Below are 57671 nucleotides of genomic sequence, written 5' to 3'. Positions count from 1 at the left end.
TATTATAACTGCCTGCAATAAATTCCTGCCCATACGATAGGAAAGATAAACACAGTGCTATAACGAGAAAAAGACTTTTTTTCATTTATTTGAATTATTTATGCTATTTATGAGTGATCTTCATGTGTTTAAATGAACTCGTTTCACTCGGTTATTTGTTCATCATTTATTCTTTATATAAAGGCAATCATGCTGCCTCGGGCGACACGAGTGTTTAGTTTCATCGCTATAAATGTCCTTTGTTCACTCGGTTTGTCCTTATTTCTTTAATATGCGGAGCAACAACTCAGGTTCATCAGTGGTAATAAAATCAATTTTCTGATCGATTAGATTTGTCATTTCTTCTTCTGTGTTTACGGTCCATGCATTCACTTTCATACCAAGTTGATGCGCATCTTTCAGCCATGTCGCATTCTTTTTAAAGACGGAAAAGTGATAATCCACCCCATTAATCCCAGCAGCTTTTACATCTGAAGGAGATTTATCTCCTGTAAGATATTGGATATTAGCCTTAGGAGCCAATTCGTGGATCTTTTGACAAGCTTCAAAGCTGAAGGAAATGTAATCCGTAATTTTCTCAGCTTTTAAGCTTTTGACCATTTCAACCGTTTTTGTGGTCGCTTCAAGCGTACGCTCGACCCCAAGTTTATTGATTTTCAACTCAAGGATAAGGCGTAAACCCTTTAATTTTTTTCCAGCATTAATATATTCTTCCAACGTGGGAATGGATTCACCGTTAGGATGTTTCTTTTCTAAGAGCTCTTTGTAGGTTGCCGTTGCGATATCAATGCCATAGAAATCATTGTCATGGTTGACCACAAGAATATTGTCTTTGGTCAAATGTACATCAAACTCGGATCCGAAGAGCTTGAGTTCGTGGGCCGCTGTTAAGGAAGCAATGGAATTTTGCGGAAGATGGCTGTTTTTCCATACGCCACGATGTGCAATGGCTTTCGTTTGTGCGAATAATGCGGAGGATGAGATTACCATAGCCAGTGTCAGACAGCTAAAAATATGTTTTTTCATGCTATAATTATGTATGAGTGTTTGTTTTCAACGGCATAATGTGCACGTTTCACTCGGTGATTTATTCCTATTCTATGTATTTATAATACCGATTACGATACTAGCAGTAAAAATCGACCTTGGTGACAGGATCGTTTCTTACAAATTTGTTTAAAAGCTGATTTTACATGGAACAAAAAAAGTGGTACTTTTTATCTCGATGTACAAGATCTAAAGTACCACTTTTATATTTAGGAATTGTTAAGTGTAATTTATTTTTTACCATTCCATTCAGCCATAAACTCATCCAGAAAGTTGAGCATATAGTCATGACGATGTGCTGCTATTTTTTTTGCAGCCTCTGTATTCATCTTATTCTTTAACAATAATAGCTTTTCGTAGAAGTGATTGATTGTAGGAGCTTCCGAATGTTTGTACGCTTCCTTATCCTTATATTCTTGAACAGGAATGTTCGGATTATACATCTCACGGCCTTTATTACCACCAAAGCTAAACGCACGGGCAATGCCTATTGCACCGATAGCATCCAAACGATCTGCATCTTGCACGATTTCCATCTCTTTTGAATGGAATGACACTTCCCCCAAACTTGCTTTGAAAGACATATTGAAGATGATTTTCTTCACATGGTCAATGATTTCAGGCGAAATTTCTAGACTTGCCAAAAACTCTCCGGCAACACGAGGGCCTATTGTTTCATCACCATCATGGAATTTACTGTCAGCGATGTCATGTAACAGTGCAGCCAATTCGCAGACCATAACATCCGCTTCTTCATCTTCTAAAATTAACTTCGTATTGTTCCATACGCGTTGAATATGCGACCAATCGTGGCCTGCTTCTGCAAATTTCAATCGATCTTGCACAAATGCTACTGTGCGCTCAATAATGTTATTCATACAATACTTTTGTTTTTTCGCGAGTACCCTCGTATAATTCGTATTCTAATAATCTACAATCTAATTTACCATTATAAAATTCTATGCGTCGGGACGCACGTAGCCCGATTTTCTTTGCCAGATCTGGATTTCCGGTAAATATATAGCCTCTATAACCTTTGCACTCCTGTTTCATGAAATCCCCCATACGCTTATAGGTAATCTCTAACTTGCTGTGCGTGCCCAGACGTTCACCGTATTCAGGATTGAATAAAATGACACCACCTTCTTTAGGAACGTGTGTTTCGGCAAAATCGCATACTTCAAACGAAATTAATTGCTCCACACCAGCAGTTCTTGCATTCATCTTTGAGACGTTGATTGCCTCCTCCGAAATATCGCTTGCAATAATTTGTGGAGCCGCTTTTTTATTGATCTGATCTTTGAGTAGTCGGCGCTCCTGGAAGAAAACTGTTTCATCATAACCGATGAAATGCATAAATGAATAGTTCATGCGCAGCAACCCTGGTTTTCTGTTTGTTGCTATCAGTGCCGCCTCAATGGCTAAAGTTCCGGATCCACACATCGGATTTACAAAAGGTGAATTACCATCCCATTTGGAAGCAATAATTGTTGAGGCTGCAAGAGCTTCCAGCATTGGCGCTTTTCCAGGGATCTTACGGTAACCATGTTTTGCCAGTGTCTCGCCTGAGGTATCGAGAAAAATTTCAGCACGGTCATCTTTCCAGTACAAGTGGACAACCGCTTTATTATTGTCCGGACCTGAATTAGGGCGCAGACCTTTTTTTTCCTTTATACGGTCCACAATTGCATCCTTAACCTTTACGTTTGCAAATAAAGGCGTGCTGATTGTCTCATTATCAACATTAGAGCTGACAGAGAAATATCCGTCAAATTGAATAAGTTCTTCCCAGGCAATTTTACTCAATTCTTCATAGAGCTCCGTCGGATTATTGGCTGTAAACTCTTTTAACGAATACAAAATCTGAGAGGCTGTGCGTAGGTTCAGATTAAGCTTGATCGTATCGTTTATACTGACCTTTAATTCTACTCCTGTAGGGAATGCCCTGACAATGTCAAAACCTAACTCTTTAACTTCCTGTTGCAAATAAGGTGATAAGCGCTTATTGCACGTTATAATAACTTTATTGGGGGTGTTGAAAACTTCCATCATATTTTGTACAAAGTTAATTAAACTCTTCCTCAAAAATTGCTTAATTTTACGCTTTAATATTTATTTTTTTGATTATGGAAATTAGAGGAAAAGTACACGAGATAGGAGCGACACAACAAGTGACAGAATCATTCAAAAAACGCGATATGATTGTAGCTTATGCCGAAAACCCACAATTTGTTGAGTATATCCGTTTTGAGGCAACACAAGACAGAACGTCAATTTTTGATAACCTTGCAATTGGTGAAGAGGTAGAAGTATCTTTTAATCTTCGTGGTCGTCCTTGGACTAATAAAGATGGCGTAACAACTTATTTCAATTCATTAGTAGCATGGCGTGTTACAAAATTAGGTAATGCTGCTCCAGCTCCATCTTCTCCAGGTTACGCAGATATGCCTGCCCCTGTAGATTTGGCGGGTTCATCAGATGATGACGATCTACCATTTTAATCTGAATAGGATTGTATAGCCTATCGCCACGCGGTAGCAAATAGATTATTTAAACTGTTCGCAATACAGTTATTTACGATAGAAAGGCTTCCTCAAGAAGCCTTTTTTCTTTGGAATCCAGTAGGCGTGCCTGATTTTTCTTGGCGCTGAAATTGCTTGCTATATGGTATCGTACATCAAAAACAACAGATATGAAATTAACCGTATTGTTCTCTTGCTTAGCAATGATTTCGCTAAGTGCATGTAATCAAACCTCAAAAGATAGTCAGCATACAACCGCAGATTCCACTGCACATGAGACTGTGGCGGTGGATACTGCCCATACATCGCAGAATTCGTTGGATTGGGCCGGTACCTATGAAGCTACTATTCCCTGTGCTGATTGTGAAGGTATCAAAACAAATATCACCTTAAAAAATGATAATACCTTTGCCATCGTCAGTGAATATATTAATAAAAATACCAAGGTCGAAGATAGTGGTAAAGTCATGTGGCACGACAACGGATCCGTTGTTCATCTCACAGGGAAGGAAACAAATATGAAACTGAAGGTGGGTGTAAAGAAGCTGATTGGGCTAGATCAGGAAGGCCATGCGATTGAAGGCCCCAATGCGCATCTTTATGTATATAATAAGGTCGAAGGCGAGAAATTGTAAAACGAAGCTCCGATAACGGAATTAGCCACTGATGTATTTACCGTATGGAACTTTTCGTAATAAATAGGTCAGTAGGGCGCTAGCCAACAACGTGAGCACCGTTGCTGCCGGGATTTTCCACAAAGTGGATAAAGGAAGCAAAGGATGAATATAATTGAGCAGCAAAATATGGCAAAGGTAAATGCCAAAGCTGTGGATGTCGATAAATTCCCAGAAGGCGTTGAGTTGTTCCGGGAGTTTAAGGCCTTGCACGAAGACGAATAAAAAGCCTGCACTCAATGCGATGTTGGGGGAAAGATAGTTGTAAAGTGTCGGATCAAATTCACCTCGGGAGCCACTTAGATAATATGTCCCCGATGCTGTAATTAAACAGCAGATCAGAAAAAATGTAAAACTTGACAATTTTACCATTGGGATAGGGTAAATACGTAAGTAATGGCCCAAGACCAAATAGCCTGCATAACCCGAGAAAAAGGTCAGGTCAAAATTAGGTAGGTAACTATTGAACCATTTATTCGTAAAAAATAACGCTGCAAACCATAATCCCAAAAAGATCTCAAGCTCTCTCTTACTGCAGTTGCCCACAATTTTGCGTATGAAAGGAACTGCAAGGTAGAGCCCGAGTATCATATATAGGTACCAAAGGTGCGCATTCGTTCCTGACTTTAAGCGAATTAACACAATGTTGATAACTTGTGGAAAACCGATATAGTCAAAATCGATATAACGGACAAAATAATAGAAAAGATAGACGATGCTCCAAAAAAGAAAAGGCGGGACAATTTTCAATAAACGTTTCCGATAAAATTGTCCCGTACTTTCGTCTTTCTGTAACAGGAGGGCACCTGAAATAACGACAAACAGGGGTACCGCAAAGCGCGAGAAGCTATTGAGCCAATTGGCATAACTCCAGTCGAATGATTCAAATTCATTGCTGTTTAAGTAGCCCGAAGAGGAATGAATCAAGATAACGAGGAATATCGCAACAATACGTAGTATACTGATATAACTTGTTCGCGCCATTTGATTATGCTGTTTTTATTGAGTTTTATTGTCGTAGACTTTCAAATATAGCAAAGTCAGGAGTGCTCCAATGCTCGCCATGCCCACACCAACGAGGGAAGGTGTATTATAAGCTAAACCCCAGGTTATTGGGATTCCACCTAAAAATGCACCTAAGGTATTCCCGAGGTTAAAGGCTGCCTGACCACCTGCTGCGGCCAATGTTGCTGCTTCTTTTGAGGCGCGGATCAACATCAGTTGTGTCGGCGAACCAATAGTGAAGGACACCAGTCCTGTAATAAAGGCTAAAGGATAGGCTGTCCAGCCCAGTGGTGATATAAAGTAAACCATCACAAGGCATATCGCCATAGCGGAGAAACTCGCGATTGCCGCTTTGGTTGGGGAGATTGTATCAGCCAGTTTTCCGCCGATAAGATTTCCGAAGAACATACCAACACCGATCAGGATCATAATCAAGGGGACACGATCAGCAGCGATGCCCGACACATTGGTCACCAAAGGCGCGATGTAGCTGATCCAGGCGAAAAGTCCACCGGTACCTATGGCAATAATAGCCATTAATAACCAGGCAATTTTTTTGTTGAAGAAGTTTAACTGACTAAAGATATTATTTCCTTTGGCGGCCTCAATTTTTGGCATCCATGCATAAATTGCTGCAAAAGTGATTAATCCCAATATACTGATAATACCATACGTTAAACGCCATGAATAATGATGGCCTAAATAGGTGCCGAGTGGTACTCCAGCCAAATTGGCAATAGTCATTCCGGTAAACATAATGGATATAGCCTGTGCTTCTTTTCCTTTCGGAGCCAGTCTTGCTGCCACGACAGACCCAACACCAAAAAATGCTCCATGGGGAAGTCCGGCCATAAAACGGGAGAGACTAATCAAAAACTGTCCCGGTGCAATACTGAAAAGGCCATTGAAGATAAAAAAGAGCAGCATTAAAAAGAGTAATACCTTCTTCGGAGGATATTTTCCTGTAAATAGCACTAATGTGGGGGCACCTACAACGACACCCAGTGCGTAAAGTGCAATCAGGTGAGCAGCGGTAGGGATTTCGATATGAAGATCTTTGGCAATGTCAGGCAGGATGCCCATCATCGTGAATTCGGTCATTCCGATGGCAAGTCCGCCAAATGCCAAAGCGATAATTCCTTTGTTCATTGTATTTTAAGGTTGAGGTTGTACGATAATGGTACGAAGATAGTAAATAGATTGTACTAAAAATTATTGATACCTTTTTTGAGGGACACAAGTAATATTTTTAGTCTTTCTTAAGATGATCTGACGTTGATCTAACCTGCTTTCCAGTACCACCGAATCTGCAGTATGATAAACGACTTTAAAGCGGGGGATATACTGACCGGAAAGATAGCAACCTGAAATCTTCTGTTTGCCATTCTCCTTGGTATAGATACCATCGACAATGATGGAGTCTCCGCGCAAAACATAAATACCTTTTGCATGTTCTGTCCAAGAGCCATTTTTGTAACAGCTATCTGGTATGATTTGTACTTTATTGTTGACGTGCATGGTCGCGTAAACAGAGTCACAGGTAAACTTGAAGTCGGTCAAGGTGTATTGCATCATCTGCTGCTGTCCAGGAATGCTGTCTTGGACCCATTCTCCCTGTAAAAAGGGGGCACCTTCGCTCTGCATATCCGAATTGAATTTGCAGGCTGTAAAAAAGAAAAACATACCTATGGCAAGCGCCAATAGGTATGTTTTTGTTCGTATATTTTTTATTGAAATAAAAGTCACAGCTTATTTTAAACTTCCAACCATATCTTCTGGTTTTACCCAAGCATCGAAATCTTCAGGAGTCACATAACCTAAACGTACTGCTTCTTCTTTAAGCGTAGTGCCATTTTTATGCGCTGTCTGCGCGATTTCTGCCGATTTATAATAACCAATTTTTGTGTTTAGAGCGGTTACCAGCATCAATGAGTTGTCAACCAGTTCTTTGATGCGTTTGTAGTTCGGCTCAATACCAGCTGCACAGTGCTCTTCAAATGAAACACAAGCATCACCCAATAGGCGAGCAGACTGCAAGAAGTTTGCTGCCATCAATGGTTTGAATACGTTTAGTTCATAGTGACCTTGCGTTCCACCAATTGTAATAGCCACATCATTACCCATTACTTGTGCCGCAACCATCGTCAATGCTTCACATTGCGTTGGATTAACTTTACCTGGCATAATTGATGATCCTGGTTCGTTTTCAGGAATCAGGATTTCACCGATACCTGAGCGTGGGCCAGAAGCCAACATACGGATATCGTTTGCAATTTTATTTAATGCTACAGCCAATTGCTTTAATGCACCGTGTGTTTCAACGATTGCGTCATGAGCTGCCAATGCCTCAAATTTGTTTTCAGCGGTTACGAAAGGTAGGCCTGTAAATTCGGCGATATATTTAGCAACGACAACGTCATACCCCTTTGGAGTATTTAATCCTGTCCCTACTGCAGTACCTCCCAATGCAAGTTCTGATAAATGCGAAAGTGTATTTCTTAAAGCTTTCAGACCATGGTTCAATTGTGCGACATAACCTGAAATCTCTTGACCTAAAGTCAACGGAGTAGCATCCATTAAGTGTGTACGGCCAATTTTTACGACATTTTTAAACTCTTCAGCTTTTTTAGCTAATGTGTCACGCAATTTTTCTACACCTGGAATTGTAACCTCTGCAACAGCTTTATACGCCGCGATATGCATTCCTGTAGGGAAAGTATCGTTAGATGATTGCGATTTATTTACATCATCATTTGCTTTTAACACAGGTTCGCCTTCACCGATCTTATGTCCAGCCAATACTTGTGCACGGTTTGCGACAACCTCATTTACATTCATATTGGATTGTGTACCTGAACCCGTTTGCCAGATAACCAATGGGAATTGGTCATCCAATTTGCCCGCTAAGATCTCATCACATACGGTAGCGATTGCATCACGTTTCTCTACAGGTAATACCCCCAACTCGTGGTTAGCATAAGCAGCTGCTTTTTTCAAATAAGCAAAGCCTGCGACGATTTCGTGTGGCATCGAAGCTGCCGGTCCGATTTTAAAGTTGTTGCGTGAACGCTCTGTCTGTGCACCCCAGTATTTGTCTGCAGGGACTTGAACTTCACCCATCGTGTCTTTTTCAATTCTGAATGACATAGTATGTAAGTATAAGTAAAACGTAAAAATTATAAGTATATGTGCGAAGCACCTAATACATCAATTACAAAGTTACAGGATAATACAGTAAAGAGCAAGGATTAAAGAATAAGGATTGAGAATAAAACCCAATAAGCAGATCTAAAAACCAAGACGTTTTGTTAAGGAATCATTCACATGGTGGAAAACTTGTTTCGGTTTTAATGCCCGCCAAGGTAGCTCATTCAATGCGCCACCGAAATTAATGTAATAATCTATATTCTGTTGCTGGAACTCTTCGATCACATGTTCACGGAAACCGACGCCAGCAATCCAGCCATCATCGATATCCTGAAACCATTCCTCATAGTAAGAGTCGTCTGAAGCATGAAAATTCAGTACATTCTCCCCGATTAGAATAAAATACTTGATGCCTTGACTGATCAATACATCGATAATTTCTCGCTTGAGCAACATAATATCATTGTAGATCGCATCATTCCATTCACCAATCAGCTCGATAATACAGTATTGTTTTTCATAGTCCACAAATAGTATTTTTAGATATAAGGTAAGCGAACCGAATTCGTCCCATTGTGGGTGCAAAAGAAAATTATAGATCTGCTTGTCAAAATCGAATTCGCTATAGATTGTACCATAAAATGGGGATTGTTCATCTTCAGCGGCAATGTAATAGTCCCGCCAGTTGTAATAAGGTTCGATTTCGTGCATAAAGTGGAATCTTTTTCAATTCAAACTAAGATAAATTTACGCGCATTTGCAAGTTAAATTATAGACATCATCTTCATCTGTTGAAATTAAATGTTCGGTGCCCTTATCGGCTGTTCTGTTGTTATTTTTTAATTTTTTACAAAGACTTCTAGCCATGGAAGACGCTGTTTCCGCCTGAAAACAAGGAAGGGAACTTTTTATTTTTAATGTAAAAATATGGGTTCAGGTGCTCGTTTAACCGAATAAACTTGCTATTTTTGATGAAGTAATTAATTGTTGAATAGTTTGTCTCATCTTCGATAATTCATGAAGATTTCCCATGCAGAAAAGTATTAAACGAAATATTTTTGTAGCCGCTACATATGCTGCAGTATTGCTTCTTGGCTTGCTGTTGGGGCAAAATTATGCCGAGGAGCAGGGAAGCAACCAAAAAACAACCTTTTCGAGTCTACGCTCGAATGGCAACTCGGACAAATTACAATATCTCATTCAATTAATTGCTGAGAATTACGTTGATAATGTCAGTATAGATACCGTTCAAGACGAAGCCATTGAACATGTCGTATCCCGTTTAGATCCTTTCTCCACCTTTTTAAGGCCGAATCAAGTGCTTGCAAAGCAGGAAACGCTTGAAGGAACATTTGATGGTATCGGTGTGGAGTATTTCCGTCTGAAAGATACGCTACTTGTTGTTGGAATGGTTGCTGCTGGTCCCGCTGAAAAAGCAGGTATGCGTATCGGCGACCGCATTTTAAAGATCGGGAATAAGGATCTTGTCGGAAGAAAGGTAACCGAGTCCGAAATTGAAAGGTTAATCCGTGGAAAGAAAGGAACAGCTGTATTGATTGCTATTCAACGTAATGGAGTGGTAATGGCCAATCCAATAAAAGTCATTCGCGATCAGGTAAATGTTTCCAGCTTAGATGCATCCTATATGATCGCTCCGAAAACAGCTTATGTGAAAATTCGGAGATTTGGGCATAAGACAGCAGACGAATTCAGACAGTCGCTCATAGATTTACGGAAAAGTGGGGCGCAGGATCTTATTTTGGATCTGCGTAACAATGGTGGTGGATTTGTCCATACGGCGATTGATCTGGCGGGGCAATTTTTTAAAGAAAAAAGATTGTTGATGTATACCGAGGGTGCCAATGAGCTGCGCCAGGATTTCTATTCGGAGAAAGCTGGCGATTTTGGTGATGGCCGTGTCATTGTGCTAATCAATGAAAGTACGGCATCAGCAAGCGAAATCTTGAGCGGTGCTCTTCAGGATCTGGATCGGGCAACGATTGTCGGCCGCAGGTCCTATGGTAAAGGCTTAGTACAAGAACAATTTGACTTTTCGGATGGCTCTGCAATCAATCTGACTGTAGCTCGCTACTATACCCCTCTTGGAAGATGCATTCAGCGAAAATACACACGCGCCAATTTTGATGCTGCGAAATACATGACAGGCTTCGATCTATGGACGATGGACACTGAATTCAGCCAAAAAGAAATGTTTACCACCAGCAAAGGGAAACTTGTTTTTGGTGGTGGTGGTATTCTTCCGGATGTTACTATTCCGATTGACACCAACGAAACCAGTGCCAAATACCGCGAGATATTTCATTCCAATGCGATCGAAGAATTTGTTTATGATCGCTTCACGAAACATTTGCCCGCATATTCTATCGAGAATTTTATTAGCGGTTACCACTTACCGACAACAGAATTTGATCTATTTATTTCATATCTCAACAGTCAGAAGCGGATTTCGGTCACCGCCAAAGAAGCAAAAAACTTACATGATTTGATTCAATCCGATATCGAGGCCTTGGTCGGTCGCTATTATTTTGGTCGTGAAGCATATTACAAAATCAAAAACCGAAGGGATAAATTTATTGAAATAGGTCTTAAAACATTGGGTTATCAGATGCCTAAGGTTTAAGCCTAAGATCAGACCACACGGGGTAATGATCCGATAATTTCTGTTTGACAATCTGATAATTCATTACCTGAAATTTCTGGCTAGCAAAAATATAGTCGATCTGAAAGATCGGAAGCAGGGCATGATGGGTTACTCCCCAGCCATTACCTTTCTCCTTAAATGCATTATACAGCCTGTCTCCAATTAGATTGACCGAGTAGCTCATTGGCGTATCGTTGAAATCACCTACGGCAATATAAGGATATTGACATTCATTCATGTGCTTCTTTAACGAATGCGCCTGTTCGCTGCGTAGCTCGAAGGCATTCTTAAGTTTGCGGCTCAATTTACGGGTCCTCGAATTATCCGATTCATTATTATTGGACAGGTTTTGGATAAATTCCTTGTCTTCATTTTGCAGCGCAAAAGAACGTAGATGTATATTGTAGATGCGGATCAGGGTGTCCTGTTTTTTGATATCAACATAACTAATCCGGTTGATTCCGTAATCGTTGTCTCTGATGGTTCCTGAATCATAGATCGGGAAACGCGAAAGAACAGCCATTCCATACGCCTCATAATCGTTTTTAGAGCTCGGTTCAAAGAAAAAATAGTCATATCCCAATTTATCTTTGAATTCCTCAGAGAAAACATGTTTTCCCTTAATCTTGCTAATATATTCCTGAAAGCAGATCACATCAGGAGAGATGCTGTCAATAATGCGGACAACGTCGGCTTTGAAGTTCTTTTTCTCATCGTTTACCTTCTTGAACAGATGAGCATTGAAAGTCATGATGCGAAGCGTACGTACCTCCGATGATACAGGGGCATTCTCTTTGCGAATATTCCAATGCTTAGTTAAAAAAGGCCACCCAATGAGGATCGTTATGAGCGAATAAAGCGCAATTTTCCGTTTGCGGAGTAGCCAATAAAAGATAAATCCAATATTGATAAGGAGGATCGGAAGGTAGCCTAAGCCCATAAATGCAATCGGCCAAAAGGATTTGGGATTAATGAAGGTCGCCGAATAACTCATAAGTAAAGCAACGATCGCAAGCATATTTGCCAGGAACATTGTTTTACTGATAAAGCCCAGTTTTCTCCTTAAAAATGTCCTTCTATCCATCAACCTTGTCACCACTATTGCTTGCCCTAAAGAGCGTTTCTTTTTCATGGTTCGTTAGACTGTCGTAGCCAGAAATAGAAATTTTATCTAAGATAGCATCGATTTCATCCTGATTGGGTAAGTCATAACGATGTTTCCGATTTGTCTGTATATTGTTACCCACAACGACTTTCATTTTTGCAGGCTTCTGTTGTTTTTTCTGAAAAATTGTAGACCAGTCCATCCCCGATTTTAGCGCATAAGTGAAGCCCATTCCAAAAAGGACAACAGCAAAATACGAAATGGCAGCAGGTCGATTCGTCATCGTAAGGGCAAGAAATTCTAGGCCAAAATAGACAATGGCCACTAAGTTTAGCTTGATGTTACCCAAAAGCAAAAGCCGTAGCTCATACTTGGGAACCAAAGTCACAATCGCGGCTAATACCGCTGCCAAGGGGAGAGAACCTCCCATGAGCTGTAAGTTACTTGGCATGGGAATAAGTGACCCAAAGCCCATATAGAGCACGCTGCCGAGCAGCCATGAGGCAATATAGACAAACAGAAATTGCCGGGTGTTTAAGAAGGTAAAGAAGATCTGACCGACCCAATAGAGCCAAAGACTATCAAAAAGTATGGTCCAAAGCTTGACGTAAACGAAATTCGATGTAACCAATGACCATGGTTGTGCAATAAAACTTGAGAAATTACTCGGTAAACTTAATAGACGCACCGTAGGTTCCAAAAAGCTTTGTGGTACAATTTTTAATTCGAAGAGTAGGTCTAAAAAATAAATGAGGACAAATAAACAAACCTGGATACTGATCACCAAAGGTACGGGCGAGCCAGTTTTATAGGTTTGTCTCCAAAAATCTTTTAAACCGATGTTATTCATTGCGCACGATATTAATAAATTCCTTTTCTAATCTTCCACAGTTTAAGCAGTAGATAGCCAAATAGTGCACCACCGACGTGAGCCAGGTGAGCCACAGAATCTCCTGGTCTAGATAAGCTCATGTATATTTCGATGAGGATAAATCCACCGATCATATACTTCGCTTTGACTGGTACAGGAATAAACAAAAATTGAAGCGGTATGTTTGGAAAAAGGTAGGCAAATGCCAATAGTACACCATAAATAGCTCCCGAAGCACCCAACATTGGAATAAGGTAGGTTAATGCTTCGTTGTTCCCAGTATTGGCCATGGAAATAAGTTCGTTCCCGCTCATGCCATGTAGCGGAGCGAAAGAACCCGTCGCATTATAAAGTTGTATGCCATTCACAGCCGTATAAAGGAACCAAGCGCCAATTCCTGAAACCAGGTAGAAATTTAAAAAACGTTTTGACCCAAGCACCTGCTCAATCATAGGACCGAACATGACCAGGGAAAACATATTGAAGAAGATATGGGTAATATTGTTTTTGTCATGCATAAACATATGCGTGATCACTTGCCAGATTTTAAAGTAAGGCGAGTCGGGGTAATAGACCGCAAGATAATCATATGCTACAGGTACAAGTTGAGATCCAATATAAAATATAATATTGATGATCAATAAATTCTTGATAACAGGTGTCAGTTGTGGAAACATATATTTTATCTTCTAATTTTTACCAAATTTTTCCGCTAATTCTTGCAATGTAAATGTTACAATTACAGGATTTCCATAGATGGAGATATTGGGTGAGTGACAAGCAAAAAGTCTGTCCACAAGCTCTGCCATTGCTGTATTGTCCAATGCGGTGCCAGGTTTAATGGCTGCATTACGGGCAAGGCTTTTTGCGAGATTTTCGCGCTTAGCGAGCTTATACTCAGATTGATTGTTTTTGTAATCCTCCAATATTTTCTCAATCATCTTTATTTCGTCGAATCCTGTCCCTAAATCTGCAGGAATTCCGTCAATAATATAGGAATTTTTTCCAAATTCACGAATTTGAAAGCCTAAGCCGTTGATGTCCTCCAAGAGGTCCTTCATTAACTCATTATCCGCAGCATTCAGATCCAAAGTCTGGGGAAACAAACTTTGCTGACTTAGACCTTTATGTTGGTCCAGCTGTGAAAGAAATTGCTCAAAGAGAATACGTTCATGTGCCGCTTGTTGATCGATCAGGATAAATCCGGAGTGGATCTGCGAAACAATATATTTATTATGCAGCTGGAAAAAGAGCTTCGACGATGATTTATCTTCAACCTGGATGATCTGTGGGTCATCGGTACGTAATTCCGGCTCATCATGCAATGGTAACTGAACAGATTCCTCCTTTTCGACGATTTGATACAAAGAATCCCAATTGCTAGGTATGCCACCTGTTTTCTTGTTAAGTCCTTCAGCGTAGCTTTCTGAACGGGTGTAGCTCGAATTGGATTTCGATTTGTCTGTATCAAAAGGGTTGAAGTCCGGATTAAAGGTAACTGTTGGAGCGATTATTTCATCCAATGCCTTTTTTGTAATTAGATTGGTGAAGCTAGTTTCCTGTTCAAAATCCAAGGATGGCATGATGTTGTACCGTCCCAATGATCTTTTTACGGCTGAACGGATAATTGCATAAATGGCTTTATCGTCCTCATACTTAATTTCAGTCTTGGTCGGATGCACGTTGATATCAATGCGTGCAGGATCTATGTCGATAAATAAGACATAGAAAGGAAATGTTTCTGCCTGCAGAATATCTTCATAGGCGTTCATGACAGCGTGGTGCAGGTATGGATCACGCACAAAGCGTTTGTTGACAAAGAAAAACTGTTCACCACGAGTTTTTTTCGCAAACTCAGGTTTCCCCACAAAGCCCTCTACCTTGATGATGGATGTATCTTCTTCCACAGGGACAAGACGCTGATTGTAATTGTTTCCGAATATATGGACAATACGTTGTTTTAGTGTCTCTGCCGGCAAATGGTAGATTTCATTTCCGTCGCTATGTAAGGTTAGGAAAATCTGTGGGTTCGATAAAGCAATACGTTGAAATTCATCAATGATATGACGCATTTCTACCGAGTTGCTCTTTAGGAAGTTTCTCCGTGCAGGAATATTGTAAAAAAGATTTTTAACTAAAATATTTGTCCCGGCAGCAACAGCTTCGGGGTATTGGTTGACAACTTTTGATCCCTCTATTTCAACGACTGTACCTAGCTCATCTTCAATACGGCGTGTTTTGAGTTCGACCTGTGCAATTGCGGCAATGGATGCCATCGCCTCACCACGGAAACCCATTGTACGAATAGCAAATAAGTCTTCAGCTTTACGGATTTTTGATGTTGCGTGGCGCTCAAAACAAAGGCGAGCATCAGTTACGCTCATACCACAACCATTGTCAATGACTTGAATCAACGACTTGCCTGCATCTTTAACAATAAGTTTTATTTTGTCAGCTCCAGCATCAATAGCATTCTCAATCAATTCTTTAATTGCAGACGCTGGTCGCTGCACCACTTCTCCCGCCGCAATCTGATTAGCAACATTATCTGGAAGTAATTGAATAATATCCGACATATAATACAAAGTTAAGAAATATCCATGTTTGCAGCGTATAAACACTGACGAAAATCAATCGGACATTCCACATGTTCTTTAAAAACAAAAGCGTGTAATGCGTTCATTTATACAAATGAAAATGGAATAGCAACGACCAACTGTTTACAGCCGCAAAGAACCTGTAAACGTGTTTAGTCAATAAATATGACGCTTCCCAGTTGACGTCAAAGTCAGTGTGCGTTGTCTAACACCTGTGTAAAACACAGCTGATATCGAGCTGGAAAAATATTCCCTTCGCAATAACCGAGCCACCCTACGAACAGAAACCGCATAATTCGCAGCTGCTGTTTTGTTGATATTACATTTCCAGTTTTAAGAAACGTGCCGTTTCGCTTTTGTTATTTTTAATTAAGTTTTCAGGTGTTCCTTCAAATAGGACCTGACCACCCTCTTTACCACCTTCGGGACCGATATCAATGACCCAATCTGCCGATTTAACAACATCAAGATTGTGCTCGATGATCAAAACGGTATTTCCACGTCCGACCAAGCGATTGATAACGCCCATAAGGACATTGACATCTTCAAAGTGTAGTCCTGTAGTCGGTTCGTCAAGGATATAAAATGTATTTCCAGTATCTTTTTTAGAAAGTTCGGTAGCTAATTTTACCCGTTGAGCCTCACCTCCCGATAATGTTGTGGAGGATTGACCTAAGGTGATGTAGCCCAAACCTACATCCTGCAGTGTTTTGATCTTTCGATAGATACTCGGGACGTTCTCAAAGAAATCCACAGCATCGTTGATACTCATATCAAGTACATCGGAGATGGATTTTCCTTTATACCGTACTTCTAAAGTTTCTCGGTTATAGCGTTTTCCGTGGCATGTTTCACAAGGAACCTGTACATCGGGAAGGAAATTCATCTCAATGACTTTCAATCCGGCCCCTTGACAGGTTTCACAACGGCCGCCTTTGACATTGAAGGAAAAGCGTCCTGGTTTATAGCCCCTGATCTTAGCTTCTGGCAATTGAACAAACAAGGTTCTGATATCCGAAAATACGCCTGTATAGGTGGACGGATTGGATCGTGGTGTACGGCCGATAGGACTTTGGTCGATCTCGATGACTTTATCAATATGTTCTAATCCTTCAATTTTTTTGAAAGGAAGCGGAGTGGCTTTGGCTCTGAAAAAATGTTTATTCAGAATCGGATATAATGTTCCCGTGATTAAGCTGGATTTGCCCGAACCCGAAACCCCCGAAACAACAATGAGTTTTCCTAATGGAAAAGAGACAGACAGATTTTTTAAGTTATGTCCCGTTGCGCCATGTAATGATAATGTTTTTCCATTGCCCTCACGACGTTTCTCCGGAATCTTAACCTCTTTTGTTCCGTTGAGGTATGCCGCTGTCAGAGAGTCTGATTTTAGGATTTCTGCTGGGGTACCTTCGGCAACTACTGTACCGCCGTGAACCCCTGCTGCAGGACCCATGTCAATAACATGGTCCGCATGTAGGATCATGTCTTTATCATGTTCGACAACAAGGACCGAATTGCCAATATCGCGTAGGTTTTTGAGGGCATTGATCAACCGTTCATTGTCTCGCTGATGAAGTCCGATACTCGGCTCATCCAGAATATAAAGTACATTCACCAGTTGGGAACCAATCTGTGTTGCCAGACGGATCCGTTGTGCCTCCCCTCCGGAAAGTGTTTTAGCAGTACGATCCAAGGTGAGGTAATTTAAACCTACGTCCAGCAAGAACCCTAAGCGTGCGCGGATTTCCTTTAAAATCTCTGTTGCAATAATAAGCTGGCGTTCATCAAGTTTGCTTTCTACCTGATCAAACCACTCCTTGATCGATGTAATATCCATCGTGGAGAGCTCATGGATGTTTTTATCCGCTATTTTAAAATGTAAAGATTCTTTTTTCAAACGCGCTCCCGCACAGGTTGGGCAGGTGACTTTCGTCCTGAAATCATCTAAAGAAGGGGCTTCATCCGAAGATTTTCCGGAAAACTCTTCCAGCATCTTAAAGATTCCTTCAAATTCAACACGATATTCTCGTGTGCCATAACTGCCATAAGATACTGTTACAACGATAGGCTCTTCCTTATTGCCAAATAAAAGCTGGTCAATCTGTTCTTCATTGAGCTTTTCAAGCGGCGTTGAAATGGTAAAATCTAATTTTTTTGCGACAGCCTTCAAGACTTCTGAAGTCCAGTTCTCCCGGGTAGGTCCCAAAGGGGCTAAACCCCCTTTTTGAATACTGAGTTTTTTGTCTGGAATAACCGCATTTTTATCAATTTCAAAAATATAGCCTAATCCATCACATGTTGGACAGGCACCATAAGGCGAGTTGAATGAGAAAGTGTTGGGCTGCGGTTCATCATAAGAGATACCCGATTCAGCATCCATGAGATAACGGCTGTAGAATTGCTCCTGATTATCCTTGGTGGAGACCTTGATAATACCTTTGGCAGTTTTCATCGCCTGCATAACCGAAGTCTGTAGGCGCTTTTTATCTTCACGCTCTACTTTCAAACGATCCACGACGATCTCAATATCGTGAATTTTATAGCGGTCTACTTGCATTTTAGGAACAAGGTCCAAGATCTCTCCATCCACGCGCACCTTCACATAACCTTGTTTACGGATTTGCTCAAACAATTCCCGGTAGTGACCTTTACGGCCTTTAACCACTGGAGCCAAGATATTTAAAGCCTGCCCTTCAAATTCAGTCAAAATACGTTCGATAACCTGATCGTCCGACATACGCTCCATTTTCTTACCGGTCACATAGGAGAAAGCTTCCCCCGCTCGGGCAAATAGTAGACGCATAAAATCATACACCTCGGTAATGGTTCCAACAGTGGACCTGGGGTTTTTGCTGGTGGTTTTCTGCTCAATGGAGATCACTGGACTTAAGCCCGAGATCTTGTCCACATCCGGACGTTCCATGCCGCCCAAAAATTGACGGCTGTAGGCACTGAATGTCTCCATATACCGACGTTGTCCTTCAGCATAAATGGTGTCAAAAGCCAAAGAAGACTTTCCGCTGCCACTTAAACCTGTAATAACAACCAATTCATTTCTCGGAAAAGAAACATCTATATTTTTTAGATTATGCGCACGCGCTCCAAATACCTGAACTTCACTTTGTTCGCCCAAATCTGGGCTTCTTTTTACTGCCATGAAAACTCCTTAAAGTCCCTGTTGAGGGATAAAATGCAAAACATGCAAAATTACAGATTTTAAAGGAATTATGCGAGCCAATCTGACTTTTGGAATAAAATGTGATATACAAGTGATTTAAAAAAATAATGTACCTTGCACAGTAAATCTAAATTTATGCGAAAATACGACGTCAGCAAACAAGAGAAACAATCGATCGACGATATTGTCCAATTTTGGAAGAAAGAAAACCTGTTGGATGAACAAAAAGCGAACGAGCTGATGGATAGTTTGGACGTAAAAAGTTTTGACTGGGGACAACTGGCGAGATATGCTTTTTGGATTGCCTTGGCTTCTTTGGTCTTTGCTGTTTTTTCGTTGTTTACAGATGCATCATTCTTGGCCTTTGTCGATACACTTTACGAAGCGCCTAATATCCTATTTTGCTTCTTTTTTGCTGCTGTGGCCGTATTATTCTATACGCTGGGTTTTCGGTATAAGAAACGATATCCTTATAAAAATCTATCCACTGAAACGATGATGCTGATTGGGGTTTTTGGAACAGCAGCCTGCATCGGATTTATGGGTAAAGTATTGGATAAAGATACGATGCATTATTCCTTGTTATTTTTACTCTCTGTTGCAATTTATGGCTTTCTTGCTGTTAAGCTTGACAGTAAACTGATTTGGACCTTTATGCTTTTGGCTTTGGGGGTATGGTTTGCAACCGAGACGGCCTACCATAGCAATTGGGGCTTTAAGTTTTGGGGAATGAATTACCCACTTCGTTTTACCATCTTCGGAGCGCTGCTCACCGCTTTGGCCGTTTGGGTTCAACCGCGGTTCGAACGCCTGCAAATCTTTCAGCCTATCAGTTATATTGTAGGGTTGATCTACCTGATGGTCTCCTTGTGGACCCTATCTATTTTTGGGAATTATGCTGATTTCTATGAATGGACGACAGTACGTCAATACCATATGTTCTATTGGGGTATTTTATCCACTGCCGTGTCGGCATTCTTGGTTGTCTACGGCTTAAAGGCTAAAGATAATGTAAGCAGGGAAGTGGGATTTGTATTTTTAGTACTTAATATCTATACCCGATATGTGGAGTATCTCTGGGATAATATCAATAGAGCCGTATTCTTTTTAATTTTAGCGGTGTCCTTTTGGTTTGTCGGTCGTTGGGCAGAGAAATTATGGAACAAGCGGAAAGAAGAGATTGCCGGATAATCCTTAAAATTGAATCGTAAATCCGACTGCTCTATGTGAACTGATACTAAGCTTGGGATCCAGGCTTAAGTATTTTCGGATTCGGGTAATAAAGACATCCATACTCCTTCCGGTAAAGAAATCTGCGTTTCCCCAGACCTTTTCAAGAATTTCTTCGCGTGTGACAAGTTGACCATTGTGTTGCGACAGAAATAGGAGAAGTTGCGATTCACGTTCAGTAAGCTTATATTGTTTCGAAGCATGGCTTAATAATAACTGTTCGGGATAGAAAATATACGTACCTATGGCAATCGATTTTGGGGTACTATTTTTCTGATTTCGCTTTAATATATTCTGTATGCGAAGTAACAGTTCTTCAGGATCACAAGGTTTGGTGATATAATCATCGGCACCGATTTTTAGTCCCGTGAGCTTATCTATTTTTTGCTCCTTGGCTGTTAAAAAGATAAATGGCAACGTGGGGTATAGGGCGTTGATTTCTTTGGCAAGGCTAAAACCACTAATTTGAGGAAGCATAACATCCAGTATAACCAGATCATAATCGGCTAGCTGCTGGAAATTTTCCGTAAGATCATTGGGCTGCGCTATCCAGTCTATGTTAAATGTGGATAGCTCAAGGTATTGCTTGAGCATAAAACCAAAATCTGGGTCATCTTCCACGAGTAGTATTTTGTTCATATGCTATTTTCAGTCGTTAATGTATTGATTATCTATTCCCTATTTTTTTTTCGCTGATCATCCCTGCTGCTGATTATGATGTCTGTGATTGGATAGCAACGAGGGGCAGCTGAATTTTAAACGTAGTGCCTACATCGGGCTTGCTGGTTACTGTAAGCTGTCCGTGATAACGATCCACGATTGTCTTAACAAGAAAAAGACCGATTCCCAAACCTTTGCTGTCGTGAATATTGTCTTTCTGGATGCGGTAAAACTTGTCGAAAATATAAGGTAACTCCGACTCCGCCATGCCGTAACCATTATCCTGTATATAAATCGAGAGTTTACCTTTCTGATCCTCAAAAGAGATATTAATCCAAGTTGCACCATATTTTACGGCATTGTTCATCAGGTTTTGAAATAGTGTTGTCGCATCATTTAGGCTCAGGCATAATTTACCGTCAGGCAAGAGGCTTAATTGGAATGCGATAGCCGGATTGGTCAATTGAAAGTCTTCGAAAATAGCGTGTAGTTCTCTGTTGGTAATAGGATGCTGATCCCTTGTCTGAAGGTTCTCGCTCAGTGGGTTGAGGGTTTGTTCGAGACGATTTGCCTGACGTTCAATGACCGTTATGATATTGTCGTCTGTTGATTTCCGTAGTGTTTTAGCTGCAATCTTCAAGGTTGCGATTGGCGTTTTGAGCTCATGAGAAATATTGTCAACGACATCGTGTAGCACGCTGATCTGTTTCTGCTGTTTTCTGAGATTCTGAATGGTTCTATAAAAAAGCCAAAGGAAGGCGACAAGAATAAAAAGGGTGCTCAACAGAAGCGAAGTAAGTTCTTTGAATAATATCCAGTTGAGATTCGTCACCTCAAACGATGTCTTCCTATGTACAAGAAAGGTGTATAAGACTTCTTTGCTCTGGATGCTGTTTTCGATTTTCTGTGTTTCTGTTTTTTCTGTTATCCACTCGCTTGAGGAAAGTTCAACGGGCTGCCGAAAAGCTCCAGACGTTGTGTAGATGGTAATGGGACCCGCTGCGATCTGTTTTTCTAAGCTCTTGAAATAGATGCCCAAAATTTCTTTTTTCAGGATGACATCCATTCCAAGTGGCTGAAATAGACTGTCGACATATTGCGTTAGCCTCTGGGATGTTTTATGTGCATTTGCACTGTAAAGTCCTTTCAGTTTTTCAGCCGTAATCTCATTTTTAACCAATTTGATATAATAGTCTCTGGCAATGTCCTTACTCATTAAATCATCATCAAAAAGCTTGTCATTGTCATGAAGCTTGCCAAGCTTACTCTTCACAGTGGCAAAAATATCACGCTGTTTGAGCTGATAGGTATTATACAATTGATACCCCTGTATGCCGATAAGTACAGCAAAAAACAGCGTAAAGAGGACGATATAACTTTTGGGCTTCAATTCCATACACAAATATAACTGCTGACGGCTAAGATAATATACCTTAACGCAGCATTAACCCTTTGTTAACTATCATTTGCTTCAACTATAGGCACTTTTGAAGCATAGAATATCAGCGTATTAAATGGCCGCGGTTGTCAAATACGGATGACCACCAACTGGCCTATGTGTTACAAAACATAAATTCTAACAAATAGAATAATGCGGATAAGCTATACTAGAATTAAAAGACTAATTATTTGTACATGAAATTGATCCTATTTTTTCTGGCTTTCCCCTTGTTGCTTTCGGCACAGACCAAACAAATCGGGGGGCAAGTACAGGATGCAAACAAAATTGTGCTGGCGGGAGCGACCGTTATGCTATTGGATAGCAACTATCAGGAGATCCGGGAAGTAAATACGGACCATTTTGGAAAATTTATACTTATGCTGGATCATCCTAGTGGCTACTATCTACGAACAACCTATCTAAACTTCAAGTCTCAGGAACTTTTTTTTCACAGCGATACCATTTCACGCCCTTTCTTGCTTGAACTTCTTCCCGAAGCAAAGGTACTCGAAGAAGCACAAGTCGTCGCTCGCGCTCCTAGATTGATCCGCAAGTTGGACCGCTTGGAATTTAACGTTCAGAATTCAAATCTTTCAGCGCTCAACAGCTGGGACATTTTGAAGCGTACGCCATTGGTGATGGTGAATGGTGCGGATTTAATGGTTCGTGGAAGCAAAAATATTGTTGTCCTCATTAATGAGCGAAAAGTGATGCTCACGGGGGATGAACTGAAAACCTATCTGGAGAATACAGCAGGTAGCGACGTGCAATCGATAGAGGTTATTACCAATCCACCAGCAAAATATGAAGCTGAGGGAAGTACGATTATCAATATTAAACTTTCTAAATCGAACCTATATGGCTACAGAGGCTCAGCGGTTGCATTGGCCGAAAAAAGCAGTACTTGGAAGCAACTGCTTGGACTGACCCAGTATTATAAAAATGAAAAAATCAATCTTCGTGGTACCTATAATTTCGGAAGAGGGACTTACGCCCGCTATGAAACGAATTATGTGTATTATCCGAACGAGCAAACCTCATGGGAAGGTGTAATGGATCGATTTGATACCAATAACAGTCAGAACAGCTATGTGTTTTCGATAGATTATACACCCGATACAACCTGGACAGTCAACGCCGGACTAAATGGATATTACGGACCGAAAACCTATGGCATCTATGAGGTACCCACGATCATATACGATAAAAATCATGTGCAGGAATCCTCTTATCTCACTACTAATGATCATCAACGATCGGCAAAAACGAATAACCTCTATCTTCAGGTAACAAAGAAAATTAATCCCAAATGGAGCATAAACTGGTCATCCTATTTTACAAATAACCATTCTACCAACGATCAGGATGTTTTGACGGCACTGCGATTTAAGGGGGAGGAACCTACAGACACTCGATTTATCAGTAATAATGAAAATAAAAACCGGCTTTTTTCTTCACAGATAGATTTCACCGGGAAAATAAAGAAACTGGGGCTGGAGTTTGGTGGGAAATTTAGTGATGTGAAAACAACAAGCACCCTTGCTTTTTCCGATGATGAATCCGGTACTCTTCAGCACCGGCCCGACAAGAGCAGTGTGTTTGATTACAAAGAACGGAATATAGCTGTATATACCTCATTCGATTATGCTTGGAAGAAATGGAGCTGGAAAGCTGGTTTAAGGGGTGAATATACCAATTTGGAAGGTATTGTGTCCGAACCAGCTGATATTAATAAGCGTGATTATTTTGTGCTCTTCCCGACATTTTACATGCAATATGCCTTGGCTGACGATCAGCAGTTCGGCTTTTCTTATGGAAAGCGTATTAGTCGCCCAGCATACTCTTGGCTTAATCCGGCTAAGTCCTACTATAATCGCTTTTCCTATTTTCAGGGAGATCCACGTTTAAGGGCGACGATCGTCCATAACCTCAATCTGACCTGGACCAAAAACAACTGGAATATCGATCTATTTTACCGATTTGAGAAGTGGCCGAATATGGAAATTTCCCGTCAAGATAACAACAATCACCAGTTGATTTTCCAATATACCAATATCAAGAAAGGACAAGGGGCGGGTATAGACCTGGGTAAGAGTTTTCAGCTGATAGGACGCTGGGGATTGAACCTCCAGTTGGAAGGAATGTATAACGAGAATTACTTTGTAGGGACTAATGACGTATTGCACAAGAATGATGTATATATCGGCAACGGAAACGTAAGTACCAACTATGTACTGCATAAAGATGCTGGCTGGAACCTTGAACTGGGTAACACATTTACATCCCCGACGATACAAGGGCCATTTAAAATCACAGGATATTCAAGTACCTATGTGACGACAAATCGAAAGTTCTTTAAGAAGAAATTTGAAGTGAATCTATCATTTATGGACATTTTCAAAACGGAAAAAATGACGATATCATCCAAGTATGGCGACCAAAACAACTTTTATAAAGATTACCGCGATACTAGAAAGGTGAATCTAACGCTGCGGTATCATTTTGGAAACCAGAAGGTCAAGAGCAGCAATCAGCCAACAAGAACAGAAGAGCAGAATCGCTTGTAAATTGGTTAATTTTGACGAAGTCAAATCCTGCTGCAGACGCTATTTACTTGGTATATCTCCATGCGCCGGTAAATAGAATAAATACCGCATGGATCAAAAGCAATAATCCTCCACATCGAATGTGGAGGATTATCAGATGCCAGGAAAGTATTTCCTTAGTTTATTTTCAGTGAATACGTGATATTGATACCGCCAGCGGCAAGCATATCATGTACTGAGCAATATTTTTTAACGGCCAGTTCAGCCGCTTTAGCTGCTTTTAGCTCATCAATTTCGCCTTTTAGGAAAAAATTGATGTGGATATCTGTAAATACCTGCGGGATTTCTTCGCGTCGTTTTCCTTCCACTTCGACCTGGATATCGTCAATTTGCTGGCGTTGTTTTACTAGTATGCTATGGAGGTCAAAGACGCTACAAGAACCCAGTGCCATTAAAACCAATTCCATTGGACGAACACCTTTTCCTTCGCCGCCGATAGCTTCCGAGCCATCGATGTTGACTTTGACAGGAGATAATTCACTGCTGGCTTCGAAATGCACAGCTTGGTTGACACGGTTTAATTTGATTTTCATCTTATTTTATTTTATTCTTTTTTGCTCGTTTAGACTCCTTTTTCAATCCATACGAGGGTTTTGTTGTTCAATCTATACTAAACAAACTTAGATAAATTACCTTTTATATGCAATATAATTGCGTAGTATATAAAAGTAATTTATCGATCTCTCCTCTGCCTATTGAGGAACTTATTTATAGAGGAAATATACAAAAAAGGCAGACGATTATTCGTCTGCCTTTTGTCAGTATGTAGATCACTCTTTATTTTGTGACGGTATCGGGTAGTTTGACACCGCGATATTTCGCTACATCAACCTGTGGAATCTTTGAGCCATATTTAGAATTGATGGCGCTGATAAAGATGTTCGCCATTAGGGCGTTTCCAATTGGTGTTAAATGAATACCATCTAAAGAGAATGCATTTCCGGTAATGTATTTTGCACTCACCGCTAGTCCGTTGATACGAACACCTCCTTTTACATTATTCAAGAATTCATGCACATCAGCTAAAGCTAGACCTTTTGAATTTGCAGCAGCTTTGATAGCAGCATTATACTCGTTGATACGTTGTACGACCGTTGCTGTTTCGCTTACATCAAGTACGTATTTGTCTTCGACGGGATTCATCGGGTGTAAGCCGTATGGAATTTGTGCAGCATTTGGTTTTCCCAATAATCCTGTTGAGGAGAAAGGAAGGACAAAATAATCTTGATCGGTAGCTGCACGGGGACCTGACTTGGTTGCTATGTAGATATTTGTTACCGGTGTCGGCGGATTTGTTGCATTGACAGCTGCCAATAACGCAGCACGGGTTACCGTTGTAAAATAGGGTGTTGCTGTTACATCTGGAATTGTTGCTAGTACTCCTTTTTGTCCGCCAGCGGTTAATGTCGTCACATAGTTGCCCAATAATGATGTGAATAGCGCAGTGGAGGTTAATGTTGATGTAGGTCCATCTTCTACACCACCATTTGTAGCCCAGCCTAATGCATCGTTGTTACCTAGGGCGAAACTAAAAAAATGTGTGATTTTGCGCTGTGGAATAAGCAAAATACGTTTTCATTGCATCAGCATCAGGCAGCAAGCGTTCGAAATACATATTTCCAGCCTGTGATCCTATTCCAGCTACAAAAGCCATATCCATACGCATGCCCGGTACACCAAGGTTGTTGATCGGATCGGTATATTTTGTCAATAATTTTGGTGAAGCTGAGCGGTAGGCCAATTTATCCGTTACCTGTGCCGTTACCGGCTGGCCATTGACGAGCGCTGTAAGTGTAATATAACCAGAACCATTGGCTTGATCTTCACTGAAAAACGGCGATTTGAATTCACCACCACCGACTTGCTTTAACTGTTCGGCAATTAAATTTGGATAGGCTACCTTTTGACCTTCCAGATACAGTCCACCATCCGCATACCCAGCAGTCAATGAATTTCCGATGGCAACATATTTTGAAAAATTAAGCGATCCAGCCGAAGGCGTATATTCGTCCAAGGTAGGTTTACATGAGGCGATCGCTAAAAGTGCTAACGCCGCAGCTATATAAAGTTTGTTTTTTTTCATCTTAGTCAAATTTGGCTGTTAATTACCATTTATAGCTTACACCAATACCAGGAGCAAAAATATTTGTCGCATAAGTACCCGAAAGATGGCTCTCCACATTAGTTGACGGACGAGCCACAATGCGTTGGTAAGCAAACGAACCTGTGACGTCAATTTTTGGTGATGGTTTTACCGTAAAACCTCCAGATATCAAATATCTCGTGTTATCGGGTGTCTCAGGATAGACATAGGCGCTCTGTTGTACCGGTGTTGCGATCACACCGCCACCTATACGTAATTGCAGGCGGTCGGAAGCAATATATTCCAATCCTGCTTTAATAGATCCTGCTTTATCGTATTTTTTTGGTGAATGGGTATCTTGCAATACAGGTGTGTTTTCTTTGTAATCGAAATCTAGGGCTTTATATATGTCGTAGTTGATGAGCGTTGCATCAAGAGCCATCTTTAATTTCTCCGAAATAGGGAAGGCGATGCCCGCGGCAAATGTCGAAGGAAGCGGTAGCTCAGCACTGAATTTGTTACCTGCAGGAAAATTGCTAGCCACCGATTCAGGCACGTCAAAAGTTGCATCACCATTTTTAAGTTTAGTGACAACTTTAGAACGGTAACTTACCGATATAGCGAAGTCGTCTTCTAAGTTATAATGAATACCCACGTTATACCCCGTTCCAGTTCCGGTTCCTTTTAGGGTTGCCAGTCCGGCGTGACCGTCCGGATAGAATACCGGAACAGAATTTTCGAGGTCTACGGTACCAACGTTGTATACAAAACCACCCCCAACACTAAAATTTTCAGTCAGTTTGAAACTCAATGTGGGCTGAATATAGATTGCACGTAGCGAAAGGCTGACCAAACTGAATTTACCTACCCAATCTTTCCCCCAATCGACGGCCCCACCGTAAGGTGTGTATACGCCAATACCGGCTTTCCACCAGGAGTTTTTAGGGCCGAATGCAGCAAATAATGAAAAAGGAGTTGAAATCTGATTTCTAGTATGATAAACAACTGTACTGCCGACCTCTTGAAAGGCAGATTTGTACATCACGGCATTACCGGCAACTGAAATAGCGTTATGGTCCATTTTTGCTAAAGCACCCGGACTATAAAAAATGGAAGACTCATCTAAAAAGTAAGCAGAACCTGCTCCCCCCATTCCCACAGCTTTGGGACTTTGTAGATTCACTTGAGATCCTTGTGCAAACAGGAGTGACGGACTTGCACAAAGTATTGAAAATAGCAGTTTCTTCATACTAGTGTTTATTTTTGGTTAACATTCCTCTTTCAAATACAATGCTAACATAATAAATGTTTGACTAAAATTAATAAATGTTGTGTAATATTTTTTTTGCTCGTACCTTTAAGTGCAAGGATACTAAAAATTAAACGATCATATTATATGGCTACAATCACTTTTAAAGGCAATCCAGTAAACACGAAAGGCAGTTTACCACAGGTTGGCGAGCAAGCTCCTGATTTTAAATTAACTGCAGGCGATCTTTCCGATAAGTCTCTTACAGACTTCAAAGGAAAAAAAATTGTATTAAATATTTTTCCTAGTGTAGATACCGGAACTTGTGCCGCTTCCGTACGTGCATTTAATAAAGAGGCTTCTCAGTTGGATAACACTGTGGTGTTATGTATATCGAAAGATTTGCCTTTTGCACAAGGCCGCTTTTGTGCTGCAGAGGGGCTAAATAACGTAGTGACATTATCAGAGTATAAAGATTCAAACTTTTCAGATGCTTATCAATTGGCTATCGCTGATGGACCTTTGGCAGGTTTATTGAGCCGTGTTGTCATCACATTGGATGAAAATGGAAAAGTATTGTACGAAGAGCAAGTCGCAGAAATTGCTGATGAGCCAAACTATGCTGCAGCGATCGCATCGTTGAATTAAGTAGGATGAGAGTGAATAAAAAAAGCCTTTGCTTATGCAAAGGCTTTTTTAGTTAATGTATATTCGCTAACTATTACAAAGCGAACGTTTATTTCGTTTTCTCTAAAGCCTGCAAGATATCGTTGATGATATCTTGTTGATCTTCCAGACCCACAGACAGGCGGATACTGCCCGGTTTGATGCCCAGATTCAAACGTTCTTCTTCCGACAATTTTGAGTGTGTCGTTGAAGCTGGATGCGTTGCGATTGATCTTGAATCTCCTAAATTAGAGGTATATAAAATCATTTCCAAATGATCTACAAAGGCTTTTGCTCGCTCAAAACCACCTTTGACAACAAAGGTTACAATACCGCCACCAGCTTTCATTTGTTTCTTGGCCAGCTCATATTGTGGATGGCTTGGTAAAAATGGATATTTTACATCCTCAATTTCCGCATGATTTTCCAATGCCTCGGCCAAAGCCAATGCGTTAGAACAATGGCGATCCATACGGATGCCCAACGTGTCTAAACTTTTTGATATGATCCAGGCATTGAAAGGCGATAATGCGGGGCCTGTATGACGGATAAAGAACATCAATTTATCGATAAGCTCTTGTTTTCCGACAACAATACCGCCCAAAACACGACCCTGTCCATCCATATATTTGGTCGCCGAATGGATAACCAGGTCAAATCCATATTGAATCGGTTTCTGAAGATAAGGTGTGGCAAAGCAGTTGTCGATCGACAGAATGATATGAGGATATTTCTCCTTGAATTTACCCAACCATTCCAAATCAACCAATTCCAGACCTGGGTTGGATGGCGATTCTAAAAAGATGATTTTCGTATTCGGCTGAATTGCTTTTTCCCATTCTTCGGGATTAGCGGCGTCTACGTAAGTTGTTGTAACGCCCCAACGTGGGAATAGTTCCGTAAATAACTGATGTGTAGAACCGAATATTGCACGTGAAGAGACAATATGGTCTCCACTTTCGATAATTCCTGCAAAGGAGGCAAATACTGCTGCCATACCTGACGCAAAAGACAATCCTGCTTCTGCACCTTCAAGAATACAAACTTTGTTGATGAATTCTGAAGTATTTGGATTAGCATAGCGGGAATAAATCATTGCATCCTCTTCGCCAGCAAAGACCGCCCGACCTTGTTCAGCGCTGTCGAAGATAAAACTTGATGTAAGGTATAAAGGAGTCGAATGTTCGCGAAGTGCTGAACGATCGACCTGTTCACGTATGATTTTAGATTGATCTTGTTTCATGATGTGTAAAGGTACGAGATGAAATTTTTATATTTGTATAATTAGCAATGAAATAACCCATTTTATGAAAAAAATATGGCTTTTGCCTTGTACTATATTCCTAGTGCTTTGCTTTTCCTGTTCAAAGGATGAGGAAGGAACTTTTGAACAAAGACCAATGCAAATTCCGATCTTGTATCTAGAGTCATCTACCGCTGAATTATTTATGTCTAACGTGAACGAAATGAAATTGAGTTATCGTGGGAAACAATTGGATCGCATTATAGGAGGATTTTTAGAGATACCTACCACGAACGGATTTGCCCCCTTTTTTACGGATAAGGTGTACTGGGACGTTCGTGTAAACGGAAATCGGATGATACTTGAAAAAAAGAGTTTTAATAAGGAACTTATATTTTCAGACAGACAGAAGTTATTATTTGAGGGCGGGAAAATTGTCGAACTTATCAATACATAGGTGATTTGCTAAAAGGGGAGTACAGCTACGTCGACGAGCAACTCAGGTCCTAATAAACGTTCTATTTTAATTCAGCGAAGAACCTAGATAGCCTCGTTGTAAGTTATCCTAATTCAGCTTTTAAAACTGTTCAGATATTTAGTGACTATGATGCCAAGCCTAATGAGATCAAAGGAGTTATGGTGCTGGAAGAGTTTCTCCCCCGAGCCTTGTCGACAAACAATTATTTAAGAAAAAATACAGTTTCGATTTCTGAAACTGGCGAGCGGGTTCAAACTGGCCGGGCCACATGTGCTGAACAATTGTTCTACTAGTGCCAAGTATTATTACAGCATTCATGTTTTGCATATTTTAATCAATCGATTGATTAAAACAAAGAATACGATTTGACCTAGGGATAAATTCTGTTGGAGCTGAGCATCGATCGGTTTTGTACGCAAATGTTACATACAGCATTTTGCAAAACTTCTTATCTTAGGGCTTTACAACCTAATTTTCTAGCACATAAATATAGACTATGTTGACAATCTTGTTATCCTCCATTTTACTTTCCAGCGGGCCTGTCGCCAAATCAGATACTTTAAAAGCTTACGGGGCCTTGCCAACCGAGCGTCAATTAAAGTGGCAAGAGATGGAAACGTATTGTTTGATTCATTATACGCCGACAACTTTCCAAAATAAGGAGTGGGGTTATGGGGATGCACAGCCCTCATTGTTTAATCCTTCGGCTTTTGATGCAAATCAAATTGCTAAGGCAGCGGCAACAGGTGGTTTCAAGGGCTTAATTAGTGTGGCAAAACACCATGATGGATTCTGTTTGTGGCCAACCAAGACAACATCCTATAGTATCGCTTCTTCACCATGGGAAAATGGAAAAGGTGATATGGTCAAAGATTTTATGCAAGCGACCCATCGGAATGGGATGAAATTTGGTGTATATCTTTCTGCTTGGGACCGTCACGATGAACGTTACGGCACACCGGCCTATGCAGATGCCTACAGACAGCAACTGACCGAATTGATGAGCAATTATGGCTCTTTGTTTACCTCCTGGCATGATGGAGCAAATGGCGGCGATGGCTTTTATGGTGGCCATGAAGGGAAGCGTATCATCGATCGAACAACTTACTATGAGTGGCATGAGAAAACTTGGCCTATTGTACGAAAATTACAGCCTGAAGCGGTTATTTTCTCAGATATCGGTCCCGATATGCGTTGGGTGGGTAATGAGAAAGGATTTGCTGCTGAAACTTCATGGGCAACATTTACGCCGATTGGCTTAAATGGAAAAGTCGCTGTACCCGGAGCGACAGAATCACATAATGCCGAAACAGGTGACCGTAATGGTAAATATTGGATACCTGCTGAATGTGACGTGCCACAACGTCCGGGATGGTTTTATCATGAAGAACAAGATAGCCGTGTAAAAACACCAAATCAGCTTTTTGAGATCTATTTAAAATCCGTTGGAAGAGGAGCATGCATGAATCTTGGCTTAGCACCGATGCCTTCTGGTACATTACATGAGAATGATGTGAAGTCGCTGCAGGCATTTGGGAAAAAAGTGAAGGAAACTTTCCGTACCAATTTAGCCAAAGGAGCGACCATCACGGCATCCAATGTCCGTAACGGTGATTCAAAATCCTATGGTACTTCATTTATTACCGATAACGACCGCTATAGTTATTGGGCAACAGACGATTCCAAAACATCGGCTACATTGGAAATAAAATTAAAATCCCCAGCGAAGTTCGACCTTATTCAGTTGAGAGAAAATATTAAGTTGGGACAACGTATCGATAGTGTTTCGATTGAACGTTGGGAAAATAACAGCTGGAAGCCTTTGGCCAAAGCAACAAGTATCGGCGCAAACCGCCTCATCAAACTCGAGCAACCTCAAACTGCAAGTAAATTACGTCTTCATGTTTATGCTCCGGTAGCAATCACGCTCAGTGATTTTGGACTGTTCAAGGAGTACAACGAACCCTTTGCATTTAATACCAAAGAGGTGAAAAAGCTGACTGGATTTAAGATTTCGACAGGTAGATCCAATAATAATGCTTATATATCTGACGGAAAACCAGGTACTTTTGCGACTGTTGCCGATCAAGGTGTAATCGTTGTCGCTACAGACAAACCTGTTTCTGGTATCGGCTTCCTTCCTCGTCAGGATGGAAAGAACATAGGGACACCAACACATTATAAAATATCAACCAGTACCGACGGAAAAACATGGACCCTTGTTAAAGAGGGCGAGTTTTCCAATATTAAGGCAAATCCAATTTTGCAACAGGTGTTTTTCGATACGAACAGCGCAACCAAGTTTATCAAATTTGAACCAAAACAATTTATCGACGGTAATGAACTAGCCATAGCGGAATTTGAATTGTATGGTAAATAGATTTTTAATGCTTATCGTGGTATGTATATGTCATACCACGATGCTTTTTGCTCAACAAAATCCACTCGTACTTTGGTATAATAAGCCCGCGAAGGTTTGGGAAGAGACCTTGCCATTAGGAAACGGACTCATCGGCATGATGCCCGATGGAAATCCTAGTCATGAAAAGATCGTACTCAACGAGATTAGTATGTGGTCGGGCAGTCCAGAGGATCCCAATAATTATGAAGCCTATAAAAATGTTGAAGCTATTCAGGCGCTGCTTAAGGCCGGTAAAAATGATGAAGCCGAAAAATTGGTCAATGAAACTTTTGTGACCAAAGGCAAGGGGTCTGGTTTTGGTAATGGGGCAACCGTTCCCTATGGCTGTTATCAGCTATTCGGCGACCTTTTGCTGGATTATAAATTGCCCGCGGGAACGATCGAAGGTTACAAGCGTTCCTTGGACTTAGCGACGGCCTCTGCACAAACTTCATTCAAGATAAACGGACAACAGTTCCAACGTCGTTATTATACTTCTTTTGACAATAATGTAGGTATTATCCAATTGAGCCAACATAAAGATGAGGTACAGCAGTTAGGCATATCATTCCAGCGCCAGGAAAATATTGACCGTTATACCTTGTTGGACGATGGGATTCTGATCGAGGGATCTTTGCCTGATGGAAAAGGAGGTAAAAATCTGAAATTCGTTGGATTAATTCAGGTTAAAGGTAAAAATCTGCAGATCAGCAAAAAAGATAAAACCTTAGAGGTGTCGGCAAAAGGCGGTCTTACGATCTATTTCTCAGCAAGTACTTCCTATTACGGAAAAGATCCCTTACCTATTGTCAAAGCAGCGGTTGCAGCAGCAAAAACTGCTGAAGAACAAAAGGTATATCGGGGTCATCTCGCTGCGTATCAAAAGGTCTTCGATCGGGTAAGTCTCAATCTGTATGGAAATACAGTGAATAACGCTATTCCGACCAATGAACGCATTGCTAATTTTTATAAAAATCCGGTTCAGGATCCCGATTTGGCAACGATTTATTATCAATACGGAAGGTATTTGAATATTTCAAGTGCTGCCCCGAAAAATACAAAAGCACTCCCGCCAAACCTTCAGGGACTATGGGCTAATCAGATCAATACGCCTTGGAATGGTGATTATCATCTCAACATCAATGCACAAATGAATCATTGGGGTGTGGAGGTTAATAATCTGAGCGAGTATCATAAGCCTTTTATCGAAATGATAAAACGGATTGCAAAGACAGGTGAGCAGACTGCAAAGGCATACTATAATGCACCGGGGTGGGTGGTCTATATGATGACGAATATCTGGGGCTATTCCGCTCCGGGTGAGCAGGCTTCCTGGGGAGCGAGTACGGCATCGGGCTGGCTATGTAATCATCTCTGGGAACATTATCAGTTTACTGAGGATAAAAATTATCTCAAGGAGATTTACCCGATACTCAAAGGAGCAGCAGAGTTTTACGATCATACGCTCGTGCAGGACCCTAAGACAGGATGGTGGGTCACTTCACCGTCGGTGTCGCCGGAAAATACTTTCCGAATGGCCAATGGAAAAGTTGCTGCAGTTGTGATGGGACCTACCATTGACAATCAGATCGTACGGGAGTTGTATCAGGCAGTAATTCAAGCAGATTCTATCCTGGCGATGAACGATAGTTTTGCCGGTACCTTGAAAACAAAGCTGAAGGATATCCCTCCGCCTGTAGTCGTTAGCCCATCCGGGCGTGTCATGGAATGGCTCGAAGACTATCAGGAAGTTGAACCTAAACACCGACATGTATCGCATTTATATGGTTTGTATCCTGCGGCATTTATCTCGCCACAGACGACACCTGAATGGGCTGAAGCTGCACGTAAAACTTTAGCTGTGCGCGGCGATGAAGGAACGGGCTGGTCGATAGCATGGAAAATATTGTTTTGGGCCAGATTACAGGATGGTGATCATGCACTCGAAATTTTAAGGCAATTGCTTAAACCCGCTTTTACCAATGAAACAACGTATCAAGGAGCCGGGGCAGGTACCTACCCTAATTTATTCTGTGCGCATCCGCCTTTTCAGATTGATGGAAACTTTGGTGGTGCAGCCGGAATTGCCGAGATGTTGATACAGAGTCATAACGGTTATATCCATCTATTACCTGCTCTACCCAAAGCCTGGTCAAAGGGCGAAGTTAAAGGGCTTAAAACCCGCGGAAACTACACCGTAGACATCAAATGGGAAAATGGAAAAGTTTCCGATTTGCAGATTAAAGGTAAAAAAGGAAAGATTCGTCTATTTGAAAACGGAAACTATAGAGATTATGAGGTTCGTTAACTATTTGTGTTTGATCTCCGTGCTGGCCTTGGGGACGACAGCTTGTACCCAAAAGTCCGAATCGGCGAAGACAGCCGCCTTGTTGAATAGCTTTAGCTATAAGATAACCGGAAAAACCACTGCCGCAAACGGAACTCAGGTGAGCCTCGTCGATCACGATAATAAATTGCAGCAATTTATAAAAACTCAGGTTGCCGATGGACAATTTGTTTTGGAAGGCGAATTGGCTATGGCCGGATTTTATGATATTCAGATAAAGGGTATGGAGCCCTATAGGTTATTTGTCGAAGGGGGGAGTGACTATGATTTGAGTGAAAATCAGGGCAAGTTTACCTTGACAACCTCTTCGCAGAATGCAAACGATTTTGTGCAGTTCAATGCAGCCTACCAAAAGCGTGAACAGGAGGAAAAAAATAAAACGGCAAATAAAAGCCAACGGATAAGGCAGTTGGAGAGCCAGTTGCCTTCGATGGCTGCAAGAAAGGATGGTTCCTATGAAAAAGCAGTGGATGAAATACAGCGCTTAAGCGGTAATGCCGCATTTAATCCACGTACATTATATGCCGATTTTATTCTCGATAGTACCCACCGCTCATCCTTGGTATTGCCTTATTTTTTTAAATACATCTCCTTGGATCAGACGAATTATGAAAAATTCGATGCCGCATTGTTGAGTTTTAATGCAGATTTGCAGAAGCATCCTTATTTTAAATTTGCCCGAGAAAAGGTCGATAGGGTGAAAGACTTCTATGAAAATATGCCAGTATTTCCTGCTATTAGCCCCATGAATGTAGAACGGGATAGCTTGAATTTAAAGGATATTTCAAAGGCTAAAATGCTGATCGCCGCATTTTGGAGAGCTTCCAATACAAATAGCAAGGCCGATATGGGGATGTTACGGAAAAAAGAATCTCAGTTGAACGCTATGGGAGTACGTGTTATCTATTTTTCACTGGATAAGGATCTGGATAAATGGATCAAATCAAGTAAGGATCTCGCCCTAGGTAAGCAGAGCTATTTTTTGAATTATAACGACCAAGCAACGATGGAAAATGATTTTGGTATAGATCGTACGCCAAGTTATTTATGGATAAATCCGCAGACCTTCCAAATTTTATCCTTGAGTGGTGAGGATCCAGCGATGCCACAGTTTTTAGGGAAGGTAAAGGTATTTCTTGCTAAAAATTAACGGTTATTGTCTTAAAAAATCTTACATTTGAATTAACTGTTTAATATTTGTTATTTCAATACGTAATGAAAGTTGTTCAATTTACAGTTCCGGTTGTTTACCAAGGATCTATTTGTGTGCAGGAAGATATTCTGCCTTCATTCTATAGCAACTACCACCGACACAAGGAAATCCAGCTGACCTACATTTTGAAGGGGAGGGGAACCTTTATGATTGGCAACTTTACCCACAATTTTGAAGAGGACGAGATCTATATCGTTGATGCGGATGAACCGCATATGTTCAAAACAGGGGAGGATATAAAGGATGGCATTCATGCCATCCATATTTTTTTCGACTACGAGCATTTTAAACCCTTTCTGGATTTCCCTGAATTTGATGATGTTAAGTATTTTCTGGAACATATCAACGTCAGTAAAAAATTGGATGCGGAGCATTCCGTCGCGTTAAAAGAAAAGTTTGTACAGATTAACGTGAGCGCGGGCATAGATCGTCTCCTCTCGTTTGTGAAGCTGATTAATTTTTTAAGTAAAAAAGTAGATCAATGGACTTCGCTGTATACAGGTATTCCACAAAAGAAGTTCTCAGATGCCGAAGGATTGCGAATCAATGAAATATTCCAATATACTTTCCAGCATTTTGGAGACAAGATTTCCTTGGAAGATATAGCAGCGGTAGCACACATGACACCACACGCATTTTGCAAGTATTTTAAGAAACATACCCGGAAAACCTATGTTACCTTCCTCAATGAAATCCGGATTGAACGCGCCTGTAAAATGTTGATTGACGAATCTTCGGAAAGTGTTTCTAATATCGCTTTTAAAACAGGGTTTAACAATGTTGTCAATTTCAATCGGGTGTTCAAGAAAATAACCAAACTGTCGCCGAGTGAATATGTACAGGAACATCGTATGCGCGACTAGGTTGTTTGGCGGATGTTACTATGCCGTTTAATGGAATAGTCTATGGAGATTTCCGAGCTATAGCTGGATCCTCATACCGTTGATTTTTGGTATGCTCCCCTCCGCGGAAATCGGAATAATGGTTTTGTTGACAATATCGAAAAAAGACTCGTCTCTGTTAATTTTAAGAGCAATGACATCGCGATGCGCGAAATTGGACATTCCTTTGCCCAGCTTTCCGATGAGTATTGGACTGGTAATCCATATGCTATTGAGTGTGTAAACCGCTCGCAATCGGCAGATGCAAAGCAGGTCCACTGGAAATGCTGGCTTGGAAAAGACGGAGTTGGTATTTGGACAAAATTGATTAGCCAAAGAATATTCAGGTTAAAATAGACAAGAAGAAAAACACAGTACAGTTGACGGTAAAAGATAAAGTCGATGCGCATTATAACTATATCTGGTTGAATGAAGATGGTAATCCGATTAGGAATGGGACGAATTTAATGGCGAGTATGTACGTCTAAGAGGGCTGAATAATGTGCTCAAAATGAAATTAACAATCTCTTCTGGAAAGATATACGTTCAAAAAATAGATAAAGAGACCACTTGTAAAAGCGAGAAAACGATTGTAATTTTTTAGTTACGCTATTGGAGTGAAATGATTTATAAGTTAATTTTAATCTGCCGGTTAATTAACTTATAAATCATTTATATTTATGAAAAGAAAATCCAAGTCAACTTGGGGAATTCTTTCATGTGTATTCATCCTGGTTTTAGCCGCAATGCCTTCGTGCAAAAAGCATGCAAAACTTCCCGATGAAAACGATGAAACAATTCATGCGGTAAAATTCAAAGTCAAGGATTTTGAAGCGATTGTTACTCCCCTAAAAAAACAATCAATCAAAGCAAAACGGGCTGCGCTAAGCGGAGCTGCTTCCGAAAACGAATTGCTGTACCACTGGACGTTTGATAGTAGCAACACTGTTCCTGAAGTCGCACTCGATGCCGCCGTTTCGATCGATTACAACAATGAAAAGACAGACTATGATTTCTTGGCTGGTTGGCCCGCAACGGGAAAAGCCGTTAGTTTTAAAGGGAGTAAAGAGATACTAGTCAAGATTCCTACTACAAGTATTCACTCGCTGGGTACTTGGACCTTTGATTGCAATAGTTCGAGTACAGGACCAAGGGCGCTGCTTTTGAGTTATTCGCTTGATAAGGGGAATAGTTTTTCCGCACTTTCAGACACAGTCAAGTATCCTTCTAATCTGTCTCTTTCATCTAAAGTTTCTGTAAGTGCTTCTTTGGCTGACATATCGCTTGGCAACAGTAAAGAGCTTTGGTTGAAAATCTCATTATTTGCGGGTAGCAGGGATGGAGGAGCGGGTTACAGTCCAACGACAGGTACCTTTAAGATGGACAACTTGATGATTTACGGACAAGTCAACCCGGCCGTTTTACCAAGCAAGTTTTACTATCATGTGTTCGATGCAAAATCGAAGGCCATGATCAAATCGGGAGTGCTTAATTCGCAGGAAACATTCGCTGTTGAATTGCCGATTGGAACTTATTACCTCAGTCTAATAGCTAAAAATTCAACATTACCGCTGATTATGGCAGAGGCTGTGGATTTTGAACATTTTTATGCTACCAATGCTTTTTCAGAACAATCTGCAGAGTTGTTTGCCGCTCGGGATACCTTTGAGGTTAAGGGGGCGTTAGAGCGGGTCCTAAACTTAAACCGGATCTACAGCGAGGTCAAGTTGACTTTTACAGACAGCGAAGATCTGAGCGCAATTGATAGTATTCAGGTAGAGCAACTTCATCCTGTATTTCATTATTATCCTTTTATGACGCGGAGTAGCGATCATTTCGATAAAAGTGTGTTGACGGTTGTCCCACATTTTACGGTGGCTAATCAAAGTTTTTCGTTCAACCAATTTATGGGCTATTATCTCGATAACAAGGCTATTAAATATCAGTTCCGAGTTTTCAAAGATGGCCAATTGCTACGTACGTTTGAATTGGGAAGTGAAATCCGAAATAATGTTCAAATACAGTTTAAGGGCAAATTGCTGGAGACCGCCAATGGGAATCTGGGATTTCAGGTCGTGAAGAACGAACAGTGGGACGACAATATTGTGATAGAATACTAGCACAGTTGTTGTACTTAGCATCTAGCCGCCCTACATCTATTAAAAACAAAAAGGTGTCCAGCAATGGACACCTTTTCTGTTATAGCGATTCGACTATATTAATTTTTTAAGTAGGGTGTTCCAACCAGCCAAGTCATTCAATATTTTTTCAAGGTCGGCAATGGCAACACGTTCCTGTGCCATCGTATCACGGTGACGGATGGTTACGGTGTTGTCTTCCAATGAATCGTAATCGACTGTGATACAGATTGGTGTTCCGATTGCATCTTGACGACGGTAACGTTTTCCAATGGCATCTTTTTCGTCATATTGAACGTTGTAATCCAATTTTAGTGTATTTAGGATCTCACGTGCTTTTTCTGGTAAACCATCTTTTTTGGTCAATGGTAAAATTGCAGCTTTTACCGGTGCCAATGCTGGTGGAAATTTCAATACAACGCGCGAATCTTGTTTTTCTGCTGTAGAAAGATCTTCTGTTACCAAAGAGTTACATAATACAGTTAAGAAAAGGCGGTCCAATCCGATTGAAGTTTCAATGACATATGGAATGTAGTTTTGATTGATCTCCGGATCAAAATATTGCATTTTCTTTTTAGAAAATTCCTGATGTTGTTTTAAGTCAAAATCGGTACGCGAGTGGATACCCTCAACTTCTTTGAATCCGAATGGGAAGTTGAATTCAATATCAACTGCAGCATTTGCGTAATGCGCTAATTTATCGTGGTCGTGGTAACGGTAGTTGGATGGATCGAAACCCAATGCCAAATGCCATTTCAAGCGTGTCTCTTTCCATTTGTTATACCATTCCAATTCAGTACCCGGGCGGCAGAAAAATTGCATTTCCATTTGCTCGAATTCGCGCATACGCATGATAAACTGGCGGGCAATTACTTCGTTACGGAAAGCTTTACCAATTTGGGCGATACCAAAAGGAATTTTCATACGTCCTGTCTTTTGAACGTTCAGGAAGTTGACGAAAATACCTTGTGCAGTTTCAGGACGAAGGTAAACCTGATCAGCTCCATCTGCCATAGCACCCATTTGGGTTGCAAACATCAAATTAAATTGACGTACTTCAGTCCAATTTTTGGTACCTGAAACCGGACATACGATATTATGTTCTTCAATGATGGTTTTCAGTCCAGCTAAATCGTCTGCATTCAATGCGGTATTCAAAGCGTCTAATAGGGCAGCAGCTTCAGCTGTCTTACCATCTGCTTCATAACGTGCAATCTTATCTTCGATCAATTGATCGGCACGGTAACGTTTTTTTGAATCCTTATTGTCGATCATTGGGTCGTTAAAACCATCAACGTGACCAGATGCTTTCCATGTTGTTGGGTGCATGAAAATTGCGGCATCAATACCAACAATGTTTTCGTGCAATTGCACCATGGATTTCCACCAATAAGTCTTTAGGTTGTTTTTTAATTCCGAACCCAATTGACCATAATCGTAGACGGCACTTAATCCGTCATATATTTCGCTCGATTGAAATACAAAACCGTATTCCTTCGCGTGTGATACTACACTTTTGAAAAAGTCGTCTGTCTGTTTGCTCATAAGTGGCAAATATAGATATTAGTTTTAGATTTTAGATATAAGATTCTTGATAAGAGGTATTCTTTAAATGCCTAAATCACGGATCTGCTGGGACGCATTTTTGTTATCTACTTTTTTGATGATATGCTGGATAATGCCATCTGCATCAATCACAAAGGTTGTGCGTGCTGTACCCATATATTTTTTACCATACATGTTTTTCTCTACCCATACCCCATAAGCCACCACGAGACTTTTGTCTTCATCGACAAGGAGCTGGAAAGGTAATTCGTGTTTAGTGATAAATTTTTTATGTGATGCTTCGTCATCCACACTTACGCCGATGATTTCATAACCTTCCTTTTTCAGGGACTGATAATTGTCTCTGAAATTGCAGGCCTCCGTGGTGCAGCCTGGTGTATTGTCTTTTGGATAAAAATATAAAATAACTTTTTTCCCTTTGAAATCCGAAAGATGTACCGTTTCACCATGTTGATTTTTTGCACTAAAATCCGGTGCTTGTTGTCCTATTTCTAGTGTTGCCATATGTATTTCGATTTAGTCGATTAAGATACGAAATTATAACAATAAATCTATCCGATGGTATGCTTAAGCATTTTGGTTAACGTGCCTGCTGCTACTCGTGAAGTCGACAACTTGGTTCTCGCCAAGTAATTTGATAAAAGATCTGTCGGCTGGTACAGTGAGGATAATTTTTAGAAAATCAATTGTTCTATCGACACATAAATTACTATTTTTAAAAAAACATGGAAATGGAACTATCATCTTTTGAAAAACAGATCAATAGTACGATTTTACAGCGAGGTAAAGTCTACTACCAAAAAGGACAGGTTGAATCTCTTGGAGAAACAGAAGATGGTGTATGGGTTGCAGTGGTAGCAGGGTCGGACGATTATTTTGTAGAGATTGAAATTAGCAAAAAAGGATCAGTAGGAGATTATGGATGTGACTGTCCCTACGATGGCGATTTGTGCAAGCACGTGGTTGCTGTCTTGTATGCTATACGGGATGAAAAAGCGATTGCTCCTGAGGATGTACCTAAAACTACCAAGAAAAAAACAAAACTATCCTTTCAAAAACTACTGGACAATATCAGTAGCGACGAGCTGAAAGCATTTATTGTCCAGTACAGCAAAAAGGACAGTAGCTTTAAATCTGATTTGGAACTATTCTTTGCAGAAAAAGATGAAAACTTTGACATAGAAAAGCAAATAAAGGATCAGATTAGGAAAGCGATCAAGACCTACAGCAAACACGAATTTATCGATTATGGTTCAAGTGGTAAGCTAGCACGGGAATTACAAAAAATTCTGATGCAAGGTCAATATTATCTATCCAAAAATAACATCCTAAACGGTAGCTTGTTATGCATGGCGTATATACAGGAAGTCATGCCAGTGATTACTTACGCCGACGATAGCAATGGATCTATAGGAGATGCTATCGATGGTGGTATATCCTTATTGACAGATATTGCGGTGCAGTCCCCCGTCGATTTGAAAGAAAAGATTGCTGTGTATTTGAATAAAGAGCTGCAACAGGATCTGTACTTTGACTATGGCGATTTCGGATATGATATGACAGATCTTTATGCGCAGCTATGTCTGGATTTAAGTAAAATAGATGATTTTCTGCACTTTGCCGATGTGGCTATTCATAAAGCTCGTTTAGACCGTTATGATTACCGTAGTAGTTTTTTTATACAGATTAAAGCCTCCATCCTTCAAAAGGAAACAGGAAAGAAGAGGTACAGCAATTGATAGAACAACAAATCCATTTGCCACAAATGAGGAAGGTTCAGGTCGAAAAAGCTATTGAAAACGAGCGCTTTGAAGAGGCCAAGGAATTGCTGGTTGAAGGAATACGACTAGCGGAAGAAGCACAGCATCCTCGTGTAATAAGGGACTGGGAAGAAACCCTTTTTCATATTGCCGTTCTGCAAAATGACATTCCAATGGTGCGCTCTTTTACAGAAAAATTCGCTATAGGTTACTCTTTTAGCAGCCACTATTACAACCAGTGGAAAAACACCTATACCTCAGAAGAATGGAGAAGTGTCATTAACGACAAAATCAACTCGATTCGCGCAAAATCAACCGGAGAAAAGAGTTCCTATTCGAAACACCAAGACTACTGGCTTTTGAACGAAATAGGTCCTATCTATATTGAAGAGAATATGTTCGACCATTACTTGCACTGGTGCAACGGCAGACCGATCTGGAAACCATACTAAACTATCATGAGCATTTATATAAATTGTATCCTGCGGAACTTATGAAATTGTACTCATCCCTATTGGATCAACATGCTGAGTCTGCCAATAAACGTAATGCCTACCAACGATTGATGGACATCGTATTCGCTATATTTAAAGATATACCTTCTGGTAGGGAAACACTCTTGGCCCAAATGCTTCACTGGAAAATGATCTACAGGCACCGTCCTGCGATGATGGATGAATTAACGAATATACTGGACAAAATCAATGCACAGGGGGAGTAGATGAATACATGTTCATCTAGGCCCCGATATCTGCATTTTGGTTAACTTGCTTGATTAAGCTCATGAGTTTGACAACATTGTTTTCGTCAAATAATCCGATAACCCCGCTGTCATCTAGCTCCGTAAAAGGAGGTTCCATGAGATCGGCGGTTTCTAGATAACCGTTGGTTACGAAATAACGTATTACAGTGTCCATAAACTTGATCTGCTTGGCCGAAAGGTTAGCTTCACCAATAAAATTTGTGAAATGAGCCTGTATAGCCTCTTGATCCAAGCCGATAATGGACCGAATAAAAGTTCCTAGCGGCTGATCACCAAATTCTTTTATAAACTCTTCCTTGGACCCCAGTGCCTCCGCTACGAGGTATTGTTCTAACTGCTGTAATTCGAAAGCATTGATCGGTTGATTTTTATGCAATTTGTCGATCACAAGATGATGCTTATTCTTTTTGATAAAGGCGGTTACTCGATCTTTATAACCTTGTAGATTTTTAAAATTTGCGATAATATCATACCCGATAATTTCTTCCTTTAAAAGATTATCATCAAGCTTTGTATAAATAGGTTTAATGTTATTCTCCTCTTTGAGCAAGTGTATTAGATCTCGAATTTCCTTTCGTAGATTTTCAATTTTTGATACTGATGCATCTTGCCAAAAATCTATGGCGGCCATCTCTCTTATGACGATTTCTTTAGCAGCGACAGCAGGTACATTTCGCTTTTTTAATAGTCTCTTTCCTATATCCATAAAGTTCTGGATAAGGACGGTCTGCCGCGGAGATTTATTAATCATTGCTCCTTGCAGTTTATAACTATTTAGATCGAATCGTTTAGCCATTTCATCTATGTCTTCAGTGTAAGGAATAAGATGAGACAGTTCCGTTTCTATAGCAATGATAGCAGATTTATTGAGGTTGTCCCACTTGCTTCTATCTGCAAATTGATGCACTACAGCGAGATGCTTTCTGACCTCATACCGAGCTGTATCCAGCTGCGCTACTTTGGCATGTAGTTGATTGATATATTCCTTTGCTAAAGCTAAATCTTGGTTATTGGCATCCATATTCTCCTGAATAAGGTTAGCAACATGTAATTGTTCCAGAAACAACAGTTGACTTAAAGGTCTTTGCGTATTCGTTTGATAACCGTCCGGATTCTCCTGAAAGAACTCAAGGTTTCGGCAGTAGTCAAATAGTAGGAAGAATTTTTTATCCTCATGGGGTCCAAATAAATCACGACGTAAACGAGTACCCCTTCCTACCATTTGCCAAAACTTAGCATATGATTTTACCGGTTTAAAAAATATGAGATTCAGTACGCTAGGCGCATCGACTCCTGTATCCATCATATCGACCGAAATAGCAATCTGAGGTTCTAGTTCTTCTTTGTCATAACAGAACTTTTCAAGTAAATCTTGCGCTTTGTCATTGTAATTGTCAATGACCCGGCAAAAGTTCCCTCCATATTCGGGATAGTTTTTGTTAAATCGCTCTTCGATAAAAACAGCATGACGATGGTTTCTGGCAAAAATAATCGTTTTGCCGACCTTATCGCCAGAAGCTACTTTTAACCCATTATTCATGAGGTGATCTAAAACAAGATCTACTGTAGGTTCATTAAATAAAAAAGAATTAATCTGAGACGCTCCAACTTCAAATTCCTGAAGGGCTTCATCAGATACCGCTGTCAATCCCAACTTTTCCTCTAATTCGGCCTTATCCTCATCGCTTAAATCTTTGTACTTCACGCCATCCCTTACCATCTGTACAGGGACAGCATACGAGCGTGGCGGTACTAAAAAGCCGTCGTTTACGGCAGTATCTAATTCGTAGGCAAAAGTTGGTATATCATCCTCTAATTGAAAAAATGAATACGTATTTTTATCAAGATCTTTTTTAGGTGTAGCCGTTAACCCAATCAATAAACCATCAAAGTAATCGAAGATAGATTGGTATTTTTGATAAATGGAGCGGTGTGCTTCATCGATGAAAATAGCATCAAAGTGACCTACACCATAATCCCGACTTTCGCCCTCCATTTGGTTGTTGATAAGGTTCATCATGGTTGGATAAGTCGAAAAAACAATTCTGGTATGACCTGTTTCTTTTTCTCTGGTCAGATCTACTGCTGACAAGTGAGGTAAATACTCCTTAAACGCATTTTTAGCCTGTGTGACCAACGCATTTCTATCTGCCAGGAAAAGTATCCGTTTTGCCCAATTGGACTTAGTAAGCATATCCACAATGGCAGCAGCAGTACGTGTTTTACCTGAGCCCGTTGCCATCACCAATAAAGCACGACGATTTGTTCCTCTCAGTTTATCATTCTTCACCGTTACGAAATGCTCCGAAAGTCGCTGTATTGCCTCTAGCTGGTAATATCTCCCCGCGATGGCAGCATTTACTTCAAATTTCCTGATATCCTTTCGCGATTCCCGTCTTTTGATCAATGTTTGTAACTCCGATTTGCTGTAGAAACCGTAAATCTGTCGGGGCGGATAAAACTGATCATCCCATATATACGTTTCATACCCATTGGAGTAAAAAATAATAGGGCGCTGGCCGGTATTTTTTTCTAGACAATCCGCATAAAGTGTGGCCTGGTGTTGACCCTTATGTACATCGTGAAGCGTACTTTTAGCTTCAACAATCGCTAGTGGTTTGGCATCATCGTTCCAAAGGACATAGTCGATGTATCCTTTGCCAGAAGGATTCGTTGATAAAGGCATTCCACTTACTTCAAACTCCAGATCGCGAGGTTTTTGTAGGTTGTCCCATCCAGCTTCTCTCAGATAAAGATCGATGAGCAAGCGACGTGTCTCCAGCTCAGTTATGAGCATAGGCGGCGCTGGTAAAGCGGCGATAACTTGTTCTCGTTCTTCCTTTCTGTTGGCGAGTAGCGATTGTACTTCCTCCAACTGTTTGCGCAACACTTCATTCTGCAGTAAAGCCTTTTGTTTTTCTTTGTAGGCTTCATCTGCAAGCTTTTGAGCCTCTTGATAAGATTGATTTAGTTCTTTAACTTTTTTTACGTTGATATCATCGACCAGACCACGAGGGATTAGATTCTCATCGAATTGTGCTTCTCCCGGAAATCTTTTGGCGTATAATTTTGCTATCCAATGTAAAAAGTTGTACATGCATTTGAGTACATGTAAGGCCTCTGTATCTTTAATTGTTTTTACGGTATTCCCTTTTCCTGCGTGCGAAGCGATATTGCCTAATAAACGAACAGTATTCAATTCTTCACGCACAGAGGACCTTATGTTTTCACGGAATGAGTCCGTATGCAGCAGACTATTGATCGATTTGTCAAATGGCATTTCAAAATCCGAGTCATTTTCGTAAAGCCAAAAAAGCGACATCTCTAACGTAGAGCGGCATAGCATCGCCGCAAAACGCGGTGCTGTAAAAGTATGCTGTTCTGCCTGTGTGATTTCTTGGTAAATAAGAGGAAACTCTTCTGCTAAAAAGTCAAAATTTGATACCATTTATTTCTACTCAATTTTCTATCTATATTAATATGGTTTTATCGCTACATGAAAGGATACCTATGGAAGATACATTAATTATCCTTAAATCATTAAGAAAATGCCGGAAACTTTATTTTCTTTTCAAGTTCTTCACGCCACTCATCCTGATGTGCCATTGTTTCATTGATTTTGTCACGATAGTATACCTGATACCAACTCTGTTTATGAAAGCCTTTAATCGCCTTAAAAATACGCTCGGAATGAATCATCAGCTTCTTAAAAAACTCCTCTTTCGGTTCACGATGATTGTTCAAGATCTGACTTAGAGACACAGGTGTAATATCCAAATCTTGTGCAAACTGTTGTTGTTTTTCGTAGATGGTATTAATATATGTATTTAAAAATGACGTAAATTGATGTTGCACATCACTTTCAGCAGAGTTCAAGTACTCGTCAATTTGTAGTTTTAGCTGCATCAATTTTGCGCGCATGATATCCTGTTCGGACGTTCTAGCCATCCTATCCCTTCTCGCCTGCATTAACAGTTGAGCATCATTTTGTTTTTCCTCCTGCGAATTATACCTCGCGTCTACGCCATATTCGACTGTATTCAAAAGCGTTGTTTTTTTAGTTGTCATGGTCATAAAGTTCAATTAATTCAAAAATCTCCGGAACCTCTAAACTAAGTGTCACTCCGGTAATATTCATTTTATATTTATCGATATAATGCTGTGCGATCTGGGTTTTGGGACGTAATGAAATACAGGCCCATTCACCAAAATCACGTACTGCAAGTTTGGCCACGTATGCCAATAAGTTGCCAATAATTCTGTCGTATATTTTAGCTGCCCCCACATTTTCTACCGATGCGGTTAATAACCTCACATGGATCCGCATCTCATCTGGGATTCTTTCAAAAGAAATCAAGCCCAATATATCGTCTTTCCCTTTAATCGTCAATTTGAATATTTCAAAAGAAGCTTCCTCATTCCAATCAAAGAAATACCTGTTGACAGGTAAGTTTTTGAAATCGCTCTTTTGAACCAGAGCAATTTCGATTAAATGGGACTGACTTGTAGCGACTTCGATAATATTCACAATACAAATATAACTAAAAAAGTTTACAGATAATGTAAACTTTTTGTTCTAATATTGGATAAAAATGAATGGAGACTAACTTACCAACTCACCCTTGAATGCTTTCTGTAATAGCGATTGAAATAATTCCTCGGATTTCTCTGTATTGGTCTGTGCTTTCAGCCGGTTGATAAGCTCTATTTTTTTAGCGAAGGCTTCTTGGAGGTGGATTGGGGGAAATATAATTTCTATATCCTTTATGATGGATAAATTGAGGTTTTTTTGACGCACTCCTCGCTGTCTAGATTTGTGATATTCTTTTGTTAATTGGAGTACTTTGTAAATATATGTTAAATTTCCATGTTCAACTTTTGAATATGCGATAGCTTGATTACAAGTCATAGATATTGTATTTATTGAAGACTTGAGAGCAGCCGTATCGTACATACCTAACATTAGACTGTAAGGTTCAATAAGTTTAGCAGCTGAATTACTTATAGCATTAAGACTGATTTTTTCTTTTGTGTTACAAATGTACATAGAATTAAGTTCTCCTGATGAAACCCAAGGAATAGTGCCGTTAAAATATTGATTATTACTTCTCGAAGGTGTTCCTCCAGTTGCCCAACGCCCTAACTCCTCCAACTTCTTCACCTCCCAACCTTTTTCATTCCTTACCGGATCGCCGAACATATCGGTAAAGATAGCTTGCGCAAGTTCGTCATATTTGGCTTGTAGATCTTTGTCTTTGCGACGTAATTCATCCGCCTTGTCCAAGATCGTAGCTATTTTTTCTTGAATTGGTAATGGGGGGAGTGGTATTATAGATTCTTTTAAAAACTTAAAGTGACGGCTGTATCCCACATTGGGGAGCTTTAATGTTTTTAAGAAATGAAACAAGTATTTGGAATCTAGTTTTTGACATGGTTCCAAAACTTTAACACCATCAGCTCCTAGAATAAAATCAAAATTAACGTATTTTATACATTTAGAATGATCTCCAAATACGACAACAGGCTTAACAACTTTAACTGTTAAATCGTCATCAAAATATCCACCAATAAACTTTTCACCCTGATCTACTATCGGATACTTTCCTTTATCTAAATATTTATCTTGATTTAATTTTTTGTTTCCTCCCGTAACATCTTTTACAACATCTGTAAATTTAACTTTCTCCCACATATTACAACAGCCCTTTCAATTCGTTTAACAATACCTGTCTCTCCCGATCAATTTCCGCGATCTGCTCAAGGATAGCTGCAGGCTTCTCGTAGCTAATCTCTTCATACACGACCTCTTTATATCTATTGATACTCAAGTCATACCCATTATCGCGGATTTCCTGCGCTGGCACGAAGAATGACTGATCCGTACGGCTGCGATCTTGCTCGCTAGCTTGGTTATGGTATCGTGTCACAATATCCGGGATATCATTGGCAGCAATAGCATTGCGCTTGTCGTCCAAGCTATAACCATCGGCTTTCATATCGTAATACCATACCTTGTCAGTACCGCCCGAATTGGTCTTGGTAAAGATCAGAATTGCGGTACTTACCCCTGCATAAGGTTTAAATACCCCCGAAGGCATGGAGATCACAGCTTGCAACTGTTGATTGTCCACCAATTCTTTGCGAATGGCTTTGTGCGCAGTGGATGATCCAAATAAAACGCCATCAGGAACGATCACAGCAGCACGTCCTCCCAATGTCATCATGCGTAGCATCAGACTCAAGAAAAGAATCTCGGTTTTCTTCGTATTTGTCATTTGGAGCAAGGAGCTCTCGACATCATTTGCATTCAGCGCGCCCTTAAATGGCGGATTGGCTAAGATAAGGGAGTATTGCGAATTGACACTGTTTCGCTCTGCCAATGCGGACCCTGAAAAAAGTACAGGATTCTCAATGCCGTGCAATTGCAAATTCATCGAAGCGATGCGCAACATGGAGGGATCGATTTCCATTCCATTAAACATATTGCCGTAATAATGTTCACGGAAGGCTTTATCGAGCAGCCAGTCTTCATGCGTTTCTTGGATATATTCAGCAGCATTCACCAAGAAACCTGCAGTTCCCATTGCCGGATCACAGATGGTATCGTCTTGCTGGGGTTGCATCAGCTCCACCATCATGCGGATGATATGTCGTGGAGTCCGGAACTGCCCATTGGTACCTGCCTCTGCAATTTTACTTAGCATATACTCGTATAGATCACCTTTCGTATCTCTGTTACTCAAAGGTAATTTGTCGATCTGTTGTACTACGCTATCTAACAAACTTGGACTCTCTATCATGAAAGTTGCGCCTTTCATGTACTGCGAAAATTTACCTCCTGCAGTACCGAGCGTACGCATAAAGTCAAATGCCGTCAGGTTCTCTAGATCTGTTTGTGGTATGCGAAAGATATCCATCATGCGCTCAGGATCTAAGTCTTTAAAATAAGACCAACGTAGTGATTTCTGCTCTTCGGTGTAGATATCTGCTTTTTTTGAGCTTCCCAATAATTGTTTTTCTTTGTCAATCGTAATCTGCCTATCATCCAATTGTTTTAAGAAAATCAGATAGGTAAATTGTTCAATAACGGTCAAGGGGTTAGAAATTCCTCCTGTCCAGAAGTCATTCCATATTTTATCTATTTGGGATTTTATTTCTCCAGTAATCATCAGTATTGGGGTAATTTGTTTTTTTTTGCTCTGTAAAGGTAAAGATTTGTTTTTGTTCTTTTTGATCGCTACGAAAGAATCAAAAAACTTCGCTAGGATTTTTTACCTTTTTGTAGTATATTAATTCCTGTCTAAATTTGAAGCTATTATTTCTATACTATGCTCGTATATCTTACCATACAAATCAATTGGATATTTTAAATCAGGAGACATATCTCTCCTAAAGAGCACCACATATAAATCGTTGATTATTTTTCGGACCTCTTGAATTACCTCCATTTGTTTGTTAAAGGAGATTGGATTTTCATTCGAAATCTTAATTTGCTCTTTGGTTTTAAATTCATGAGCCTCGGCATCTCTTTTATTTATAAGTTTATCTATATCTCCTTGGTACTTTTTATAAAAAAGTGATATTTTATCCAAAATTGTTTTAATCAAAGCATTGCTTGTTTTTACTTGGTTACCTTCGAGATAGTTTTTCAAACAGTTTAATGAGTGCTTCTCATCATCTTTAGGGTTGTTTTTCAAAATATAAGCAGTACGGATTAATGCTAATTCGTTATGGTAAAAAATCATATCTGTACTAAGATCACCTCGTAATCCATTCTCGGATATTAATCTATCTAAATTAAGGACAGCGTTAATATGCATCTCGATTTCGTAAGTGACGCGATACATCCAAAAAAGGTGATTTTCTACCTCATAGCGTTGATCGCTAGTTTTAAAAAAAGTCATCATTTCTATTTGTTTTAGTTTATAATACAAATGTAAATAGTGTATGTGCACTCTATATGCATAGTTGTCAGATCGTCTGCCTTCGGTCGCAATTATATGGAGAATTTGTGAGGCAGAAATTGAAAGACTTACGTATACTGTTTTAAACTTTCTTCTATTCTGGCTTTAAAATCTTCCCGAAGTTGCTTAGGGTGAATGACCTCCACAGCAGGACCAAAACCTAGTACCTGAGCATAAAACTCATAATTTGGAATAATCTCCAGTTGCAAGATGATATATTCCGAGCCGCGTTCGATAACAGTCTGTGAAGGATGTAAAGGCTTCGATTCAATATATGGCCATAGCGACTTATTCACTTTGATTTTGACAAACTGACAAGCGCCGCCAATAGGTTTACTAACGCCTATTATATCTTCGAAGTACGCTTCATGCGTGTCCTTCTGAAGACTAAATGCGATACCTTCGGCTGACTCAAACGTAATCATACGATCCAGCGCTAGACTGGTCCAAGTATCAAAGCCGCCCCGCTGGCCAAAGAGAAACCATCGCTTGTTATATTGTTTCAGAAAATATGGATGTATTAAAAAATCTTCTTCTTTATCTTGATTGAACGATTTGTACCGTACGGTCAATACTTGTTTTTGCTGTATGAATTTTAGCAAATCTCCCAAAAGATGGAGATTTTTAAGGTATTCATTTTGGTCAAAAAAGATGCATTCGTCCAGATCCTCCAATTGAAAACTCTTTTTGAGTTTCAACGCCAGTTCTTGGACAAAATAAAATTGGGGCAAACCTTTAAATCTTCCTAACATATCCAGCGTCATTTTTAGTAAATCAGCTTCCACGGGATTAATTTGTTGCATGCCGATCGAATATCCTCCGTCGGCATAACGGTAGTAGGTCTTTTTCCCATCTTTAAAAGATGCTATGGGGGCTCGGAAACCTGTCTCACTACGCATAAAATCGATGTCTTTCAAAATTTGTCTGCGAGAGATAGAGGAGTTCCTGCCAGTATAGTCCATTAAAGCTGCCGAGACATATTCGATAAGGTCATCGATAAAAAATTTCCGGCCTTTGTTGGAAAAACACCTGTCCAAGGCTTCGTAACGTATAATTGCATGTTTGTTGGTGGCCATCACAAATTTATTGGTCTATAACAAAGATAAGGCTTTTCTATGCATTGTATGTGCATAGAAGATCGTAAACCAGTGAACATACAGTGCACACGACCTTATTTACTTTGTAGCAAGTTTATTCATTCAATAATTACATTTCCTACGGTAACCCGTAATGTTGAGTGAAATGAACTGGATATGTTTGCCAAAATTATTTAACTATGTATAAATTACTACTTTCAGGATTATTGATCTTATCGCTGAGCGCTTGCCAAAGTTATAAATATGGCAGTGAGGGCCCCACAGAAAAGAGCAACCTGACCATGGGGGTGGTCAAAAGCCGAATCATCAAAGGTGAAACAACACAAGACGAAATCCTCAAACTATTTGGATCCCCAAATCTTGTTTCCAAAAATAAATCAAACCGTGAAGTCTGGAGCTACAACAAGATGTCAGTCGAACAAAAAGCGGGATCAACAGATTTTTTTGCTGGTCAACGTGCGAGCCAAAGCAGCAGCAGTAGATCTTTTGATCTGATCATTACGTTTGATGAAAAAGATATTGTTGCAGATTATTCCGTTATATCTACCGCATTTTAACCTTAAAACACACAAAAATGAAAAAAATTATTACGTTATTATGTATTGCCATCCTATTTGGCTCATGTGCTACAAAAATGGTTACCAAATCACCTACAGAAGTAAAGATGATGACCACAAAGCAATTGGAATCTAATCAAGAACTCGTATTCAAGTCAGTAATCAGTCTACTACATTCCGAAAGTTATATCATTGATCGCGCCGATAAAGAAACAGGATTGATCAACGCCAGCAAAAGAATTGAAAATAAAAATGCGGCCTCCCAGCGTTTTTGGACGGGTGTATCCAAAGATGCCAATACTTCCAAAGCGATGTTTTATATAGAACCGATAAATGATGAAGTAACGGAAGTCAAGATTACCATGTACGAAGGGTCTGAGTCTAGCCGCAACGGTTACTGGGGTCAGGTGAATAAAGATACAAAAGAACAAATGATCTATGAGCCGCAGGTCTACCAAACCTGGTTCCAAAGCCTACAAGCCGAAATCGAACGTCGCAAAGCATTGGGTAGATAAATTGTCGTTAACAATATTATTCACTTAGATTTATAAATGAATAGTCATAAAAAAGGGATGTTCATTCTTGCTGAACATCCCTTTTTTATAATTTTTATACGACGGAGTACTATTTTCCTTCCTTCAATTTTTTTACTTCATTGGTAAGGTCCAACACCGCCTGGCTCAATGCTGCAATGGATTGTGTCTTCGCTCGATCCTCCTCAATAAATTTTTCAAGCAATGCGACCAGCTTATCTGATCCATCATTGTTAAATGTTGGTTGGGAATGTTGACTAGAGTTGGTTGAGTGATCGTTAAATGTATGTGAATGCTGTATATTATAAATTACATTTTCATCTTTAAAAGATTGTACAAATTCAGGTGTCACCCCCAATGCAGTAGCCAGCTCTTCTAAAAGCGGCTCATCGAGTGCGACCATATTTTCAAAGTCCGAAATCCGTTGCTGCGAGTATTTGTTGCGGCAAAGCTGACCGAAAGCCTCCTGCTTAATTCCCTGAATCTCACGGATGCGTTTAATATTGTGACCGATATGCATGGTTTCGTTTTTTTCTTTAAAAATAGTATTCATAATCTAGCAAAATTAGAGGCTGGTTTTTTACCGGTAAATCGGTGGAATACCACACCCGAAAATAATAAGTAATGCAATAACTTTGCCTTTAAAGTTACGAATTATTATTGTAACGAACAGCAACAGCTGAACGCTCTTTGACCTATTGGTATTGAAAGAAATTTTATAAGATCAATAAAAATTAAAAATAATGAGGCTGCTTGATAAGGCTTCTTGTCCTAATATACACAACTGAGGCCGTTCCTTGTTAATAAGGAAACTTTATAACGTATGCATAAAGTGGCTGTCTTACGTCTGCTACATATAAGAATAGCTGACCGTTTGTGACACCGCAGGTTGAAAGTGATTTCAAGTACAAAATCTATATTATGCACAACTAGTTTCTCACGCGCTCAACAGTGCTAAAAGTATATACGATAGGTGAGCATGCTCTTGATATAAACTTACACAATTAGCGTTCGCTTACTCGTTTTCCGTAGCATATCAATAATTCGTATACACAAAGGTTGGCGCTCGCTTTAAATCTGTTTAATAAGAAATATATCAATACCAATTTTGTCAATGTGCTATTCAGCTTTAATATACCTATCATAAGATCAAGGTTTCCCGAGAAATCCGTCAGAGCCGGTCGAGATCTGTAAAAGTGATAAACCAATTAAACATGGATTATGGAAAAAGGAACTTTGACACAAGAAGACGAGGAACTCATGGGGCAATACGGCGAATACAGACAGATTAAAAAGGGAGCTTTGCTCCACAGAGAGGGAATGGTAGCAAACTATGCATCAACTCAAAGACTCACCCCACAAACGCTACGAAGATTTTGTGTCAAATTACCCCAATATCTACAATCGCATTCCGCTTTATATGATCGCTTCTTACCTAGGTATTTCAAGAAAAACACTGACAAGGGTTAGGGGCGGGAAATAATTAGTCACTTTATCACCATCTACACTCCTGATAAAAAGGTTTATCAAAATAATGATGATAAAAAAGGCTAAATTAACCGTAGTTCAGTTAGCCTCTTCTTACAACGTTGACAATAAAAAACCTTATGGATTGGTAGACCACAAACTGAATTCTTTTACAAAAGCACGTTTTGGCAATTCCAGATGGTGTACGACTAGGGTCGCCAAATCTTCCGGCTGTAATACTTTTTCTTCGTTTCCATCGGTGAAGTTGGCGTTCACCGTCATATCTGTGGCAATGGTACTCGGGTTGATGGTCGATACACGAATGTTGGACTTGCGGCCTTCTTGCATCACACTCTCGGTAAGATTGATCACCGCTGCTTTTGATGCTCCGTAGGCACTCATTTTTGCAGAACCTTTCAAACCTGAGGTAGATGCTATGTTAATGATATCACCACCATTGTTTTTGACCATCTCCGGGAATACCTCGTGGATCATATAATACGTTCCAAATACATTTATTTTGAAAGCTTGCTCCCATTGCTCAACTGGCAATTCGTTGATACCTCCTACAGCCAAAACTCCGGCACTATTAATAAGAATATCAATAGTTTCAAAAGTTTCCAAAATACTTTTTACCGTGTCTTGCACACCTGTATAATCTGAGACATCCAAGGCATAAGTTTGCACTTTTACATCGCTGTTAATGGCGCTGATTTCAGCAGCTACCCGTAACAAATCTTTTTCTGTACGACCTGCCAGAGCGATATTGACCCCTTCTTTTGCCAATTCCAAAGCCATCGCTTTACCTAACCCTTTACCAGCACCTGTGATAAGGGCATTCTTATTTTTTAAATCTTGCATATTTCTATTTTATATATCGCAAAATTCTGTTTTTATTTTATTATAAACGACTATTGAGTATTAAAATGTAAATTTGTTCCGTAATAATGAACAAAACATGATACAGTCGCTCGAGAAGCTATTTCTCATTATGGATTATATGGTACAAAACGGTAATCGGGTGCGTATACAAGATATTGCATCAGGTTTGGATATGAAAAAATCTACGGTACATAATTTTGTTAAAACCTTGGTGCAGATGGGCTATGCAGATCAAGAGGAACTTTCTACCCGATATTACCTCACAGGCAAAATGCATCACCTCATCCCAACGGAATATTCTACCGCTACACTGAAAACAGACTATCGTCCTATCGTAGAAAAAATAACCGAACTCACCGGTGAAACCGCTTATCTAACCATACAGCTAGGATCCTATATGCGGCACGAACTAAAAAGCGATCCCAAACGCTCTGTACGTATAAGTCTAGAAGTAGGTAAAGAAATGGATGTAATGAATTCGGCTTTGGGCAATGTTTTTATGGCACATTCACCGAGTTTGACCAAACAATTAATGGTTAATCTCATCGAGCCAGAACAAATCAAATTGCAAAAGCAACTCAATAATGTAATAGAAAAAGGCTATGCTGAAGATTATGAACGTTTGGAAAAAGAGATGAATTGCGTAGCGGTACCAATTTATAGTAATAATAAATTATTGGCAGCAATTGGTATTTCAGGCCCATCGTATCGTTTTGGAACTAAAGAAATGCAACAGGGAATACAGATCATTCAATCATTATTAAAGAATAAGGTATCTTAATCTACACGATAATCGTTCTATAGCGTGTAGATGGAATGCATCATGCTTATTGTACTGTGACAATTAAAAATGTAACATTGATTATTGTTGAGTAAAGGAAAAGAGTCCTCGCCAATTCCAGGACTCTTTTCCTTTACTCATTTTATCATTTCCCTTTTGTTTGAACCAAAAATCGAAAATTGCAATTAATGTAGCAGATCAGGTCGGACAAATGTTGTAAGTTTGAAATTAGCTGTTAACGCGATGTGGAGAATGAAGCCTCGTAGACCTTCAAATTCCCTTTGTTGTCTTTCACTTCAAGTTTAAAGTCGTGTCTGCCACTGCTGAGTTCCGGTTCGAAGTCATGCCAGATATGTCTTGTTTTAGGGTCATATTTCATTAAAGCCCATTTCCCGTCAATATAAGCGTCAAAAGTAGCTATACCCGATAGATTGTCACTGATGGTAAAATCGATGGAGCGTTGATTGGAAACATTCTTGCCGTCGGTCAGGTTACGCGCAGTGATATTTGGTGCAATGGTATCGACAGCGATGTAAAAACCACCAAATTCGCGTACGTTGGCTACCACCCAGCCGTTCTCATATTGACCACCTTGTGCTCCGCCATCAGAAGAAACAATCAAGGCTTTGTCATAAAGATTTTCAGACAAGCTGTAGTCTGGTTTGATCATGAGCTTATAAAATCCGAACACCGGTGTATAAGCGTTGTGGATATAGTGCATTGCCGAGTAGCCTTTTGCAGGTTTTGCTCCCTGCGAATAATTGAAGTAAAGGTCGTCATACAATATATTTTTGCTCATATAAACCCGAGCATTCTCCGCTTCATATTTGTTTTCATCGGCATAGTGAAACATT

The 57671-nt window shown here is 40.1% G+C and carries 53 protein-coding genes (2 of these 53 cut by a window edge); 19 read left to right on the top strand and 34 right to left on the bottom strand.

The window, feature by feature from the left end; translation table 11 throughout:
• The 4 genes from DTA23_RS29125 to DTA23_RS13095 all read right to left on the bottom strand — a co-directional run.
• A protein-coding gene (locus DTA23_RS29125; protein ID WP_256603676.1) for a hypothetical protein crosses the window boundary here: on the bottom strand, nucleotides 1-85 show its 5' portion. It extends 119 nt beyond the left edge of the window; 85 of the gene's 204 nt are visible here — the first part of the coding sequence; the start codon lies at nucleotides 83-85; its stop codon lies off the left edge, out of view.
• A 173-nt stretch (nucleotides 86-258) separates the two neighbouring features.
• Nucleotides 259-1026: a glycerophosphodiester phosphodiesterase gene (locus tag DTA23_RS13105; protein WP_046673673.1), complete on the bottom strand. Its 768-nt coding sequence runs from the start codon at nucleotides 1024-1026 to the stop codon at nucleotides 259-261.
• 251 nt (nucleotides 1027-1277) lie between these two features.
• Entirely contained in the window at nucleotides 1278-1925 is a 648-nt protein-coding gene (locus DTA23_RS13100; RefSeq protein ID WP_046673674.1) for an HD domain-containing protein, read from the bottom strand.
• Entirely contained in the window at nucleotides 1918-3096 is a 1179-nt protein-coding gene (locus DTA23_RS13095) for a THUMP domain-containing class I SAM-dependent RNA methyltransferase (RefSeq protein ID WP_046673747.1), read from the bottom strand. Before DTA23_RS13095 ends, DTA23_RS13100 begins: the two co-directional genes overlap by 8 nt.
• Before the next feature lie 77 nt (nucleotides 3097-3173).
• Between DTA23_RS13095 and DTA23_RS13090 the strand changes: the two genes are divergently transcribed.
• On the top strand, nucleotides 3174-3548 hold the full coding sequence (locus tag DTA23_RS13090) for a DUF3127 domain-containing protein (RefSeq protein WP_070570272.1): 375 nt from the start codon (nucleotides 3174-3176) through the stop codon (nucleotides 3546-3548).
• Nucleotides 3549-3739: 191 nt separating this feature from the next.
• Nucleotides 3740-4204: a copper resistance protein NlpE gene (locus tag DTA23_RS13085; RefSeq protein WP_146753072.1), complete on the top strand. Its 465-nt coding sequence runs from the start codon at nucleotides 3740-3742 to the stop codon at nucleotides 4202-4204.
• Nucleotides 4205-4225: 21 nt separating this feature from the next.
• Here DTA23_RS13085 and DTA23_RS13080 read toward each other — a convergent pair whose 3' ends face one another.
• The 5 genes from DTA23_RS13080 to DTA23_RS13060 form a co-directional block, all read right to left on the bottom strand.
• Nucleotides 4226-5227: an acyltransferase gene (locus DTA23_RS13080; RefSeq protein ID WP_112375012.1), complete on the bottom strand. Its 1002-nt coding sequence runs from the start codon at nucleotides 5225-5227 to the stop codon at nucleotides 4226-4228.
• 15 nt (nucleotides 5228-5242) lie between these two features.
• Entirely contained in the window at nucleotides 5243-6397 is a 1155-nt protein-coding gene (locus DTA23_RS13075) for an MFS transporter (RefSeq protein WP_070570268.1), read from the bottom strand.
• Between the two features lie 63 nt (nucleotides 6398-6460).
• Nucleotides 6461-6949 (bottom strand): fumarate hydratase, encoded by a 489-nt coding sequence (locus DTA23_RS13070; RefSeq protein WP_239468768.1) that lies wholly within the window; start codon nucleotides 6947-6949, stop codon nucleotides 6461-6463.
• Between the two features lie 48 nt (nucleotides 6950-6997).
• Nucleotides 6998-8395 carry a class II fumarate hydratase gene (fumC, locus tag DTA23_RS13065; protein ID WP_070570264.1) on the bottom strand — a complete coding sequence of 466 codons (1398 nt, stop codon included), beginning with the start codon at nucleotides 8393-8395 and terminating at the stop codon, nucleotides 6998-7000.
• 141 nt (nucleotides 8396-8536) lie between these two features.
• On the bottom strand, nucleotides 8537-9106 hold the full coding sequence (locus DTA23_RS13060; RefSeq protein WP_046673680.1) for a hypothetical protein: 570 nt from the start codon (nucleotides 9104-9106) through the stop codon (nucleotides 8537-8539).
• A gap of 319 nt (nucleotides 9107-9425) precedes the next feature.
• Here DTA23_RS13060 and DTA23_RS13055 point away from each other — a divergent pair, with 319 nt between their 5' ends.
• The gene (locus DTA23_RS13055; RefSeq protein ID WP_112375010.1) at nucleotides 9426-11036 is read left to right on the top strand and encodes a S41 family peptidase; all 1611 of its coding nucleotides are present in this window, start codon (nucleotides 9426-9428) and stop codon (nucleotides 11034-11036) included.
• Here the strand turns inward: DTA23_RS13055 and DTA23_RS13050 are convergent.
• The 5 genes from DTA23_RS13050 to uvrA all read right to left on the bottom strand — a co-directional run bounded on the left by DTA23_RS13050 (nucleotide 11026) and on the right by uvrA (nucleotide 18790).
• Entirely contained in the window at nucleotides 11026-12189 is a 1164-nt protein-coding gene (locus DTA23_RS13050; protein WP_239468767.1) for an endonuclease/exonuclease/phosphatase family protein, read from the bottom strand. The genes DTA23_RS13055 and DTA23_RS13050 overlap by 11 nt on opposite strands.
• Nucleotides 12134-13012, bottom strand: coding sequence for a rhomboid family intramembrane serine protease (locus DTA23_RS13045; protein WP_112375008.1), 879 nt, complete (start codon nucleotides 13010-13012; stop codon nucleotides 12134-12136). The genes DTA23_RS13050 and DTA23_RS13045 overlap by 56 nt, the downstream gene beginning before the upstream one ends.
• An 11-nt stretch (nucleotides 13013-13023) precedes the next feature.
• The gene (locus tag DTA23_RS13040; protein WP_112375007.1) at nucleotides 13024-13710 is read right to left on the bottom strand and encodes a rhomboid family intramembrane serine protease; all 687 of its coding nucleotides are present in this window, start codon (nucleotides 13708-13710) and stop codon (nucleotides 13024-13026) included.
• Between the two features lie 12 nt (nucleotides 13711-13722).
• Nucleotides 13723-15609: a DNA mismatch repair endonuclease MutL gene (gene mutL / locus DTA23_RS13035; protein ID WP_112375006.1), complete on the bottom strand. Its 1887-nt coding sequence runs from the start codon at nucleotides 15607-15609 to the stop codon at nucleotides 13723-13725.
• Between the two features lie 340 nt (nucleotides 15610-15949).
• Nucleotides 15950-18790, bottom strand: a complete 2841-nt coding sequence (gene uvrA, locus DTA23_RS13030) for an excinuclease ABC subunit UvrA (RefSeq protein ID WP_046673686.1) — start codon at nucleotides 18788-18790, stop codon at nucleotides 15950-15952.
• A 156-nt stretch (nucleotides 18791-18946) separates the two neighbouring features.
• Here uvrA and DTA23_RS13025 point away from each other — a divergent pair, with 156 nt between their 5' ends.
• Nucleotides 18947-20002 (top strand): hypothetical protein, encoded by a 1056-nt coding sequence (locus DTA23_RS13025; protein ID WP_046673687.1) that lies wholly within the window; start codon nucleotides 18947-18949, stop codon nucleotides 20000-20002.
• A 3-nt stretch (nucleotides 20003-20005) separates the two neighbouring features.
• Here DTA23_RS13025 and DTA23_RS13020 read toward each other — a convergent pair whose 3' ends face one another.
• Nucleotides 20006-20680: a response regulator transcription factor gene (locus tag DTA23_RS13020; protein ID WP_046673688.1), complete on the bottom strand. Its 675-nt coding sequence runs from the start codon at nucleotides 20678-20680 to the stop codon at nucleotides 20006-20008.
• A gap of 73 nt (nucleotides 20681-20753) precedes the next feature.
• Nucleotides 20754-22097, bottom strand: a complete 1344-nt coding sequence (locus DTA23_RS13015; protein WP_112375005.1) for a sensor histidine kinase — start codon at nucleotides 22095-22097, stop codon at nucleotides 20754-20756.
• A gap of 239 nt (nucleotides 22098-22336) precedes the next feature.
• On the opposite strand from DTA23_RS13015, the gene DTA23_RS13010 reads away from it, so the two are divergent.
• Entirely contained in the window at nucleotides 22337-24709 is a 2373-nt protein-coding gene (locus tag DTA23_RS13010; protein WP_112375004.1) for an outer membrane beta-barrel family protein, read from the top strand.
• Nucleotides 24710-24864: 155 nt separating this feature from the next.
• Here the strand turns inward: DTA23_RS13010 and DTA23_RS13005 are convergent, their stop codons facing one another.
• The 4 genes from DTA23_RS13005 to DTA23_RS12995 form a co-directional block, all read right to left on the bottom strand.
• The gene (locus DTA23_RS13005; RefSeq protein ID WP_046673691.1) at nucleotides 24865-25281 is read right to left on the bottom strand and encodes an OsmC family protein; all 417 of its coding nucleotides are present in this window, start codon (nucleotides 25279-25281) and stop codon (nucleotides 24865-24867) included.
• A gap of 244 nt (nucleotides 25282-25525) precedes the next feature.
• Nucleotides 25526-26314, bottom strand: coding sequence for an SGNH/GDSL hydrolase family protein (locus tag DTA23_RS30410; protein WP_370445101.1), 789 nt, complete (start codon nucleotides 26312-26314; stop codon nucleotides 25526-25528).
• Complete coding sequence (locus DTA23_RS30405) at nucleotides 26277-26831, bottom strand: hypothetical protein (protein WP_370445100.1); 555 nt, start codon at nucleotides 26829-26831, stop codon at nucleotides 26277-26279. The genes DTA23_RS30410 and DTA23_RS30405 overlap by 38 nt, the downstream gene beginning before the upstream one ends.
• 22 nt (nucleotides 26832-26853) lie before the next feature.
• Nucleotides 26854-28080 (bottom strand): OmpP1/FadL family transporter, encoded by a 1227-nt coding sequence (locus tag DTA23_RS12995; RefSeq protein WP_112375003.1) that lies wholly within the window; start codon nucleotides 28078-28080, stop codon nucleotides 26854-26856.
• 147 nt (nucleotides 28081-28227) lie between these two features.
• On the opposite strand from DTA23_RS12995, the gene tpx reads away from it, so the two are divergent.
• A complete protein-coding gene (gene tpx / locus DTA23_RS12990; protein WP_070570237.1) occupies nucleotides 28228-28728 on the top strand; it encodes a thiol peroxidase in 501 nt (166 codons plus the stop codon).
• Between the two features lie 88 nt (nucleotides 28729-28816).
• Here the strand turns inward: tpx and DTA23_RS12985 are convergent, their stop codons facing one another.
• The gene (locus DTA23_RS12985) at nucleotides 28817-29989 is read right to left on the bottom strand and encodes a trans-sulfuration enzyme family protein (protein ID WP_070570235.1); all 1173 of its coding nucleotides are present in this window, start codon (nucleotides 29987-29989) and stop codon (nucleotides 28817-28819) included.
• A 157-nt stretch (nucleotides 29990-30146) separates the two neighbouring features.
• Here DTA23_RS12985 and DTA23_RS12980 point away from each other — a divergent pair, with 157 nt between their 5' ends.
• The 5 genes from DTA23_RS12980 (at nucleotide 30147) to DTA23_RS12960 (ending at nucleotide 37291) form a co-directional block, all read left to right on the top strand.
• Nucleotides 30147-30446 carry a hypothetical protein gene (locus DTA23_RS12980; RefSeq protein ID WP_145327499.1) on the top strand — a complete coding sequence of 100 codons (300 nt, stop codon included), beginning with the start codon at nucleotides 30147-30149 and terminating at the stop codon, nucleotides 30444-30446.
• 517 nt (nucleotides 30447-30963) lie between these two features.
• Nucleotides 30964-32847, top strand: coding sequence for an alpha-L-fucosidase (locus DTA23_RS12975; RefSeq protein WP_112375001.1), 1884 nt, complete (start codon nucleotides 30964-30966; stop codon nucleotides 32845-32847).
• The gene (locus DTA23_RS12970; protein WP_112375000.1) at nucleotides 32837-35176 is read left to right on the top strand and encodes a glycoside hydrolase family 95 protein; all 2340 of its coding nucleotides are present in this window, start codon (nucleotides 32837-32839) and stop codon (nucleotides 35174-35176) included. The genes DTA23_RS12975 and DTA23_RS12970 overlap by 11 nt, the downstream gene beginning before the upstream one ends.
• The gene (locus DTA23_RS12965) at nucleotides 35163-36365 is read left to right on the top strand and encodes a DUF4369 domain-containing protein (RefSeq protein WP_172462412.1); all 1203 of its coding nucleotides are present in this window, start codon (nucleotides 35163-35165) and stop codon (nucleotides 36363-36365) included. The genes DTA23_RS12970 and DTA23_RS12965 overlap by 14 nt, the downstream gene beginning before the upstream one ends.
• A 47-nt stretch (nucleotides 36366-36412) precedes the next feature.
• Nucleotides 36413-37291 carry a helix-turn-helix domain-containing protein gene (locus tag DTA23_RS12960; protein ID WP_256603663.1) on the top strand — a complete coding sequence of 293 codons (879 nt, stop codon included), beginning with the start codon at nucleotides 36413-36415 and terminating at the stop codon, nucleotides 37289-37291.
• A 57-nt stretch (nucleotides 37292-37348) separates the two neighbouring features.
• Here DTA23_RS12960 and DTA23_RS26930 read toward each other — a convergent pair whose 3' ends face one another.
• On the bottom strand, nucleotides 37349-37645 hold the full coding sequence (locus DTA23_RS26930) for a hypothetical protein (protein ID WP_146753071.1): 297 nt from the start codon (nucleotides 37643-37645) through the stop codon (nucleotides 37349-37351).
• Nucleotides 37646-37989: 344 nt separating this feature from the next.
• On the opposite strand from DTA23_RS26930, the gene DTA23_RS12950 reads away from it, so the two are divergent.
• Nucleotides 37990-39429, top strand: a complete 1440-nt coding sequence (locus DTA23_RS12950) for a hypothetical protein (RefSeq protein ID WP_112374996.1) — start codon at nucleotides 37990-37992, stop codon at nucleotides 39427-39429.
• A gap of 93 nt (nucleotides 39430-39522) precedes the next feature.
• Here the strand turns inward: DTA23_RS12950 and DTA23_RS12945 are convergent, their stop codons facing one another.
• Nucleotides 39523-40992, bottom strand: coding sequence for a glycine--tRNA ligase (locus DTA23_RS12945; protein WP_075994392.1), 1470 nt, complete (start codon nucleotides 40990-40992; stop codon nucleotides 39523-39525).
• A gap of 63 nt (nucleotides 40993-41055) precedes the next feature.
• Nucleotides 41056-41517 carry a thioredoxin-dependent thiol peroxidase gene (bcp, locus tag DTA23_RS12940; protein ID WP_112374995.1) on the bottom strand — a complete coding sequence of 154 codons (462 nt, stop codon included), beginning with the start codon at nucleotides 41515-41517 and terminating at the stop codon, nucleotides 41056-41058.
• Nucleotides 41518-41738: 221 nt separating this feature from the next.
• Between bcp and DTA23_RS12935 the strand changes: the two genes are divergently transcribed.
• Genes DTA23_RS12935 through DTA23_RS12925 form a run of 3 tightly spaced genes read left to right on the top strand, consistent with a single transcriptional unit; the run spans nucleotide 41739 to nucleotide 43494 of the window.
• Nucleotides 41739-42752: an SWIM zinc finger family protein gene (locus DTA23_RS12935; RefSeq protein ID WP_112374994.1), complete on the top strand. Its 1014-nt coding sequence runs from the start codon at nucleotides 41739-41741 to the stop codon at nucleotides 42750-42752.
• Nucleotides 42753-42778: 26 nt separating this feature from the next.
• Nucleotides 42779-43225 carry a hypothetical protein gene (locus DTA23_RS12930; RefSeq protein ID WP_112374993.1) on the top strand — a complete coding sequence of 149 codons (447 nt, stop codon included), beginning with the start codon at nucleotides 42779-42781 and terminating at the stop codon, nucleotides 43223-43225.
• A 41-nt stretch (nucleotides 43226-43266) separates the two neighbouring features.
• Nucleotides 43267-43494, top strand: coding sequence for a hypothetical protein (locus DTA23_RS12925; RefSeq protein ID WP_112374992.1), 228 nt, complete (start codon nucleotides 43267-43269; stop codon nucleotides 43492-43494).
• A 16-nt stretch (nucleotides 43495-43510) separates the two neighbouring features.
• Here DTA23_RS12925 and DTA23_RS12920 read toward each other — a convergent pair whose 3' ends face one another.
• The 7 genes from DTA23_RS12920 to DTA23_RS12890 form a co-directional block, all read right to left on the bottom strand.
• A complete protein-coding gene (locus DTA23_RS12920) occupies nucleotides 43511-46984 on the bottom strand; it encodes a DEAD/DEAH box helicase family protein (protein WP_112374991.1) in 3474 nt (1157 codons plus the stop codon).
• 92 nt (nucleotides 46985-47076) lie between these two features.
• The gene (locus DTA23_RS12915) at nucleotides 47077-47604 is read right to left on the bottom strand and encodes a helix-turn-helix transcriptional regulator (RefSeq protein WP_112374990.1); all 528 of its coding nucleotides are present in this window, start codon (nucleotides 47602-47604) and stop codon (nucleotides 47077-47079) included.
• The gene (locus DTA23_RS12910; protein WP_112374989.1) at nucleotides 47594-48064 is read right to left on the bottom strand and encodes an N-acetyltransferase; all 471 of its coding nucleotides are present in this window, start codon (nucleotides 48062-48064) and stop codon (nucleotides 47594-47596) included. The genes DTA23_RS12915 and DTA23_RS12910 overlap by 11 nt, the downstream gene beginning before the upstream one ends.
• A 75-nt stretch (nucleotides 48065-48139) precedes the next feature.
• Nucleotides 48140-49228: a restriction endonuclease subunit S gene (locus DTA23_RS12905; protein ID WP_112374988.1), complete on the bottom strand. Its 1089-nt coding sequence runs from the start codon at nucleotides 49226-49228 to the stop codon at nucleotides 48140-48142.
• A 1-nt stretch (nucleotide 49229) separates the two neighbouring features.
• Nucleotides 49230-50705: a class I SAM-dependent DNA methyltransferase gene (locus tag DTA23_RS12900; protein WP_112374987.1), complete on the bottom strand. Its 1476-nt coding sequence runs from the start codon at nucleotides 50703-50705 to the stop codon at nucleotides 49230-49232.
• Between the two features lie 120 nt (nucleotides 50706-50825).
• Nucleotides 50826-51443, bottom strand: a complete 618-nt coding sequence (locus DTA23_RS12895; protein ID WP_112374986.1) for a hypothetical protein — start codon at nucleotides 51441-51443, stop codon at nucleotides 50826-50828.
• Nucleotides 51444-51568: 125 nt separating this feature from the next.
• Nucleotides 51569-52576, bottom strand: a complete 1008-nt coding sequence (locus tag DTA23_RS12890; protein WP_112374985.1) for a helix-turn-helix transcriptional regulator — start codon at nucleotides 52574-52576, stop codon at nucleotides 51569-51571.
• A gap of 200 nt (nucleotides 52577-52776) precedes the next feature.
• Between DTA23_RS12890 and DTA23_RS12885 the strand changes: the two genes are divergently transcribed.
• Nucleotides 52777-53154: a hypothetical protein gene (locus DTA23_RS12885; RefSeq protein WP_112374984.1), complete on the top strand. Its 378-nt coding sequence runs from the start codon at nucleotides 52777-52779 to the stop codon at nucleotides 53152-53154.
• 17 nt (nucleotides 53155-53171) lie between these two features.
• Entirely contained in the window at nucleotides 53172-53669 is a 498-nt protein-coding gene (locus DTA23_RS12880) for a hypothetical protein (protein WP_112374983.1), read from the top strand.
• Between the two features lie 109 nt (nucleotides 53670-53778).
• On the opposite strand, the gene DTA23_RS12875 is transcribed toward DTA23_RS12880, so the two are convergent.
• On the bottom strand, nucleotides 53779-54240 hold the full coding sequence (locus DTA23_RS12875; RefSeq protein WP_112374982.1) for a helix-turn-helix domain-containing protein: 462 nt from the start codon (nucleotides 54238-54240) through the stop codon (nucleotides 53779-53781).
• A gap of 668 nt (nucleotides 54241-54908) precedes the next feature.
• On the opposite strand from DTA23_RS12875, the gene DTA23_RS12870 reads away from it, so the two are divergent.
• Nucleotides 54909-55157 (top strand): hypothetical protein, encoded by a 249-nt coding sequence (locus tag DTA23_RS12870; RefSeq protein ID WP_112374981.1) that lies wholly within the window; start codon nucleotides 54909-54911, stop codon nucleotides 55155-55157.
• 135 nt (nucleotides 55158-55292) lie between these two features.
• Here the strand turns inward: DTA23_RS12870 and DTA23_RS12865 are convergent, their stop codons facing one another.
• Nucleotides 55293-56015 carry a 3-ketoacyl-ACP reductase gene (locus tag DTA23_RS12865; RefSeq protein ID WP_112374980.1) on the bottom strand — a complete coding sequence of 241 codons (723 nt, stop codon included), beginning with the start codon at nucleotides 56013-56015 and terminating at the stop codon, nucleotides 55293-55295.
• A 97-nt stretch (nucleotides 56016-56112) separates the two neighbouring features.
• On the opposite strand from DTA23_RS12865, the gene DTA23_RS12860 reads away from it, so the two are divergent.
• A complete protein-coding gene (locus DTA23_RS12860) occupies nucleotides 56113-56817 on the top strand; it encodes an IclR family transcriptional regulator (protein WP_112374979.1) in 705 nt (234 codons plus the stop codon).
• Nucleotides 56818-57052: 235 nt separating this feature from the next.
• On the opposite strand, the gene DTA23_RS12855 is transcribed toward DTA23_RS12860, so the two are convergent.
• A protein-coding gene (locus DTA23_RS12855; RefSeq protein WP_239468766.1) for a M23 family metallopeptidase crosses the window boundary here: on the bottom strand, nucleotides 57053-57671 show its 3' end. It continues 1112 nt past the right edge of the window; only the last 619 of its 1731 coding nucleotides appear in the window; its start codon lies off the right edge, out of view; it ends in the stop codon at nucleotides 57053-57055.

The organism is Sphingobacterium multivorum (genome assembly GCF_900457465.1).
Lineage (GTDB): Bacteria > Bacteroidota > Bacteroidia > Sphingobacteriales > Sphingobacteriaceae > Sphingobacterium > Sphingobacterium multivorum.
The sequence above is the reverse complement of the archived record's forward strand: the minus strand, read 5'-3'. Positions and strand labels throughout refer to the sequence as shown.

Bases quoted from the DNA above. Each gene is read 5' to 3' on its own strand.
- DTA23_RS13080 (WP_112375012.1), bottom strand. From the start codon at position 5,227: ATGGCGCGAACAAGTTATATCAGTATACTACGTATTGTTGCGATATTC.
- DTA23_RS12865 (WP_112374980.1), bottom strand. From the start codon at position 56,015: ATGCAAGATTTAAAAAATAAGAATGCCCTTATCACAGGTGCTGGTAAA.
- DTA23_RS13105 (WP_046673673.1), bottom strand. From the start codon at position 1,026: ATGAAAAAACATATTTTTAGCTGTCTGACACTGGCTATGGTAATCTCA.
- DTA23_RS12970 (WP_112375000.1), top strand. From the start codon at position 32,837: ATGGTAAATAGATTTTTAATGCTTATCGTGGTATGTATATGTCATACC.
- DTA23_RS13085 (WP_146753072.1), top strand. From the start codon at position 3,740: ATGAAATTAACCGTATTGTTCTCTTGCTTAGCAATGATTTCGCTAAGT.
- DTA23_RS13005 (WP_046673691.1), bottom strand. From the start codon at position 25,281: ATGAAAATCAAATTAAACCGTGTCAACCAAGCTGTGCATTTCGAAGCC.
- uvrA (WP_046673686.1), bottom strand. From the start codon at position 18,790: ATGGCAGTAAAAAGAAGCCCAGATTTGGGCGAACAAAGTGAAGTTCAG.
- DTA23_RS13055 (WP_112375010.1), top strand. From the start codon at position 9,426: ATGCAGAAAAGTATTAAACGAAATATTTTTGTAGCCGCTACATATGCT.
- DTA23_RS12875 (WP_112374982.1), bottom strand. From the start codon at position 54,240: ATGAATACTATTTTTAAAGAAAAAAACGAAACCATGCATATCGGTCAC.
- DTA23_RS12925 (WP_112374992.1), top strand. From the start codon at position 43,267: ATGAAATTGTACTCATCCCTATTGGATCAACATGCTGAGTCTGCCAAT.
- DTA23_RS12900 (WP_112374987.1), bottom strand. From the start codon at position 50,705: ATGATTACTGGAGAAATAAAATCCCAAATAGATAAAATATGGAATGAC.
- DTA23_RS12870 (WP_112374981.1), top strand. From the start codon at position 54,909: ATGGAAAAAGGAACTTTGACACAAGAAGACGAGGAACTCATGGGGCAA.
- DTA23_RS13095 (WP_046673747.1), bottom strand. From the start codon at position 3,096: ATGGAAGTTTTCAACACCCCCAATAAAGTTATTATAACGTGCAATAAG.
- DTA23_RS12965 (WP_172462412.1), top strand. From the start codon at position 35,163: ATGAGGTTCGTTAACTATTTGTGTTTGATCTCCGTGCTGGCCTTGGGG.
- mutL (WP_112375006.1), bottom strand. From the start codon at position 15,609: ATGTCGGATATTATTCAATTACTTCCAGATAATGTTGCTAATCAGATT.
- DTA23_RS12935 (WP_112374994.1), top strand. From the start codon at position 41,739: ATGGAAATGGAACTATCATCTTTTGAAAAACAGATCAATAGTACGATT.
- fumC (WP_070570264.1), bottom strand. From the start codon at position 8,395: ATGTCATTCAGAATTGAAAAAGACACGATGGGTGAAGTTCAAGTCCCT.
- DTA23_RS12995 (WP_112375003.1), bottom strand. From the start codon at position 28,080: ATGAAGAAACTGCTATTTTCAATACTTTGTGCAAGTCCGTCACTCCTG.
- DTA23_RS13050 (WP_239468767.1), bottom strand. From the start codon at position 12,189: ATGAAAAAGAAACGCTCTTTAGGGCAAGCAATAGTGGTGACAAGGTTG.
- DTA23_RS12980 (WP_145327499.1), top strand. From the start codon at position 30,147: ATGCAAATTCCGATCTTGTATCTAGAGTCATCTACCGCTGAATTATTT.
- DTA23_RS13025 (WP_046673687.1), top strand. From the start codon at position 18,947: ATGCGAAAATACGACGTCAGCAAACAAGAGAAACAATCGATCGACGAT.
- DTA23_RS12890 (WP_112374985.1), bottom strand. From the start codon at position 52,576: ATGGCCACCAACAAACATGCAATTATACGTTACGAAGCCTTGGACAGG.
- DTA23_RS12930 (WP_112374993.1), top strand. From the start codon at position 42,779: ATGAGGAAGGTTCAGGTCGAAAAAGCTATTGAAAACGAGCGCTTTGAA.
- DTA23_RS13020 (WP_046673688.1), bottom strand. From the start codon at position 20,680: ATGAACAAAATACTACTCGTGGAAGATGACCCAGATTTTGGTTTTATG.
- DTA23_RS12885 (WP_112374984.1), top strand. From the start codon at position 52,777: ATGTATAAATTACTACTTTCAGGATTATTGATCTTATCGCTGAGCGCT.
- DTA23_RS12860 (WP_112374979.1), top strand. From the start codon at position 56,113: ATGATACAGTCGCTCGAGAAGCTATTTCTCATTATGGATTATATGGTA.
- DTA23_RS12880 (WP_112374983.1), top strand. From the start codon at position 53,172: ATGAAAAAAATTATTACGTTATTATGTATTGCCATCCTATTTGGCTCA.
- DTA23_RS13060 (WP_046673680.1), bottom strand. From the start codon at position 9,106: ATGCACGAAATCGAACCTTATTACAACTGGCGGGACTATTACATTGCC.
- DTA23_RS12950 (WP_112374996.1), top strand. From the start codon at position 37,990: ATGAAAAGAAAATCCAAGTCAACTTGGGGAATTCTTTCATGTGTATTC.
- DTA23_RS30405 (WP_370445100.1), bottom strand. From the start codon at position 26,831: ATGAAAAAAAACAAACTTTATATAGCTGCGGCGTTAGCACTTTTAGCG.
- DTA23_RS13015 (WP_112375005.1), bottom strand. From the start codon at position 22,097: ATGGAATTGAAGCCCAAAAGTTATATCGTCCTCTTTACGCTGTTTTTT.
- DTA23_RS13045 (WP_112375008.1), bottom strand. From the start codon at position 13,012: ATGAATAACATCGGTTTAAAAGATTTTTGGAGACAAACCTATAAAACT.
- DTA23_RS12895 (WP_112374986.1), bottom strand. From the start codon at position 51,443: ATGATGACTTTTTTTAAAACTAGCGATCAACGCTATGAGGTAGAAAAT.
- DTA23_RS13075 (WP_070570268.1), bottom strand. From the start codon at position 6,397: ATGAACAAAGGAATTATCGCTTTGGCATTTGGCGGACTTGCCATCGGA.
- DTA23_RS12945 (WP_075994392.1), bottom strand. From the start codon at position 40,992: ATGAGCAAACAGACAGACGACTTTTTCAAAAGTGTAGTATCACACGCG.
- DTA23_RS12975 (WP_112375001.1), top strand. From the start codon at position 30,964: ATGTTGACAATCTTGTTATCCTCCATTTTACTTTCCAGCGGGCCTGTC.
- DTA23_RS12905 (WP_112374988.1), bottom strand. From the start codon at position 49,228: ATGTGGGAGAAAGTTAAATTTACAGATGTTGTAAAAGATGTTACGGGA.
- tpx (WP_070570237.1), top strand. From the start codon at position 28,228: ATGGCTACAATCACTTTTAAAGGCAATCCAGTAAACACGAAAGGCAGT.
- DTA23_RS13010 (WP_112375004.1), top strand. From the start codon at position 22,337: ATGAAATTGATCCTATTTTTTCTGGCTTTCCCCTTGTTGCTTTCGGCA.
- DTA23_RS13090 (WP_070570272.1), top strand. From the start codon at position 3,174: ATGGAAATTAGAGGAAAAGTACACGAGATAGGAGCGACACAACAAGTG.
- DTA23_RS13100 (WP_046673674.1), bottom strand. From the start codon at position 1,925: ATGAATAACATTATTGAGCGCACAGTAGCATTTGTGCAAGATCGATTG.
- bcp (WP_112374995.1), bottom strand. From the start codon at position 41,517: ATGGCAACACTAGAAATAGGACAACAAGCACCGGATTTTAGTGCAAAA.
- DTA23_RS12985 (WP_070570235.1), bottom strand. From the start codon at position 29,989: ATGAAACAAGATCAATCTAAAATCATACGTGAACAGGTCGATCGTTCA.
- DTA23_RS13040 (WP_112375007.1), bottom strand. From the start codon at position 13,710: ATGTTTCCACAACTGACACCTGTTATCAAGAATTTATTGATCATCAAT.
- DTA23_RS12915 (WP_112374990.1), bottom strand. From the start codon at position 47,604: ATGACAACTAAAAAAACAACGCTTTTGAATACAGTCGAATATGGCGTA.
- DTA23_RS12920 (WP_112374991.1), bottom strand. From the start codon at position 46,984: ATGGTATCAAATTTTGACTTTTTAGCAGAAGAGTTTCCTCTTATTTAC.